At 60.6% G+C, this 55,558-nt stretch carries 58 protein-coding genes (2 of these 58 only partly in view); 34 read left to right on the top strand and 24 right to left on the bottom strand.

The window, feature by feature from the left end; genetic code table 11:
• A protein-coding gene (locus tag CAF79_RS15100; RefSeq protein ID WP_085698429.1) for an ABC transporter substrate-binding protein crosses the window boundary here: on the bottom strand, positions 1-683 show its start. Its footprint begins 919 nt before the window's first position; only the first 683 of its 1,602 coding nucleotides appear in the window; it begins with the start codon at positions 681-683; its stop codon lies off the left edge, out of view.
• Positions 684-1,646: 963 nt separating this feature from the next.
• Here CAF79_RS15100 and CAF79_RS15105 point away from each other — a divergent pair.
• Positions 1,647-2,006 (top strand): DUF6124 family protein, encoded by a 360-nt coding sequence (locus tag CAF79_RS15105; RefSeq protein WP_085698430.1) that lies wholly within the window; start codon positions 1,647-1,649, stop codon positions 2,004-2,006.
• Positions 2,007-2,191: 185 nt separating this feature from the next.
• Here CAF79_RS15105 and CAF79_RS15110 read toward each other — a convergent pair whose 3' ends face one another.
• Complete coding sequence (locus CAF79_RS15110; protein WP_085698431.1) at positions 2,192-2,908, bottom strand: SIMPL domain-containing protein; 717 nt, start codon at positions 2,906-2,908, stop codon at positions 2,192-2,194.
• 315 nt (positions 2,909-3,223) lie between these two features.
• On the opposite strand from CAF79_RS15110, the gene CAF79_RS15115 reads away from it, so the two are divergent.
• The 4 genes from CAF79_RS15115 to CAF79_RS15130 all read left to right on the top strand — a co-directional run bounded on the left by CAF79_RS15115 (position 3,224) and on the right by CAF79_RS15130 (position 7,741).
• On the top strand, positions 3,224-4,486 hold the full coding sequence (locus CAF79_RS15115; protein WP_085698432.1) for an ATP-binding protein: 1,263 nt from the start codon (positions 3,224-3,226) through the stop codon (positions 4,484-4,486).
• On the top strand, positions 4,479-5,039 hold the full coding sequence (locus tag CAF79_RS15120; protein ID WP_003221630.1) for a response regulator transcription factor: 561 nt from the start codon (positions 4,479-4,481) through the stop codon (positions 5,037-5,039). Before CAF79_RS15115 ends, CAF79_RS15120 begins: the two co-directional genes overlap by 8 nt.
• 96 nt (positions 5,040-5,135) lie before the next feature.
• The gene (locus tag CAF79_RS15125; RefSeq protein WP_085698433.1) at positions 5,136-6,863 is read left to right on the top strand and encodes an ABC transporter ATP-binding protein/permease; all 1,728 of its coding nucleotides are present in this window, start codon (positions 5,136-5,138) and stop codon (positions 6,861-6,863) included.
• Between the two features lie 131 nt (positions 6,864-6,994).
• Positions 6,995-7,741 (top strand): FadR/GntR family transcriptional regulator, encoded by a 747-nt coding sequence (locus CAF79_RS15130; protein ID WP_178076455.1) that lies wholly within the window; start codon positions 6,995-6,997, stop codon positions 7,739-7,741.
• Between the two features lie 22 nt (positions 7,742-7,763).
• Here the strand turns inward: CAF79_RS15130 and CAF79_RS15135 are convergent, their stop codons facing one another.
• The 4 genes from CAF79_RS15135 to CAF79_RS15150 all read right to left on the bottom strand — a co-directional run bounded on the left by CAF79_RS15135 (position 7,764) and on the right by CAF79_RS15150 (position 10,246).
• Positions 7,764-8,135, bottom strand: a complete 372-nt coding sequence (locus tag CAF79_RS15135) for a hypothetical protein (RefSeq protein WP_085698434.1) — start codon at positions 8,133-8,135, stop codon at positions 7,764-7,766.
• A gap of 132 nt (positions 8,136-8,267) precedes the next feature.
• The gene (locus CAF79_RS15140; protein ID WP_085698435.1) at positions 8,268-8,642 is read right to left on the bottom strand and encodes a hypothetical protein; all 375 of its coding nucleotides are present in this window, start codon (positions 8,640-8,642) and stop codon (positions 8,268-8,270) included.
• 102 nt (positions 8,643-8,744) lie between these two features.
• Positions 8,745-8,936: a hypothetical protein gene (locus tag CAF79_RS15145; protein WP_085698436.1), complete on the bottom strand. Its 192-nt coding sequence runs from the start codon at positions 8,934-8,936 to the stop codon at positions 8,745-8,747.
• 11 nt (positions 8,937-8,947) lie between these two features.
• A complete protein-coding gene (locus CAF79_RS15150; protein ID WP_085698437.1) occupies positions 8,948-10,246 on the bottom strand; it encodes a phospholipase in 1,299 nt (432 codons plus the stop codon).
• A gap of 234 nt (positions 10,247-10,480) precedes the next feature.
• On the opposite strand from CAF79_RS15150, the gene kdgD reads away from it, so the two are divergent.
• The 5 genes from kdgD (at position 10,481) to CAF79_RS15175 (ending at position 17,108) form a co-directional block, all read left to right on the top strand.
• Complete coding sequence (kdgD, locus tag CAF79_RS15155) at positions 10,481-11,392, top strand: 5-dehydro-4-deoxyglucarate dehydratase (RefSeq protein ID WP_085698438.1); 912 nt, start codon at positions 10,481-10,483, stop codon at positions 11,390-11,392.
• Between the two features lie 61 nt (positions 11,393-11,453).
• Positions 11,454-12,893, top strand: a complete 1,440-nt coding sequence (locus tag CAF79_RS15160; RefSeq protein WP_085698439.1) for an aldehyde dehydrogenase family protein — start codon at positions 11,454-11,456, stop codon at positions 12,891-12,893.
• Between the two features lie 159 nt (positions 12,894-13,052).
• A complete protein-coding gene (locus tag CAF79_RS15165) occupies positions 13,053-14,417 on the top strand; it encodes an MFS transporter (RefSeq protein ID WP_085698440.1) in 1,365 nt (454 codons plus the stop codon).
• An 11-nt stretch (positions 14,418-14,428) separates the two neighbouring features.
• Positions 14,429-15,982, top strand: coding sequence for a galactarate dehydratase (gene garD / locus CAF79_RS15170; protein WP_085698441.1), 1,554 nt, complete (start codon positions 14,429-14,431; stop codon positions 15,980-15,982).
• A 184-nt stretch (positions 15,983-16,166) separates the two neighbouring features.
• Complete coding sequence (locus tag CAF79_RS15175) at positions 16,167-17,108, top strand: AEC family transporter (protein ID WP_085698442.1); 942 nt, start codon at positions 16,167-16,169, stop codon at positions 17,106-17,108.
• Between the two features lie 50 nt (positions 17,109-17,158).
• Here the strand turns inward: CAF79_RS15175 and CAF79_RS15180 are convergent, their stop codons facing one another.
• The 6 genes from CAF79_RS15180 to gatC all read right to left on the bottom strand — a co-directional run bounded on the left by CAF79_RS15180 (position 17,159) and on the right by gatC (position 22,391).
• Positions 17,159-17,536: a carboxymuconolactone decarboxylase family protein gene (locus tag CAF79_RS15180; RefSeq protein WP_085698443.1), complete on the bottom strand. Its 378-nt coding sequence runs from the start codon at positions 17,534-17,536 to the stop codon at positions 17,159-17,161.
• Positions 17,533-18,594: a calcium/sodium antiporter gene (locus CAF79_RS15185; protein WP_085698566.1), complete on the bottom strand. Its 1,062-nt coding sequence runs from the start codon at positions 18,592-18,594 to the stop codon at positions 17,533-17,535. The genes CAF79_RS15180 and CAF79_RS15185 overlap by 4 nt, the downstream gene beginning before the upstream one ends.
• A 46-nt stretch (positions 18,595-18,640) precedes the next feature.
• Positions 18,641-19,015, bottom strand: coding sequence for a septal ring lytic transglycosylase RlpA family protein (locus CAF79_RS15190; protein WP_039769262.1), 375 nt, complete (start codon positions 19,013-19,015; stop codon positions 18,641-18,643).
• Positions 19,016-19,179: 164 nt separating this feature from the next.
• Complete coding sequence (gene gatB / locus CAF79_RS15195; protein WP_085698444.1) at positions 19,180-20,625, bottom strand: Asp-tRNA(Asn)/Glu-tRNA(Gln) amidotransferase subunit GatB; 1,446 nt, start codon at positions 20,623-20,625, stop codon at positions 19,180-19,182.
• Positions 20,626-20,635: 10 nt separating this feature from the next.
• Positions 20,636-22,087, bottom strand: coding sequence for an Asp-tRNA(Asn)/Glu-tRNA(Gln) amidotransferase subunit GatA (gatA, locus tag CAF79_RS15200; protein WP_085698445.1), 1,452 nt, complete (start codon positions 22,085-22,087; stop codon positions 20,636-20,638).
• A gap of 16 nt (positions 22,088-22,103) precedes the next feature.
• Complete coding sequence (gene gatC / locus CAF79_RS15205; RefSeq protein WP_085698446.1) at positions 22,104-22,391, bottom strand: Asp-tRNA(Asn)/Glu-tRNA(Gln) amidotransferase subunit GatC; 288 nt, start codon at positions 22,389-22,391, stop codon at positions 22,104-22,106.
• 211 nt (positions 22,392-22,602) lie between these two features.
• Here gatC and mreB point away from each other — a divergent pair, with 211 nt between their 5' ends.
• The 8 genes from mreB (at position 22,603) to tldD (ending at position 33,955) form a co-directional block, all read left to right on the top strand.
• Positions 22,603-23,640, top strand: a complete 1,038-nt coding sequence (mreB, locus tag CAF79_RS15210; RefSeq protein ID WP_002555108.1) for a rod shape-determining protein MreB — start codon at positions 22,603-22,605, stop codon at positions 23,638-23,640.
• A gap of 140 nt (positions 23,641-23,780) precedes the next feature.
• A complete protein-coding gene (mreC, locus tag CAF79_RS15215) occupies positions 23,781-24,908 on the top strand; it encodes a rod shape-determining protein MreC (RefSeq protein WP_085698447.1) in 1,128 nt (375 codons plus the stop codon).
• The gene (gene mreD, locus CAF79_RS15220; RefSeq protein ID WP_064593386.1) at positions 24,908-25,399 is read left to right on the top strand and encodes a rod shape-determining protein MreD; all 492 of its coding nucleotides are present in this window, start codon (positions 24,908-24,910) and stop codon (positions 25,397-25,399) included. The genes mreC and mreD overlap by 1 nt, the downstream gene beginning before the upstream one ends.
• A 198-nt stretch (positions 25,400-25,597) precedes the next feature.
• Positions 25,598-26,194 (top strand): nucleoside triphosphate pyrophosphatase, encoded by a 597-nt coding sequence (locus CAF79_RS15225; RefSeq protein WP_085698448.1) that lies wholly within the window; start codon positions 25,598-25,600, stop codon positions 26,192-26,194.
• Between the two features lie 57 nt (positions 26,195-26,251).
• On the top strand, positions 26,252-27,709 hold the full coding sequence (gene rng / locus CAF79_RS15230; RefSeq protein WP_007953605.1) for a ribonuclease G: 1,458 nt from the start codon (positions 26,252-26,254) through the stop codon (positions 27,707-27,709).
• 75 nt (positions 27,710-27,784) lie between these two features.
• Positions 27,785-31,588, top strand: coding sequence for a YhdP family protein (locus tag CAF79_RS15235; protein WP_085698449.1), 3,804 nt, complete (start codon positions 27,785-27,787; stop codon positions 31,586-31,588).
• Between the two features lie 58 nt (positions 31,589-31,646).
• The gene (locus tag CAF79_RS15240; protein WP_085698450.1) at positions 31,647-32,507 is read left to right on the top strand and encodes a carbon-nitrogen hydrolase family protein; all 861 of its coding nucleotides are present in this window, start codon (positions 31,647-31,649) and stop codon (positions 32,505-32,507) included.
• Positions 32,508-32,512: 5 nt separating this feature from the next.
• The gene (gene tldD, locus CAF79_RS15245; protein WP_085698451.1) at positions 32,513-33,955 is read left to right on the top strand and encodes a metalloprotease TldD; all 1,443 of its coding nucleotides are present in this window, start codon (positions 32,513-32,515) and stop codon (positions 33,953-33,955) included.
• 50 nt (positions 33,956-34,005) lie between these two features.
• Here the strand turns inward: tldD and yjgA are convergent, their stop codons facing one another.
• Positions 34,006-34,530 carry a ribosome biogenesis factor YjgA gene (gene yjgA, locus CAF79_RS15250; RefSeq protein WP_085698452.1) on the bottom strand — a complete coding sequence of 175 codons (525 nt, stop codon included), beginning with the start codon at positions 34,528-34,530 and terminating at the stop codon, positions 34,006-34,008.
• Between the two features lie 108 nt (positions 34,531-34,638).
• Here yjgA and pmbA point away from each other — a divergent pair, with 108 nt between their 5' ends.
• From pmbA to CAF79_RS15280, 6 genes are all read left to right on the top strand, one after another.
• The gene (gene pmbA / locus CAF79_RS15255) at positions 34,639-35,985 is read left to right on the top strand and encodes a metalloprotease PmbA (RefSeq protein WP_085698453.1); all 1,347 of its coding nucleotides are present in this window, start codon (positions 34,639-34,641) and stop codon (positions 35,983-35,985) included.
• Between the two features lie 162 nt (positions 35,986-36,147).
• A complete protein-coding gene (locus CAF79_RS15260) occupies positions 36,148-36,555 on the top strand; it encodes a FagA protein (protein WP_085698454.1) in 408 nt (135 codons plus the stop codon).
• Positions 36,536-37,912, top strand: coding sequence for an aspartate ammonia-lyase (locus CAF79_RS15265; RefSeq protein WP_085698455.1), 1,377 nt, complete (start codon positions 36,536-36,538; stop codon positions 37,910-37,912). Before CAF79_RS15260 ends, CAF79_RS15265 begins: the two co-directional genes overlap by 20 nt.
• Positions 37,913-37,939: 27 nt before the next feature.
• Entirely contained in the window at positions 37,940-38,380 is a 441-nt protein-coding gene (locus CAF79_RS15270) for a hypothetical protein (RefSeq protein WP_085698456.1), read from the top strand.
• A 1-nt stretch (position 38,381) separates the two neighbouring features.
• Entirely contained in the window at positions 38,382-38,993 is a 612-nt protein-coding gene (locus tag CAF79_RS15275) for a superoxide dismutase (RefSeq protein ID WP_085698457.1), read from the top strand.
• 30 nt (positions 38,994-39,023) lie between these two features.
• Positions 39,024-39,917, top strand: coding sequence for a ZIP family metal transporter (locus tag CAF79_RS15280; RefSeq protein WP_085698458.1), 894 nt, complete (start codon positions 39,024-39,026; stop codon positions 39,915-39,917).
• 39 nt (positions 39,918-39,956) lie between these two features.
• Here CAF79_RS15280 and CAF79_RS15285 read toward each other — a convergent pair whose 3' ends face one another.
• From CAF79_RS15285 to CAF79_RS15330, 10 genes are all read right to left on the bottom strand, one after another.
• Complete coding sequence (locus CAF79_RS15285; RefSeq protein ID WP_085698459.1) at positions 39,957-40,232, bottom strand: HPr family phosphocarrier protein; 276 nt, start codon at positions 40,230-40,232, stop codon at positions 39,957-39,959.
• Between the two features lie 15 nt (positions 40,233-40,247).
• On the bottom strand, positions 40,248-41,105 hold the full coding sequence (gene rapZ / locus CAF79_RS15290; RefSeq protein ID WP_085698460.1) for an RNase adapter RapZ: 858 nt from the start codon (positions 41,103-41,105) through the stop codon (positions 40,248-40,250).
• Positions 41,106-41,107: 2 nt separating this feature from the next.
• The gene (gene ptsN / locus CAF79_RS15295; RefSeq protein WP_007953580.1) at positions 41,108-41,572 is read right to left on the bottom strand and encodes a PTS IIA-like nitrogen regulatory protein PtsN; all 465 of its coding nucleotides are present in this window, start codon (positions 41,570-41,572) and stop codon (positions 41,108-41,110) included.
• An 11-nt stretch (positions 41,573-41,583) separates the two neighbouring features.
• Entirely contained in the window at positions 41,584-41,892 is a 309-nt protein-coding gene (gene hpf / locus CAF79_RS15300) for a ribosome hibernation-promoting factor, HPF/YfiA family (RefSeq protein ID WP_085698461.1), read from the bottom strand.
• Positions 41,893-41,965: 73 nt separating this feature from the next.
• Positions 41,966-43,459, bottom strand: a complete 1,494-nt coding sequence (locus CAF79_RS15305; RefSeq protein WP_085698462.1) for an RNA polymerase factor sigma-54 — start codon at positions 43,457-43,459, stop codon at positions 41,966-41,968.
• A 186-nt stretch (positions 43,460-43,645) separates the two neighbouring features.
• Positions 43,646-44,371, bottom strand: coding sequence for an LPS export ABC transporter ATP-binding protein (gene lptB, locus CAF79_RS15310; RefSeq protein ID WP_007953572.1), 726 nt, complete (start codon positions 44,369-44,371; stop codon positions 43,646-43,648).
• Entirely contained in the window at positions 44,371-44,916 is a 546-nt protein-coding gene (gene lptA, locus CAF79_RS15315; protein WP_085698463.1) for a lipopolysaccharide transport periplasmic protein LptA, read from the bottom strand. The genes lptB and lptA overlap by 1 nt, the downstream gene beginning before the upstream one ends.
• The gene (lptC, locus tag CAF79_RS15320; RefSeq protein ID WP_007953568.1) at positions 44,903-45,475 is read right to left on the bottom strand and encodes an LPS export ABC transporter periplasmic protein LptC; all 573 of its coding nucleotides are present in this window, start codon (positions 45,473-45,475) and stop codon (positions 44,903-44,905) included. The genes lptA and lptC overlap by 14 nt, the downstream gene beginning before the upstream one ends.
• An 8-nt stretch (positions 45,476-45,483) precedes the next feature.
• A complete protein-coding gene (locus CAF79_RS15325; protein WP_085698464.1) occupies positions 45,484-46,008 on the bottom strand; it encodes an HAD family hydrolase in 525 nt (174 codons plus the stop codon).
• The gene (locus CAF79_RS15330; RefSeq protein WP_085698465.1) at positions 46,009-46,983 is read right to left on the bottom strand and encodes a KpsF/GutQ family sugar-phosphate isomerase; all 975 of its coding nucleotides are present in this window, start codon (positions 46,981-46,983) and stop codon (positions 46,009-46,011) included.
• A gap of 276 nt (positions 46,984-47,259) precedes the next feature.
• Here CAF79_RS15330 and CAF79_RS15335 point away from each other — a divergent pair, with 276 nt between their 5' ends.
• From CAF79_RS15335 to hisC, 10 genes are all read left to right on the top strand, one after another.
• On the top strand, positions 47,260-48,072 hold the full coding sequence (locus tag CAF79_RS15335; RefSeq protein WP_007953564.1) for an ATP-binding cassette domain-containing protein: 813 nt from the start codon (positions 47,260-47,262) through the stop codon (positions 48,070-48,072).
• Positions 48,072-48,869, top strand: a complete 798-nt coding sequence (gene mlaE / locus CAF79_RS15340) for a lipid asymmetry maintenance ABC transporter permease subunit MlaE (RefSeq protein ID WP_007953561.1) — start codon at positions 48,072-48,074, stop codon at positions 48,867-48,869. The genes CAF79_RS15335 and mlaE overlap by 1 nt, the downstream gene beginning before the upstream one ends.
• Positions 48,869-49,336: an outer membrane lipid asymmetry maintenance protein MlaD gene (gene mlaD / locus CAF79_RS15345; RefSeq protein ID WP_085698466.1), complete on the top strand. Its 468-nt coding sequence runs from the start codon at positions 48,869-48,871 to the stop codon at positions 49,334-49,336. The genes mlaE and mlaD overlap by 1 nt, the downstream gene beginning before the upstream one ends.
• A gap of 11 nt (positions 49,337-49,347) precedes the next feature.
• A complete protein-coding gene (locus CAF79_RS15350; RefSeq protein ID WP_085698467.1) occupies positions 49,348-49,998 on the top strand; it encodes a phospholipid-binding protein MlaC in 651 nt (216 codons plus the stop codon).
• On the top strand, positions 49,995-50,300 hold the full coding sequence (locus tag CAF79_RS15355; protein ID WP_085698468.1) for a lipid asymmetry maintenance protein MlaB: 306 nt from the start codon (positions 49,995-49,997) through the stop codon (positions 50,298-50,300). The genes CAF79_RS15350 and CAF79_RS15355 overlap by 4 nt, the downstream gene beginning before the upstream one ends.
• A gap of 115 nt (positions 50,301-50,415) precedes the next feature.
• Positions 50,416-50,655 carry a BolA family protein gene (locus CAF79_RS15360; RefSeq protein WP_039769303.1) on the top strand — a complete coding sequence of 80 codons (240 nt, stop codon included), beginning with the start codon at positions 50,416-50,418 and terminating at the stop codon, positions 50,653-50,655.
• Positions 50,656-50,677: 22 nt separating this feature from the next.
• A complete protein-coding gene (murA, locus tag CAF79_RS15365) occupies positions 50,678-51,943 on the top strand; it encodes a UDP-N-acetylglucosamine 1-carboxyvinyltransferase (RefSeq protein ID WP_085698469.1) in 1,266 nt (421 codons plus the stop codon).
• Positions 51,944-52,070: 127 nt separating this feature from the next.
• Positions 52,071-52,706: an ATP phosphoribosyltransferase gene (hisG, locus tag CAF79_RS15370; protein WP_065260859.1), complete on the top strand. Its 636-nt coding sequence runs from the start codon at positions 52,071-52,073 to the stop codon at positions 52,704-52,706.
• Positions 52,707-52,831: 125 nt separating this feature from the next.
• Positions 52,832-54,157, top strand: a complete 1,326-nt coding sequence (gene hisD / locus CAF79_RS15375; RefSeq protein ID WP_085698470.1) for a histidinol dehydrogenase — start codon at positions 52,832-52,834, stop codon at positions 54,155-54,157.
• A gap of 2 nt (positions 54,158-54,159) precedes the next feature.
• Complete coding sequence (hisC, locus tag CAF79_RS15380) at positions 54,160-55,212, top strand: histidinol-phosphate transaminase (RefSeq protein ID WP_085698471.1); 1,053 nt, start codon at positions 54,160-54,162, stop codon at positions 55,210-55,212.
• 48 nt (positions 55,213-55,260) lie between these two features.
• On the opposite strand, the gene CAF79_RS15385 is transcribed toward hisC, so the two are convergent.
• On the bottom strand, positions 55,261-55,558 hold the end of the coding sequence (locus CAF79_RS15385; RefSeq protein WP_085698472.1) for a DUF4198 domain-containing protein. 422 nt of this gene lie beyond the right edge of the window; 298 of the gene's 720 nt are visible here — the last part of the coding sequence; its start codon lies beyond the right edge, outside the window; it ends in the stop codon at positions 55,261-55,263.

A 55,558-nucleotide genomic window follows, 5' to 3' on the forward strand; every position in this document is an offset into this window, starting at 1 on the left:
TCCTTGTTCGCCGCGTAGCGGATCTGCGCGTCCTTCTGGTAACGCTTGAACACGAACGGGCCGGTGCCGACCGGTTTCTGGTTGAGGTCGGCGGCGTGGCCTTCCTTCAGCAGCTGCGCGGCGTATTCGGCCGATTGCACCGAGGCAAAGCTCATGGCGAGGTTTTGCACGAACGCGGCGTCGACGTTGTTCAGGTTGAAGCGCACGGTGTTTTCGTCGAGCTTTTCCACGGATTTGATTGTGCTGTTCAGGCCCATGTCGGTGAAATACGGGGATTCGGCAGGGTAGGCCTTGCGGAAGGCGTTTTCCGGGTCGAGCAGGCGCTGGAAGGTGAACAGCACGTCATCGGCGTTGAAGGTGCGGGTCGGGGTGAAGTAGTCGGTGGTGTGGAATTTTACGTTTTGGCGCAGGTGGAAGGTGTATTGGAGGCCGTCCGGGCTTACGTCCCAGCTTGTGGCCAGGCCCGGTTCGATGTCGGTGCTGCCGCGTTTGAATTGGGTGAGGCGGTTGAAGACGGTTTCGGCGGAGGCGTCGAAGTCGGTGCCGCTGGTGTATTGGCTGGGGTCGAAGCCTGCGGGGCTGGCTTCGGAACAGTAGACGAGGGTTGTTGCTGCGTTGGCGATGGGGGTTATGGCGGTCAGGGCCAGGGTGATCAGGAGTGGTTTTAGGGTGGTTCTTTGCATGTCTGGCCCGTGGGTCTGGAGGTGGTTGTTCCTTGAGGTTAGCGGGGATTTGAGGGGGATCGGAAATATCGTTTTTTGAGGGGATGCGTCTATCTCGGTATATCTGGGCTTGTGTACATATCCGTTGCTGCGGTAACGGCTTCTTAGGGTTCCGCCCTTACGGCGGGTCACTTTTTACAAACGCCTAAAAAGTAACCAAAAACGCTTGCTCCTGCGTTCGGCCCCTCGCTAAGGCTCGGGGTTCCTTCGCTCCGGGATTAATCCGGGGGCATCGCCTACGGTTTGCTTCGCTGCACCTCCTCTCGATGCATGCGGCTTCGCCAAACGGTCGCTGCGCTCCCACCCCCGGATAAATCCCTCCACTCAGCCTTCCGACGTCGCCCGTAGATCAAGATCAAAAGCTGCAGCCGAGCTAACGCTCATCCTGTTGAGTGGTGGTGGGGCAACAGCTAGAGCGGTTTGTGTGCTTTTCGGATTTTGAATTCACCTTCGATATCTCACGTCGGCGTATTTCATTTAAACGACGCGGTCAGTCCCCTCTCCCTCCGGGAGAGGGCTAGGGTGAGGGCAGCTTTTGATCGTTCCCACGCTCCGCGTGGGAATGCAGCCCGGGACGCTCCGCGTTCCATTTTCGAATGTTTAAAGATGTGTGGGATTCACCGAACCTTCCCACAATGTTTTCAGGTTGTCCGTCGGAAGCACGCTCTCTAGTCTTCGGTTGTCGCAGAAAACTCTGTGATTGGGTGTGAGAACCCAGGCAAGCGAGTGTTATTCAAACGTCAGTCCGACCATAATTGCCGCCAGCATTCCTGCTGCCTGTAATTGATTTATGGCGGCTGTGTGCGGGCAGACTTCGGTCTGGCCGGAATCTCCTTGCCCGGTTTCTCACCCCGCACATAGCTGCCACCTCTTCGCCGCGTGAGAACGGCATTTGGTGGCTTCAAGTCAGCAAGGAGTTAATCAATGAACAAGGTTGTCCCCGATCCACCCTTCGAAACACCCACCCCCCTCGAAGAAGCCATGCGCGCCGAAGACCTCGCCCGCAACCGCGAAGCCATCAAACGCGCCCTCGACTATTACCTGTGCCCCAACCCTTTTAAACCGCGCCCGAGCACGATGTATATGGTCACGCCCAACGTCGACACCGAAAGCCTGTTGGTCAATGCCTGCGAATCCCTGGCGTCGGCCAGTACGATCGCGAGCAATTTTGCCAATGAACTCAGCGGTTCGCAGCGCAGTACGGCGTTGGGTATTCAGCAGATCATCATGCTGGCCGAGTTGGCGGTGAACCGGGCGCTGGACCGGGTTGATCCGAGAGCTTGAGACCGCGTCGTCGCTCATTGCGGGCAAGCCCGCTCCCACAGGGTCGTGCGCGATTTCAATAAATCCACAGAACGGGTGGGAGCTGGCTTGCCAGCGATGACGGCGGAGCTGACAACCCAAATCCCGGACATAAAAAAACCGGCGATCATTCCTGATCGCCGGTTTTTCGTTCAGCCGTCACTCAATCATTGCATCAACACTTCAATCGAACCATCGGCGGTCAGGCTGACCTGGCTGGTGCCGGCTTCGACCTCAGGCGTCACGGGTGCAGAATCCATGCCCGCCGCTTTCATCATCATCGGGGCGCGCATGTACGGTTGCGGGTAGCCGTTGCTGTTGAGGTTCAGGTTGACGATTTTGTAACCCTTGCCGCCCAGGGCGTCGGTGGCCAGTTGGGCGCGGGCCTTGAAGGCGGTGACGGCTTCTTTCAGCAGTTTGTCTTCGCTGGCCTTGCGGGTCGGGTCGGCGATGGCGAAGTCCATGCCGCCCATTTTCAGGTCGGTCAGCAGTTCACCGGTGAGTTTGGACAGGGCGGCGAAGTCGGCGCTTTCCAGGCGCAGTTCGGCGCGTTCGCGCCAGCCGGTGATTTTCTGGCCTTTGGTGTCGTAGATCGGGTAGCTGTTGCGGCTGCCCTGGCGCAGGGTGATGTCTTTGACCTGCTTGGCCTGGGCCAGGGCCTTGTTCATGGTGGTGCTGACGTCGGCGGCGAGTTTGGCCGGGTCGGTGTTCTGTTCTTCGGTGTAGAGGGTCACGATCATCAGGTCGCGGGCCACTTCCTGGCTGACTTCGGCACGCAGGGAAATCTGGTTGTAGTGCAGCTCATCGGCGGCCAGGGCCGGAAGGCTGGCGACACTGCCGACGGTCAGGGCGAGAAGGGCGGCGCTGCGGCGAAATGTGTGCATGAAAGCTCCTTGATGAGGGCGCAGGTGATGGTTCGGGGCCTGCGTGAAACCATCAGACTCTAGCTTTTATGATCCGGTTCGCCCAGTTACAACTTCTATACAGATGGCCGGCAGCCGCTGCGCAGCCAATCGCGAGCAAGCTCGCTCCCACATTTGGGACGCGTTCCCCTGTGGGAGCGAGCTTGCTCGCGAAGGGGCCCTTATAGCCGCAGAAAATCTTTGCGCCATGTGGTCGTTTGCCGCACTTTCGCCTCTCAAGCGCGCGCCTTGGTTATACTCCGTGCGATCCGCCTGGAGCGCTCATCAGGAGAGCTCATGCTCGCCCCCGTACAACTGACTTCCGCCACTCGCCAGAACCTCTGGCGGCTGACTTTCATTCGCACCCTGGTGCTCGCCGCGCAGGCCGGTTCCGTGGGCCTGGCCTACTGGCTGGAATTGTTGCCGTTGCCGTGGGTGCAACTGGTGATGACCCTCGGCTGTTCGATTCTGCTGTGTGTGTTCACCGCTGTGCGCCTGCGCACTTCGTGGCCGGTTACCGAGCTCGAATACGCGCTGCAACTGGCCTGCGATCTGGTTATCCACAGTGCCTTGCTGTATTTCTCCGGTGGTTCGACCAACCCGTTCGTTTCGTACTATCTGGTGCCGCTGACCATCGCTGCGGTGACGTTGCCGTGGCGTTATTCGGTGGTGCTGTCGGGCATTGCGCTGGCCTTGTACACGCTGATGCTGACGCATTTCTATCCGCTGGAAACCCTGCCGGTGGCGCGGGAGAACCTGCAGATCTACGGCATGTGGCTGAGCTTCGCGCTGGCGGCAGCGGTCATTACCTTCTTCGCCGCGCGCATGGCCGAAGAGCTTCGCCGGCAGGAAGAGTTGCGTGCGATCCGTCGCGAAGAAGGCCTGCGCGATCAGCAATTGCTGGCCGTTGCGACGCAGGCTGCCGGTGCCGCTCATGAACTGGGCACACCGCTGGCGACCATGAGCGTCTTGCTCAACGAAATGCAGCAGGATCATCACGACCCGATGCTTCAGGAAGACCTGAAAGTGCTGAAGGATCAGGTGAAACTCTGCAAGGAGACCCTGCAACAACTGGTGCGCGCCGCCGAAGCCAATCGCCGGATGGCGGTGGAGATGCAGGACGTTACCGATTGGCTCGACGAGGCGCTCAACCGCTGGCACCTGATGCGTCCGGAAGCCAGTTATCGCTTCCAGCGCCTGGGCCAGGGCCCGTTGCCGCGTGTGGCACCGCCGCCGGATCTGACCCAGGCCTTGTTGAATCTGTTGAACAACGCCGCCGATGCCTGCCCGGAAAACCTTCAGGTGACCCTGGACTGGACCGCCGAAGACCTGACCATCAGCATTCGCGATCATGGCGCTGGTGTGCCGCTGGCCATCGCCGAGCAGATCGGCAAACCGTTTTTTACCACCAAGGGCAAAGGTTTCGGCCTGGGCCTGTTTTTGAGCAAGGCCAGCGTGACACGCGCCGGCGGCTCAGTGAAACTCTATAGTCATGAGGAAGGCGGCACGCTCACCGAGCTGCGCCTGCCCCACGGCGCCCGAGGAGAGCAACATGAGTGACGAAATCCAAGTCGAAGGCGAAGAACTGCCGCATTTGCTGCTGGTCGATGACGATGCGACCTTCACCCGGGTGATGGCCCGTGCCATGGCCCGCCGTGGTTTCCGCGTCAGCACCGCCGGTTCCGCCGAGGAAGGCCTGACCATCGCCCAGGCCGATCTGCCGGACTACGCCGCGCTGGACCTGAAAATGGACGGCGATTCCGGTCTGGTCCTGCTGCCGAAGCTGCTGGAACTGGACCCGGAAATGCGCGTGGTGATCCTCACCGGTTATTCGAGCATTGCCACCGCCGTCGAAGCGATCAAGCGCGGCGCCTGCAATTACCTGTGCAAACCGGCCGACGCCGACGACGTGCTGGCAGCGCTGCTGTCCGAACACGCCGATCTCGACAGCCTGGTGCCGGAAAACCCGATGTCGGTGGATCGCCTGCAGTGGGAACACATCCAGCGCGTGCTGACCGAGCACGAAGGCAACATCTCTGCCACTGCCCGCGCCCTGGGCATGCACCGCCGCACCCTGCAGCGCAAACTGCAGAAGCGCCCGGTTCGTCGCTGAACCTGCGCTGAACGACCATCGCCAGCCCTCGCGATAAAACGCACCGATCATCTATGATCGGTGCGTGTCTGTTCTTTTCTTTATCGAGCCTTTTCCATGAATCAGAACGCTGAATATTCCGCGGTCAACGATGCTGTGCGCGGGCAGTTTTTTCGCAAGGTGTGGGCCATGACCACGCCTTATTGGCGCAGCGAAGAGAAGGGCAAGGCCTGGACGTTGCTGATCGCCGTTATCGCCCTGTCGCTGTTCAGCGTGGGCATCTCGGTGTGGCTCAACAGTTGGTACAAGGATTTCTACAACGCCCTGCAAAAGAAGGATGAGGCGGCGTTCTGGCAGTTGATCCTGTACTTCTGCGGGATTGCGACCGTGGCCATTCTCGGTGCGGTGTACCGCCAGTATCTGACGCAAATGCTCACCATCCGCTGGCGGGCGTGGCTCACCGAAAACCATTTCAAGCGCTGGCTGGGGCACAAGAACTACTACCAACTGGAGCAGGGCGGCTATACCGATAACCCTGACCAACGGATTTCCGAAGACCTCAACACGTTCACCAGCACGACCTTGAGTCTCGCCCTGGGCTTGATCCGCACAATCGTCAGCCTGGTGTCGTTCTCGATCATTCTGTGGGGCGTGTCCGGCAGCATCGAAGTTTTCGGCATCGAAATTCCGGGCTACATGTTTTGGTGTGCGCTGCTGTACGCGGCGGTCGGCAGCTGGCTGACACACTTGATCGGTCGACGTCTGATCGGCCTGAACAACCAGCAACAACGGTTCGAAGCCGACCTGCGTTTCTCCATGGTGCGGGTGCGCGAAAACGCCGAGAGCATCGCGCTGTACAACGGCGAGCCCAACGAAAACCGTCGCCTGAGCAGCCGCTTCGGTCTGGTCTGGCACAACTTCTGGGACATCATGCGAGTGTCCAAGCGCCTGACGTTCTTCACCTCGGGTTATGGCCAGATCGCAATCATCTTTCCCTTCATCGTTGCGGCCCCCCGTTACCTGTCCGGCAAGATCGAACTGGGTGAGCTGATGCAGATCAACTCGGCGTTTGGCAACGTGCAGGAGAACTTCAGCTGGTTCATCGATGCCTATGCGTCGCTGGCGGCCTGGAAAGCCACCTCCGATCGTCTGTTGAGTTTCCGGCAGGCAATGACCGATAACGAAGAGCGTTCGCCGGCCATCGATGTGCAGAATCAGGGCGATGAGCTGAAGGTTCATAACCTGGGCCTGGATCTGGCCGACGGTCGTCACCTGCTGACCAGCGCTGACATGATGGTTGAAGCGGGCGACCGCGTGATGCTCAGCGGCCGTTCCGGCAGCGGCAAGTCGACACTGCTGCGGGCAATGGGGCATCTGTGGCCGGCGGGGCACGGCAGCATTCGCTTGCCGGCGTCGCGTCATCTGTTTCTGCCGCAAAAACCGTATCTGCCGATCGGCACCCTGCGCGACGCCTTGAGTTATCCACAACCGGGCGAAACCTACGCGCCAGAGCGTTACGCACAAGTGCTGGAGACTTGCCGCTTGCCGCATCTGGTGGCGCGACTGGACGAGGCCAACCACTGGCAGCGCATGCTCTCGCCGGGCGAACAGCAACGTCTGGCCTTCGCCCGCGCGCTGCTCTATGCACCGCAATGGCTGTACATGGACGAAGCGACGTCGGCGATGGACGAAGAGGACGAAGCCACGTTGTATCAGGCGCTGATCGATCAGTTGCCGGGTCTGAGCATCGTCAGCGTCGGCCATCGCAGCAGCCTCAAGCGCTTCCATCCACGGCATGTGCGGATCGATGGCGGGCATCTGGTCGAGCAGACCGTGACCGCCTGATTTATCCGCACCTCTCTCGTGGGAGCTGGCCTGTCAGCTCCCACAGGATTTGCGTGGAAACGGAAAGTGATCGTACAACTCGCTTGAGCTATGATGCCCACAAGCCGAAATTTCGAGACAAGATGCAGACCATGGAAAACCTGATCGACACCCCGCGCCTCCCTCGCAAGCGCCGCAGCCTGGCTCAAGAACTGGTGACGGTGCTGACCGAGCAAATCCGCGACGGTCTGCTCAAGCGTGGCGACAAGTTGCCCACCGAGTCGGCGATCATGGAAGCCCATGGTGTCAGCCGCACTGTGGTGCGCGAGGCGATCTCCCGGCTACAGGCCGCAGGTCAGGTGGAAACCCGTCATGGCATCGGTACTTTCGTGCTCGACACCCCGAGCCCCAGCGGTTTCCGGATCGACCCCGCTACCGTGGTCACTCTGCGTGATGTGCTGGCGATTCTCGAATTGCGCATCAGCCTGGAAGTCGAATCCGCCGGCCTCGCCGCGCAGCGTCGCAGCGCCGAACAACTGGCCGCAATGCGCGCCGCCCTCGATGCGCTGAACGAAAGCGTGGCCCATGCCAGCGATGCGGTGGCCTCGGACTTTCAATTCCACCTGCAAATCGCGCTGTCCACCGGCAATCGCTACTTCACCGACATCATGACCCACCTGGGCACCAGCATCATTCCGCGCACTCGGTTGAACTCGGCGCGCCTGGCCCATGACGATCAGCAGCACTACATGAATCGCCTGAGCCGCGAGCACGAGGAAATCTACGACGCCATCGCCCGTCAGGATTCCGATGCGGCACGCGCGGCCATGCGCCTGCACCTGACCAACAGCCGCGAACGGCTGCGTCAGGCGCACGAAGAAGCGCAGGCGCAGGGCTGAACTCTGGAAGTGCGGGAAAACGTCATACGGTGTCGACTATAGATAGCGGTAATACCTTTGATGGTTGCGTGGTTCCGTCTATCGTTGCGATGTAGCTGATTTCTGCGGACCCATTTTTGAATTGATAGTTGAAAAGGCTTCTTGAATCCAGAGAGACCTGTTCCTTTCCGGCTGCCGAGGTCGTAAATCTAGTGCCCCATGGTATAGGGGGGCTAAAGCGGTCGGGCTTGACTGCAATTGTTATGTCGATCTGTTGGTTTGCTGCTTTCCCCTCATAAAAGAAATCGAGTAGAAAAACGCCATCCAGTTTTTTGGTGTCCAGCACTCCATTTGGCGCCTGAGGTGCTTCCGCTGGGGCAAGTAGATTTAATGGGGATAATTGTAGTGTCTGCATGAGAAACTCTCCTTGGGTCGGGGTGAGTGCAATCTTTTTGTACCCCGCCAGTTGAGCTTCTTTGTGTGCCGGTGTGCCACTGTCAGAAATAACAGTGGCGACAAGCGGTCGCAATTGATCCCCCGCGCGTGATCAGGCCTCGATATATAGTCTCAACGGCTCCGAACACGGCTCCAGACTGGCCTCATCAGCAAACTTGTAGCGCAGCTCAACGGTACTGTTCAGGTACTTTTCCAGCTCGAACTTCGGGATGCTCAGTTCGATCCCGGTCAGGCCGACCATGTCATCGAGTGCTTCATCCCAGACGCCGGTCGGTTCCGACAGGCCCAGCCATTCAGGCTCTTCAGGATCAGCGCCGAGAATCGGGTACACATCCCAGTTCGGCGGTGTGTTCTGCCCGTCGGGCACACGGACGATCAAATCGTCATCCAGAGTCGACAGCCGCAGGATGATCGAATCGCTGGCGTGGTCGGGGAATTGCGGAAGGTGTGCAGCGGCAAACGTCATGCTTCGTTCTCCTTGAAAGATCTGCCGCGATCCTTCGCGGCAGTCGTCGCACTTTACCCGGCGAATCGGTGAGGCGCGCCGGGGCAATCTTGTCCGGGCATTTCAGCTCTGGGGCAGAATCGAGCGATCGACCCTGACCGCCAGCTTGCCCGGGCCGGGCCTGACGTCGAACGTCGCCCGGCCCTGAGCATCCACCGACGTGCGGGCGATGGCCATGCCGTCACGCAGCAATTGCAGCGGCGCACCTTTCAACGATTGGCCCGAGGCCAGTTCCACTTTCAATTTGATCGTCATCGAATCACTCCTTAATTCGTGTTGCCGGTTGGTTGGTAGTCCTTGAGCAGCAGGTAAGTGCTCCAGCCCCACCAGTCGTCGACGGTGGCGGTGTCGTTGAGGTTGTTGACGTCCTTGCGCCGCAGGACTTTGTTGCCCTGAAGGCGGAACAGTGGCGAGAAGTTGTTGGCCGGATCCAGCACGGCTGTCAGATCCGGCACCCGTTGCAGCGCGTTGAAGGTGGTCGGCACGCTGCCGCTTGAATACGCGGCATACACCTCGTCCGCCGAATCCTGCACTGCCTGACTCACCTGCTTTCGGTTGTCGGCATCAGTGGCGTCGAAGTAGCGCTTGTCACCAAACGCACGCCATTGTTCGCCATGTCCGTTGCGTACCTTGAGGCCGAACTTGCTGTCTTCATCGTGCATGAAGCGAGTGATGAGCGAACCCAGGTCGCTGGGCGTCACTGCTGCGGCCATGGCCTTGCGCGGCACCCGCAGATGCCCGGAGGAGAACAGGTCGGTGAGGTAGTGATCGGCGAACGCGTTCATCGCGTAGGCCCGTTCCAGTTGCAGTTCGTCCCGACTGGCGTGGGCGGCAGCGGCGACTTGCAGGGCGGCGGTATGCCCGGCGATGTAGGCCTGACGTGCCCATTCGCCGAAGTGGTCGGCGTTGTTCGCCGCCAGTTTCAGATAGCGCCCGAGCGGGAACAGGGCCGAGATAAAACTGCCGCCGCCGGTGATCTTGTTCCACTCTTCAGACAACGTATCTCCCAAGGCGTCATAGGCCTCATGGGGTTGCTTGCCGTCCTTGATCGCCTGTTTAACCGCGTCGATCTCTTTTTGCATGATCGCGAGAATCTGTACCGCTTCGGCCTTTGAAGCCGGCAGCGCGGCGAGGGTGTCGAAGGCTGCCGTGAAGCGTTGCAAGCGATCCGCCGGTGTCGCGCCTCCATTGATCGGACGGTCGACGACACCGTAGAAATCTCCTCCCAGCGCCAGTACCTGGCCGTAGGTCAGTGCCGATCCATTTGGCAGATGCAAGGGCACGTTTTGCGCAAGAAGCGGCTCGGCATTTTCACCGAAACGCAGCCGTGTGTTATCGCCGATAGCTTTGTGTTCCGCGCCCTCGAAGCGTAACTGCGGTTTGCCTTTCAAGGCTTGAGCGGGCAGGGCGGTCACAGGTTCGACATCGCTGTGCGAGTCGGCGATATGCAGCAACAGATGCGGATTTTCGGTACTGAAAGCGATGCCGTTGGAGGTGAAAAGATCATCGAACCGGGCGATGACCGGCGTGGGTTTTTCCAGGCATTTTGTTTGTAGACCGGACATTTCTTTCTCCTTGATATGTCATCGGTGAGTTTTTATTTAACTGTATGCATATACAGTCAAATCCACTCTAGACGAGAAATTTCCTACGTCAAAAAGAAATCCTGTCCGACAAAAATGCCTGCCAGCGATGAAATGCAGTTGACGGTTATCTTTTAAGTTGTACGATGACCTACAACTTCGGCGAAGGCTGAACGGTCCACTCACAAAAAACGTTGCTACCAGGGTGTTCGAATAATGAATCCACAAGAACTGAAGTCCATCCTCTCCGCCGGCCTGCTGTCGTTCCCGGTGACCGATTTCAATGCTCAGGGCGATTTCAACCGCGCTGGCTACATCAAACGCCTGGAATGGCTGGCCCCGTACGGTGCTTCAGCCCTGTTCGCCGCCGGTGGCACCGGTGAATTTTTCTCCCTCGCTGCCAGCGAATACTCGGAAATCATCAAGACTGCCGTCGACACCTGCGCCAGCAGCGTGCCGATCCTCGCCGGTGTCGGCGGTTCGACCCGCCAGGCCATCGAATACGCTCAGGAAGCCGAGCGCCTGGGCGCCAAAGGTCTGTTGCTGCTGCCGCACTACCTGACCGAAGCCAGCCAGGACGGCGTTGCCGCCCACGTTGAAGCCGTGTGCAAATCGGTCAACATCGGCGTGGTTGTTTACAACCGCAACGTCTGCCGCCTGACCGCGCCGCTGCTGGAACGTCTGGCCGAACGCTGCCCGAATCTGATCGGTTACAAGGATGGTCTGGGCGATATCGAACTGATGGTGTCGATCCGTCGCCGTCTCGGCGATCGCTTCAGTTACCTGGGTGGTCTGCCGACCGCCGAAGTCTACGCTGCGGCCTACAAGGCCCTGGGCGTGCCGGTTTACTCCTCGGCGGTGTTCAACTTCATTCCGAAAACCGCGATGGAGTTCTACCACGCCATCGCCCGCGAAGATCACGCCACCGTCGGCAAGATCATCGACGACTTCTTCCTGCCATACCTTGACATCCGCAACCGCAAGGCCGGCTACGCCGTGAGCATCGTCAAGGCAGGCGCCAAGATCGCCGGCTATGACGCAGGCCCGGTGCGGGCGCCGCTGACCGACCTGACCCGCGAAGAGTACGAAATGCTCGCCGCGCTGATCGACAAGCAAGGTGCGCAGTAACCCAACCCTATAAACAAGGCCGCTGAGCGATCAGCGGCCTTTTGCGTCAGGAGAATGATTCGTGACCAAGCGCTATGACAACTACATCAACGGTGAATGGGTCGCCGGCAACGATTACTCGGTCAACATCAACCCGTCCGAGCTGAGCGACACCATCGGCGATTACGCCAAGGCTGACCTTGCTCAGGTCAACGCCGCCATCGACGCCGCGCGCGCCGCGTTCCCGGCGTGGTCGACCTCGGGGATTCAGGCCCGTCATGACTCGCTGGACAAAGTCGGCACCGAAATTCTCGCCCGTCGGGAAGAACTCGGCACCCTGCTGGCCCGGGAAGAGGGCAAGACCCTGCCGGAAGCTATCGGTGAAGTGACCCGCGCCGGCAACATCTTCAAGTTCTTCGCGGGTGAATGCCTGCGTCTTTCCGGCGACTACGTGCCGTCGGTGCGTCCGGGCGTCAACGTTGAAGTGACCCGCGAAGCCCTCGGCGTGGTCGGCCTGATCACCCCGTGGAACTTCCCGATTGCCATCCCGTCGTGGAAAATCGCCCCGGCCCTGGCCTACGGCAACTGCGTAGTGTTGAAACCGGCGGATCTGGTGCCGGGTTGCGCCTGGGCACTGGCCGAAATCATCTCCCGCGCAGGCTTCCCGGCCGGTGTGTTCAACCTGGTGATGGGCAGCGGTCGCGTGGTGGGGGAAGCGCTGGTCAACAGCCCGAAGGTCGACGGCATCAGCTTCACCGGCTCTGTCGGTGTGGGCCGTCAGATCGCGGTCAACTGCGTGTCGCGCCAGGCCAAGGTTCAGCTGGAGATGGGCGGCAAGAACCCGCAGATCATTCTCGACGACGCCGACCTCAAGCAAGCGGTCGAGCTGTCGGTGCAGAGCGCTTTCTACTCCACCGGCCAGCGTTGCACGGCATCGAGCCGACTGATCGTCACCGCCGGGATTCACGACAAGTTCGTAGATGCCATGGCCGAGCGCATGAAGTCGATCAAGGTCGGTCACGCGCTGAAGGCCGGCACCGACATCGGCCCGGTGGTCTCGCAGGCACAGCTTGAGCAGGACCTGAAATACATCGACATCGGCCAGTCCGAAGGTGCGCGCGTGGTCAGCGGCGGTGGTCTTGTGACTTGCGACACCGAGGGCTACTTCCTCGCGCCGACCCTGTTTGCCGACAGCGAAGCGTCGATGCGCATCAGCCGCGAAGAGATCTTTGGCCCGGTGGCCAACATCGTCCGCGTGGCCGATTACGAGGCGGCACTGGCCATGGCCAACGACACTGAATTCGGTCTGTCGGCGGGTATCGCCACCACGTCGCTGAAGTACGCCAACCACTTCAAGCGTCATTCGCAGGCCGGGATGGTGATGGTCAACCTGCCGACCGCCGGTGTCGATTACCACGTTCCGTTCGGTGGCCGTAAGGGTTCATCCTATGGCTCACGTGAGCAAGGCCGCTATGCGCAGGAGTTCTACACGGTCGTGAAGACCAGCTACATCGGTTCCTGACAGACGCACTATCTGTGGGAGCTGGCTTGCCAGCGAAAGCATCACCTCGGTGTGACAGACATTCCGGGGCGCCTGCATCGCGGGCAAGCCCGGCTCCCACAACGCAAGACCAAAGAAGATTCACCCGCGCATAAAAATAATCAGTGGGAGTACATCTACATGCAATCGTCCAAGCCGACTCACGTCCGCTATTTGATCCTGCTCATGCTGTTTCTGGTGACCACGATCAACTACGCCGACCGCGCCACCATCGCGATCGCCGGCTCCAGTCTGCAAAAAGACCTCGGCATCGACGCGGTCACCCTCGGCTACATCTTCTCTGCATTCGGTTGGGCCTACGTGGCCGGGCAAATTCCCGGCGGCTGGCTGCTCGATCGCTTCGGCTCGAAAAAAGTCTATGCCCTGAGCATCTTCACCTGGTCGCTGTTCACCGTGCTGCAAGGCTTCGTCGGTGAGTTCGGCATGTCCACGGCCGTTGTGGCGCTGTTCATGTTGCGCTTCCTCGTGGGGCTGGCCGAGGCGCCTTCGTTCCCCGGCAACGCACGCATTGTGGCAGCCTGGTTCCCGACCGCGGAACGCGGCACCGCTTCGGCAATCTTCAACTCGGCGCAGTACTTTGCGACGGTGTTGTTCGCGCCGCTGATGGGATGGATCGTGTTCACCTTCGGCTGGGAGCATGTGTTCATCGTCATGGGCCTGCTCGGCATCGTGTTCTCGCTGGTCTGGCTCAAGATTATCCACAGCCCGCGCCAGCACCCGATGGCCAACGAAGCGGAAGTGAAGTTCATCGCCGACAACGGCGGCATGGTCGACATGGATCAGAAGCAAGGCAAAAAGGCTGACGGCCCGAAATGGGATTACATCCGCCAGTTGCTGACCAATCGCATGATGCTTGGCGTTTACCTGGGCCAGTACTGCATCAACGGCATTACCTATTTCTTCCTGACCTGGTTCCCGGTGTACCTGGTGCAAGAGCGCGGCATGACCATCCTCAAGGCCGGTTTCATTGCCTCGTTGCCGGCGATCTGCGGTTTTATCGGCGGTGTTCTCGGCGGGGTGATTTCCGATTACCTGCTGCGCAAGGGCCACTCGCTGACCTTCGCCCGCAAGGCGCCGATCATTGCCGGTCTGCTGGTGTCGAGCAGCATCGTGGCCTGCAACTATGTCGACGTTGAATGGATGGTAGTCGGCTTCATGGCCCTCGCGTTCTTCGGCAAAGGCGTGGGCGCGCTGGGCTGGGCGGTGGTGTCCGACACCTCGCCGAAACAGATCGCCGGTCTGAGCGGTGGCCTGTTCAACACCTTTGGCAACATCGCGTCGATCACCACCCCGATCGTCATCGGCTACATCATCAGCTCCACCGGTTCGTTCAAGTGGGCGCTGGTGTTTGTCGGCGCCAACGCGCTGGTGGCGGTGTTCAGCTATCTGGTGATCGTCGGCCCGATCAAGCGTGTGGTACTCAAAGAGCCGCCAACCAGTGGCGGTTCCGAAATCACCGGTAAATTGTCTCAAGCGCATTCCTGAGGAGCGGCGTCATGCAGCTGATTGAACATTCCGACTCGCCGCGCTACATCCGCCTGCACGAGCGGGACAACGTAGTGGTCGTGGTCAATGACCAGGGCGTTCCGGCCGGCACCGCTTTCGCCGATGGCCTGGTGACGGTGGATTTCGTGCCGCAGAGTCACAAGGTCAGCCTGGTGGACATCCCCGAGGGTGGCACGGTGATTCGTTACGGCCAGATCATTGGCTACGCGTTGCAGCCGATTCCCCGTGGCAGTTGGGTCAAGGAAGATCAATTGCGCATGCCGACCGCGCCGCCGCTGGACAGCCTTCCGCTGTCCACCGATGTGCCGGCCGCCCAGGCGCCGCTGGAAGGCTTCACATTCGAGGGGTATCGCAATGCCGACGGCACCGTCGGCACGCGCAACATCCTCGGGATCACCACCACCGTGCAATGCGTCACCGGGGTACTGGATCACGCGGTCAAACGCATCAAGGATGAACTGTTGCCGAAGTATCCACATGTCGATGACGTGGTGGCGCTGACCCACAGTTACGGTTGCGGCGTGGCGATCACGGCCACCGACGCCTACATCCCGATCCGTACCGTGCGCAATCTGGCGCGCAACCCGAACCTCGGTGGCGAGGCGCTGGTGATCAGCCTGGGCTGCGAGAAACTGCAGGCCGGTCAGGTAATGCACGAAGACGATGCGTCGGTGGATCTGAGCGAGCCTTGGCTGTATCGCTTGCAGGATTCCAGTCACGGTTTCACCGAGATGATCGAACAGATCATGCAACTGGCCGAAACCCGCTTGAAGAAACTCGACCAGCGCCGCCGGGAAACCGTGCCGGCGTCCGAGCTGATCCTCGGCATGCAATGCGGCGGCAGCGATGCGTTTTCCGGGATCACCGCCAACCCGGCTCTGGGTTACGCCTCCGACTTGCTGCTGCGGGCGGGGGCGACGGTGATGTTTTCCGAAGTCACCGAAGTGCGCGACGCGATTTACCTGCTGACCTCACGGGCGCAGAGCAAAACCGTTGCCGAGGAACTGGTGCGCGAGATGGACTGGTACGACCGATACCTGGCCAAGGGCGAGGCGGATCGCAGCGCCAACACCACGCCAGGCAACAAGAAGGGCGGGTTGTCGAACATTGTCGAGAAGTCGTTGGGCTCGATCGTGAAGTCCGGCAGCAGTGCGATCAGCGGCGTGCTCGGCCCGGGGGAACGCTTCAAGCAGAAGGGTTTGATTTTCTGTGCGACGCCGGCGAGTGATTTTGTCTGCGGCACGTTGCAACTGGCGGCGGGGATGAACCTGCATGTGTTCACCACCGGACGTGGTACGCCTTATGGTCTGGCCATGGCGCCGGTGGTGAAGGTTTCGACCCGTACCGAACTGGCGCAGCGCTGGCCGGATCTGATCGACATCGATGCCGGGCGGATTGCTACCGGACGCGCGTCCATCGAAGAGTTGGGCTGGGAGCTGTTCCACTACTACCTGGATGTGGCGAGCGGCAAGCAGCAGACGTGGGCGGAGAAGCACAAGCTGCATAACGACATTACGTTGTTCAATCCGGCGCCGATCACTTGATCTACTTGAGGGGTGTTGATCGTTCCCACGCTCCGCGTGGGAATGCAGCCCGGGACGCTCCGCGTCCCAACAGCGTGACGCGGAGCGTCACAGGAGACGTTACCACGCAGAGCGTGGGAACGATCAGGGTGAAAGTGGCTTATCATTGGCCCCCTGACGACGCTCACCTCCAAGGCCCTCCGGCATGCTGGCTATCTTCCTCGAAACCTTGAACATCACCGCGCCGGTGTTTGCCATGCTGTTTCTCGGTGTGCTGCTCAAGCGCATCGACTGGATCAACGACAACTTCATCCACACGGCTTCGTCATTGGTGTTCAACGTCACCATGCCGGCGCTGCTGTTTCTCGGCATCCTGCATGCCGACCTGCACGCCGCGCTGCAACCGGCGCTGCTGATCTATTTCGCACTGGCCACGCTGGTCAGTTTTGCCCTGGCCTGGGGCTGGGCGATTTTTCGCTGTCCGCGCGAAGATCGTGGCATCTACACCCAAGGCGCGTTTCGCGGCAACAACGGGGTGATCGGCCTGGCGCTGGCGGCGAGCATGTACGGCGACTACGGAATTTCCCTCGGGGCGATTCTCGCGGCGCTGGTGATCCTGTTCTACAACACCCTGTCGACCATCGTGCTGGCGGTGTACAGCCCGGTGATCAAGTCCGATCCGTGGAGCATCTGCAAAAGCGTGGTCAGCAATCCGCTGATCATCAGCGTGATCGCAGCGGCACCGTTCGCTTATTTCAAGATCGGTCTGCCGGGCTGGCTGGAAACCTCCGGTCAGTACCTGGCGCAGACCACGCTGCCGCTGGCCCTGATCTGCATCGGCGGTACGCTGTCGCTGGCGGCGCTGCGCAAGAGCGGCAACATGGCGCTCAGTTCGAGTCTGGTGAAGATGATCGGCCTGCCGGTGATCGCCACGCTGGGTGCATGGCTGTGGGGCTTTCGCGGGGCGGAGCTGGGGATTCTGTTTCTGTACTTCGGCAGCCCGACCGCCGCGGCCAGTTTCGTCATGGCCCGTGCCGCGCAGGGCAACCATGAACTGGCGGCGGCGATCATCGTGCTGACCACGTTGATGGCGGCGATCACCACCAACATCGGGATCTTCTTCTTGCAGTGGGGCGGGTGGATCTAGCCCGAGACCGGGCTTGATCTTTCGGGCCTCTTCGCGAACAGGCCCGTCAATCAGGGTTTCTGGTAGGTATCGATCACTTCCTGCGCCGCGCGGAACGCATCGATTGCCGCCGGCACGCCGGCGTACACCGCGCAATGCAGCAGCGCTTCGCGGATCTCATCGACCGTGCAGCCGTTGTTCAGCGCACCACGCACATGCCCCTTCAACTCCTGCGGGCACTTCAGCGCGGTCAGTGCGGCAAGAGTGATCAGGCTGCGGGTTTTCAGCGGCAGGCCTTCGCGATTCCACACGCCGCCCCAAGCGTGTTCGTTGACGAAATCCTGCAACGGTTGAGTGAATTCGGTGGCGTTGCCCAGCGCGCGGTCGACAAACGCGTCGCCCATTACCTGACGGCGGACTTCAACCCCGGATTTCTTCGATTCGGTCATGGCACATCCCTCTTGTGGTGTTGGCGGCGCCAGGCGCGTACGGACGTAAAAAACAGAAACGTCAGCAGCGTCGGCAGCACATAAAACAGCATCAACCGTTCAAGCTTGCCGGCCAGTGGCATGCCGGTGGTGAACGACACCACGTGCAGCCCGTAAGCCAGATACAAACCAAGCAGCAACAGGCCTTCAGCCCGAGTCACGCGATAACCGGAATAGAACACCGGAAGGCACAGCGCCGCGACGCCGAGCATCACCGGCAGGTCGAAATCCAGTGCGTTCGGCGAGACCGACAGCGGCGTCGGCGCGATCAGTGCGGTGAGGCCCAGCACCCCAAGCAGATTAAACAGGTTGGCACCGATCACGTTGCCCACGGCAATGTCCCGCTGGCCGCGCAGCGCGGCGATCAGTGAGGTGGCGAGCTCCGGCAGCGAGGTGCCGACCGCGACCACGGTCAGACCGATCACCCGTTCGGAGAATCCCAGGTCGGTGGCCACGACCACGGCCGCACCCAGCAGCAGGTGCCCGGCGAACACCAGCATGCCCAGACCGCCGACAATCATCAGCAGGCTGGTAAACCACGGCGCCTGCGGATCGTGCGGTTGATCGGAATGCGGTCGGGTCGAGTGCCGCGACTGGCGCAGCAACAACCCGAGGTAAAGCCCCAGGGCGCCAAGCAGCAGTACGCCGTCGAGGCGCCCGAGCTCTTCATTCCATGCCAGCACGAACACCAGCAGGCTGGCGCCGATCATCAACGGGATGTCGAGGCGCACCAGTTGCCGCGACACCCGCAGCGGAATGATCAGCGCCGACAGGCCGAGGGTGACAAGAATGTTGAAAATACTGCTGCCGATCACGCTGCTGACGGCGATGTCCGGCGTGTGCGCCTGCACGGCCTGCAGGCTGACGGCCATTTGTGGAGCGCTGCTGCCGAGGGCAACGATGGTCAGGCCGATGATCAGCGGTCGTACATGCAGGCGCGCGGCCAGACGCACGGCGGCGCGCACCATCAGTTCGGCGCCGGCGATCAGCAGGAACAGCCCGCTGAGCAATTCGATCACGCTGATCAGGGGTAAGTCGGTCAATCCGAAAATGGTGGGCGCTCCATCAGTCGTCGAGAGCCTGGACCCGAACACGGGCGGTTCCACTGCGCAGCATACCGAGCTGTTCGGCCGCCGCACGTGAAACATCGATCAGGCGGCCACGGGTGTGCGGGCCGCGGTCGTTGATGCGGACCACGACGGATTCATCGTTTTTCAGGTTGGTGACCTTCACTCGCGTGCCAAACGGCAACTGGCGGTGGGCAGCGGTCAGGGAATTCTGGTTGAACGCTTCGCCGCTGGCGGTACGTTTACCGTGGTGCTTGGCACCGTAATAGGAGGCGACGCCGGTCTGGTCGTAACCGTGCGGGTCGATGGTGTCGGTGCTGGCGCAACCGGCTAGCAAAGAGAGCAGGGCGCAGGCGCCGAGCAGACGTTTCATTCAAAAGCTCCCAAATAACAATGTGGGAGCGAGCTTGCTCGCGAAGAAGCCGTCACATTCAGCATCAATGTTGAATGTCACGACGCCTTCGCGGGCAAGTCGGAGCGCCGAACCGCCACTCCCACAGGGAATGGAGCCAGGCTTTGGATCTGGCTCCATTGTGGTCAGCCTTCGAGCTTGCTTTTCAGCAGTTCGTTCACTTGCTGCGGGTTGGCCTTGCCTTTGGAGGCTTTCATGGCCTGACCGACGAAGAAGCCGAACATCTTGCCGCGCTTGGCTTCGTCTGCCGCACGGTATTGCTCGACCTGCTCGGCGTTGGCCGCGAGCATTTCATCCAGTACCGCCGAGATTGCACCGGTGTCGGTGACTTGCTTCAGACCGCGCTTCTCGATGATCTCGTCCGCGCTGCCTTCACCGTTGGCCATCGCTTCGAACACCACCTTGGCGATCTTGCCGGAGATGGTGTTGTCCTTGATGCGCTGCAGCATGCCGCCCAGTTGCTCGGCCGAAACCGGCGAATCCTCGATGTCCAGGTTCTGCTTGTTGAGCAGGCTGCCCAACTCGACCATCACCCAGTTCGCCGCCAGTTTGGCGTCGCCGCCGATGCTGGCGACCTTCTCGAAGTAGTCCGCCTGCTCACGGCTGGTGGCCAGCACGTTGGCGTCGTAGGCCGACAGACCGAACGCAGTCTGGAAGCGCTCGCGTTTCTGCGGTGGCAGTTCCGGCAGGGTGGCGCGCACGTCGTTGAGGAACGAGTCCTCGATGACCACCGGCAGCAGGTCCGGATCGGGGAAGTAACGGTAGTCGTTGGCTTCCTCTTTGCTGCGCATCGGACGGGTCTCGTCCTTGTTCGGATCGTACAGACGGGTCTGCTGGATCACTTTGCCGCCGTCTTCGATCAGGTCGATCTGACGCTGGATTTCGGAGTTGATTGCCTTCTCGATGAAGCGGAACGAGTTGACGTTCTTGATCTCGCAACGGGTGCCGAATTCAACCTGGCCTTTGGGACGCACCGACACGTTGCAGTCGCAACGCAGCGAGCCTTCGGCCATGTTGCCGTCGCAGATGCCCAGGTAACGCACCAGCGCGTGGATCGCCTTGACGTAGGCCACGGCTTCCTTGGCGCTGCGCATGTCAGGTTCGGACACGATTTCCAGCAGCGGCGTGCCGGCACGGTTCAGGTCGATGCCGGTGGCACCGCTGAATTCTTCGTGCAGGCTCTTGCCGGCGTCTTCTTCCAGGTGCGCGCGGGTGATGCCGACGCGTTTGACCGTGCCGTCTTCCAGGGCGATGTCCAGGTGGCCCTTGCCGACGATCGGCAATTCCATCTGGCTGATCTGGTAGCCCTTCGGCAGATCCGGGTAGAAGTAGTTTTTACGGGCGAACACGTTGCGCTGGCCGATCTCGGCGTCAATCGCCAGACCGAACATCACCGCCATGCGCACGGCTTCCTGATTCAGTACCGGCAGGGTGCCGGGCATGCCCAGGTCGATCAGGCTGGCCTGGGTGTTCGGCTCGGAACCGAAAGTGGTGGAACTACCGGAAAAGATTTTCGACCGGGTGGTGAGCTGGGTGTGAATCTCCAGCCCGATCACGACTTCCCATTGCATGTGTGTCTCCTCAGAAGCCGGTTGGGGTGCGGGTGTGCCAGTCAGTGTTCAGCTGATATTGGTGCGCAACGTTGAGCAAGCGGCCTTCCTGGAAATACGGAGCGAGCAGTTGCACGCCGACCGGCAGACCATCGACAAAACCGGCCGGCATCGACAGGCCCGGCAGGCCCGCGAGGTTAGCGGTGATGGTGTAGACGTCTTCCAGGTAGGCAGCGACCGGGTCGCTGTTCTTGGCGCCGAGTTTCCAGGCCGGGTTTGGCGTGGTCGGGCCGAGGATGATGTCGACTTCGTTAAATGCGCTCATGAAGTCGTTCTTCACCAGGCGACGGATCTTCTGCGCTTTCAGGTAGTAGGCGTCGTAGTAACCGGCGGACAGCGCGTAGGCACCGACCATGATCCGGCGCTGGACTTCAGCCCCGAAGCCTTCGCCACGCGAGCGCTTGTACAGGTCTTCCAGGTTCTTCGGGTCTTCGCAGCGGTGGCCGAAGCGCACGCCGTCGAAACGCGACAGGTTGGAGGACGCTTCTGCCGGGGCGATCACGTAGTACGCAGGAATCGCGTGCTGCATGTTCGGCAGGCTGATTTCCTTGATCACGGCACCGAGCTTCTGCAGCTCTTTGATGCTGTTCTGGATCAGGTCGGCGATGCGCGGGTCGAGACCGGCGCCGAAGTATTCCTTCGGCACACCGATGCGCAGCCCTTGCAGCGAACCGTTCAGGCCGGCGGTGTAGTCCGGCACTGGCTCATCGATGCTGGTGGAGTCGTTCGGATCGAAGCCGGCCATACCCTGCAACAAAATCGCGCAGTCTTCGGCGGTGCGAGCCAGAGGGCCACCCTGATCGAGGCTGGAGGCGTAAGCGATCATGCCCCAGCGCGACACCCGACCGTAGGTCGGCTTCAGGCCGGTGAGGTTGGTGAACGCGGCCGGTTGGCGGATCGAACCGCCGGTGTCGGTGGCCGTGGCAGCCGGTAGCAGACGAGCGGCAACTGCTGCCGCCGAACCACCGGACGAACCGCCCGGCACGTGTTCCAGGTTCCACGGGTTTTTCACCGCGCCGTACCAGCTCGACTCGTTGGCCGAACCCATGGCGAATTCGTCCATGTTGGTCTTGCCCAGAGTCACGGTGCCGGCGGCGGCCAGCTTCGACACCACGGTGGCGTCGTACGGGGCCTTGAAGTTGTCGAGCATCCTCGAGCCGCAACTGGTGCGGATGCCCTGGGTGCAGAACAGGTCTTTGTGGGCGATCGGCGCACCGAGCAGCGCGCCGCTCTCACCATTGGCCCGGCGCACGTCGGCGGCTTTGGCCTGCTCGAGGGCCAGCTCTTCGGTGAGGCTGATGAAACTGTTGAGCTGCGGATCGAGCTGGGTAATGCGCGCCAGCAGGACTTTGGTCAGTTCTTCGGAAGAAAACTTTTTATCGGCGAGACCGCGGGCGATCTCGGCCAGAGTCAATTGATGCATTGCAGGCTCTTTCCCTTTAGTCGATGACTTTCGGAACCAGGTACAGGCCGTTTTCGACCGCTGGTGCGATGGACTGATAAGCCTCGCGGTTATTGCTTTCGGTCACGACGTCGGCGCGCAGGCGCTGACTGGCTTCCAGCGGGTGGGCCAGCGGCTCGATACCGTCGGTATCGACCGCCTGCATTTCGTCGACCAGCCCGAGAATGCTGTTGAGGGCCGAAGTGATATGTGGAAGATCGGCGTCATTAAGGCCAAGGCTGGCCAGATGAGCGATTTTTTCCACGTCGGAGCGTTCTAGCGCCATCGGGTTTCTCCAGTGGAAAACAGGACGGACGGCGTCCGTGTGTTAGATTGTCGGAACACTACCGCACTTCTACGGTCATAAGGCCGCGATTGTGGGGCTTGGTGCACAGAAAAGCGGCCAATTTAACATATTGGCGCCTTGCCCAAAATCCCTGTCGTTGTTAGAGTTTGCCGCACTTTTTTACCCACGCGTTGCCTAGGGTCCCTTTCCCATGTTCAAGAAACTGCGTGGCATGTTTTCCAGCGATCTTTCCATTGACCTGGGCACTGCCAACACCCTTATTTACGTGCGCGAGCGCGGCATCGTCCTGAATGAGCCATCGGTTGTGGCCATTCGGACACACGGTAACCAGAAAAGTGTCGTCGCTGTCGGCACCGAGGCCAAGCGCATGCTCGGTCGTACGCCGGGCAACATTGCTGCCATTCGTCCGATGAAGGACGGCGTGATCGCCGACTTCAGCGTCTGCGAAAAGATGCTGCAATACTTTATCAACAAGGTTCACGAAAACAGCTTTCTGCAGCCCAGCCCTCGTGTGCTGATCTGCGTTCCATGCAAGTCCACCCAGGTTGAGCGTCGTGCCATCCGTGAATCGGCCCTTGGCGCCGGTGCCCGTGAAGTGTTCCTGATCGAAGAACCAATGGCCGCTGCAATCGGTGCCGGCCTGCCGGTTGAAGAAGCTCGCGGTTCGATGGTCGTGGATATCGGTGGTGGTACTACCGAAATCGCGCTGATCTCCCTGAACGGTGTGGTCTATGCCGAATCCGTACGCGTTGGCGGCGACCGCTTCGACGAAGCGATCATCACCTACGTGCGCCGCAACTACGGCAGCCTGATCGGCGAATCCACCGCCGAGCGCATCAAGCAGGAAATCGGCACAGCCTACCCGGGCGGCGAAGTTCGCGAAGTCGACGTTCGCGGTCGCAACCTGGCCGAAGGCGTTCCACGCGCATTCACCCTGAACTCCAACGAAGTGCTGGAAGCTCTGCAAGAGTCCCTGGCAACTATCGTTCAGGCCGTGAAAAGTGCTCTTGAGCAATCGCCGCCGGAACTGGCTTCCGACATCGCCGAGCGTGGCCTGGTGCTGACCGGTGGTGGCGCGCTGCTGCGTGACCTCGACAAGCTGCTGGCTCAGGAAACCGGTCTGCCGGTGATCGTTGCCGAAGATCCGCTGACCTGCGTCGCTCGCGGCGGTGGCCGTGCATTGGAAATGATGGACAAGCACACCATGGACCTGCTCTCCAGCGAATAATCGCCGGGTGCAATACGTGGGTGAGCGCGCAGGCAGCACTTTGCAGTGCTGCCTGTTGGCGTTTATCTTCTGTCAGTCTTCATCCAGGCCGGTTTGATGCCGTATGAATAAACAGAACATTTGCCTGGGAGGAGCGGCTTATTAAACCGCTTTTCGCCAAGGGCCCCTCACTGGGCGTGCGCTTGTTGGTGCTGGCCGTGCTATCGGTCGCGCTGATGGTCGTTGACGCGCGTTTCAGCCTGCTTAAACCCGTACGCAGCCAGGCCTCGCTGGTGCTGATGGACGCCTACTGGATTACTGACCTGCCCGGACGGTTGTGGGAAGGTATCGCCAGCCAGTTTGGCAGTCGCACCGAGCTCGTCGCCGAAAACGAAAAACTCAAGTCGGAGAACCTGCTGTTGCAGGGGCGCATGCAGAAGCTTGCCGCCCTCACCGAGCAGAACGTCCGTCTGCGCGAGTTGCTCAATTCCTCCGCGCTGGTCAACGAGAAGGTCGAAGTGGCCGAGCTGATCGGCATGGACCCCAACCCTTTCACCCATCGCATCATCATCAATAAAGGTGAGCGTGATGGCGTGGTACTCGGTCAGCCGGTGCTCGATGCTCGCGGTCTGATGGGGCAGGTGGTCGAGCTGATGCCTTACACCTCCCGCGTATTGTTGCTGACCGACTCGACTCACAGCATTCCCGTGCAGGTGAACCGTAATGGTCTGCGGGCGATCGCCAGTGGGACGGGCAACCCGGAGCGCCTTGAGTTGCGCCATGTTGCCGATACTGCCGATATCAAGGAAGGGGATCTGTTGGTCAGCTCCGGCCTGGGTCAGCGTTTTCCGGCCGGTTATCCGGTGGCAACGGTCAAGGAAGTCATCCACGACTCCGGCCAGCCTTTCGCCATTGTTCGCGCTGTGCCGACCGCCGCACTGAACCGCAGCCGTTACCTGCTGCTGGTATTCAGTGACAACCGCACCGCCGAAGAACGTGCCAATGATGCCGCGCAGGCGCAGGAAAACCTTGATGCCTTCGGTGGCGGTCCGGTGATTCCAGCCACAGTGCCGAAAATCGTCACACCGCCTGCCGCAGCCGCAGCAGCAACCCCTGCCACGGCGACACCGGCTGCGCCTGCCGCCAGCACCACGCCGGTCAAACCCGCTGCAAGCAAACCGCCTGCAGCCACACCAGCGGCCAGCAAACCACCGGCAAATCAACCGGCGGCTCGACCAGCGGCCAAACCGCCAGTCACTGCGCCGGCTACCACCGGGAGGCAAGAATAATGGTCGGGGCTACCGCATCGCGGAACGGCTGGATTGTCTGGCTGACGTTTATTGTCGGCATACTGCTCAGTGTGTCGCCACTGCCCATTTTCATGGAAATCCTGCGCCCGCTGTGGCTGGCCTTGCTCCTGACTTTCTGGGCTTTGTATCTGCCGCACACCGTCGGCATGGTCACGGCTTTCTGCCTGGGACTGGCCGAGGACGTGCTGCAGGGCGACCTGCTCGGTCAGAATGCCTTGATCCTGACCCTGATCACATTCCTGGTGCTTTCATTGCAGCAACGTCTGCGAATGTTCCCGATGTGGCAGCAAAGCCTGGTGATTCTGGTGATCTTCGGCCTTGCCCAGCTGGTACAGCTTTGGCTCAGTGCCTTGACCGGCAACCGTCAGCCGACTCTCGCGCTGGTCCTGCCGGCACTGGTCAGTGCCTTGCTCTGGCCATGGGTCAGCTTCGCTCTGCGTGGATTGCGCCGTCGCTACAAAATCAACTGATCGCTCAGGCATTTGCCCGTACCAGTGCTTGCCTCGCAAATGAAGAGCTTTTTTGCGAGTGGCTGTTGTTGCCAGACAAGGCGCCGTGACGAGTCATAGCGTGCTATGGCGAGGAGCGGCAACGCAGTAGGCAACACCAGACGCCGACCAAAGGGAACAGCATTTGTGAGGCCGGGCACCAAACAGGGAGATGTCTTGATGAAGCCGCTTTACCTCGCCTCAGGATCGCCGCGTCGGCGTGAATTGCTCACGCAGATCGGCATCCCGTTTACCGCCATCAGCGCGGATATCGATGAAACCCCTCTAGCCCATGAATCCCCATCGGCCTACGTCGAGCGCCTGGCGCGCGGCAAGGCCGAAGCCGGGCGGCGCACGGTCGTTTCCGATGTGGCGTTTTGCGTACTGGGCGCCGACACCGCCGTGGTGCTGGACGGCAAAATTCTTGGCAAACCGGTGGACGAAGCCGATGCATGCGCCATGCTGATGATGCTGTCCGGAAAGGAGCACGAGGTGCTGACGGCGATTGCCGTGCTCGACGGCGAGCGCTGCGAGTCGCGTGTGGTGCGCAGTCTGGTGCGGTTCCGGTCGATCAGCCGCGAAGAAGCCGCCGCCTACTGGGCCAGCGGCGAGCCTCGGGACAAGGCGGGTGGCTACGGCATTCAGGGGCTCGGCGCGGTGTTCGTTGCCGGCCTCAATGGCAGTTACTCGGCGGTCGTCGGCTTGCCGGTGTGCGAAAGCGCAGAACTGCTCGGCCATTTCGGCATACCCTGTTGGCAAACCCTGAACGCGCAATGAGCGTCGAACGGAAAAGATGCGGCCATAATCGTGAACATGCCTGAACGAGACCCTGCCATGAGTGAAGAGATTCTGATCAACATCACGCCGATGGAATCGCGCGTGGCGGTGGTCGAAAACGGTGTGCTGCAAGAAGTGCACGTCGAGCGTACGCAAAAACGCGGGATCGTTGGCAACATCTATAAAGGCAAGGTGGTGCGCGTCCTGCCGGGCATGCAGGCGGCATTCGTCGACATCGGTCTGGATCGCGCAGCTTTCATTCACGCCTCGGAAATTTCCCTGCGCGAAGGCCCGGCGGTGGAAAGCATCAGCGCCCTTGTGCACGAAGGCCAGAGCCTGGTGGTTCAAGTCACCAAGGATCCGATCGGTTCCAAAGGCGCGCGGCTGACCACGCAACTGTCGATTCCGTCGCGCTATCTGGTGTACATGCCGCGCACCGCCCACGTCGGCATTTCCCTGAAAATTGAAGACGAAGCCGAGCGCGAACGTCTCAAACAGGTGGTCAGCGATTGCGTGGCCAAAGAAGGCATCAAGGAGGCCGGCGGCTTCATTCTGCGCACTGCCGCCGAAGGTGCCGGGGCCGATGAGATCCTGATGGACATCCGCTACCTGCGCCGCCTCTGGGATCAGATCAACGAACAGATCAAGACCATCGGCGCACCGAGCGTCATCTACGAAGACCTCGGCCTGGCGCTGCGCACCCTGCGCGATCTGGTCAGCCCGAAGATCGAGAAGATCCGCATCGACTCCCGGGAAACCTTCCAGAAGACCACGCAGTTCGTTGCCGAACTGATGCCGGAAATCGCCGATCGTCTGGAGCACTACCCGGGTGAACGGCCGATCTTCGATCTTTATGGCGTCGAGGATGAAATCCAGAAAGCCCTGGAACGCAAGGTGCCGCTGAAGTCCGGTGGCTATCTGGTGATCGACCCGGCGGAAGCCATGACCACCATCGATGTGAACACCGGGGCGTTTGTCGGTCATCGCAACCTCGAAGAGACCATCTTCAAGACCAACCTCGAAGCCGCGACCGCGATCGCCCGGCAGATGCGCCTGCGCAACCTGGGCGGGATCATCATCATCGACTTCATCGACATGGAAGATGAAGAGCATCAGCGTCAGGTGCTGCGTACTCTGGAGAAACAGCTGGAGCGCGATCACGCCAAGACCAACATCATCGGGATCACCGAGTTGGGTTTGGTGCAGATGACGCGCAAGCGCACCCGCGAAAGTCTCGAGCAAGTGCTGTGCGAACCGTGCAGCAGCTGTCAGGGCCGGGGCAAGCTGAAAACCCCGGAAACCATTTGCTACGAGATTTTCCGCGAGATCCTGCGTGAAGCCCGGGCCTATCAGGCCGAGGGTTATCGGGTGCTGGCGAACCAGAAAGTGGTGGATCGCCTGCTCGATGAAGAGTCCGGTAACGTGGCCGAGCTTGAAGGTTTCATCGGGCGCACCATACGCTTTCAGGTGGAAACCATGTATTCCCAGGAACAATATGACGTGGTGCTGCTCTGAATCCCTGCGTCACCCTTTTCCTGAAACGGCTGGCCTCAGCTTTTTGCAGTATTTTTGCCATGGGAGCCAACTGACATGGAACGTCTGACACGCATTTTGGCCGCACTGACCCGCTGGGGTCTGGGCCTGTGCGCGTTGGTTCTGGTATTGATGGCGTTGTACGTCAGTCTCGGCCGGGAACTCACGCCGCTGGTGGCCGAATACCGCGCGGATATCGAAGACAAGGCCAGTGCTGCCCTGGGCATGCCACTGCAGATCGGCGAGCTGGAAGGCAACTGGAGCGGATTTGCGCCGATCCTGCTGGCCCATGACGTGATGGTCGGCAGCGGCGCCAACGCCTTGCGCCTGGATCGGGTGCGTGCGGTGCCGGATCTGTGGGCCAGTCTGCTGGCTCGCGAAGTGCGAATCGCCCACCTTGAACTCAATGGCCTGAAGATCAGCCTCAAGGAAGGCGAAGACGGAAAGTGGGCGCTGGAAGGCCTGCCGGTGCAGCAGGATCAGCCCATGGATCCCGAGCAACTGTTCAACCGCATGCAAATGATTCAGCAACTGTCGGTGCTCGACAGCCAGGTGACCTTGCAGCCGCGGGAACAGGCACCGCTGACCTTCACGTATGTCGGCCTCAATCTAAAAACTGGCACTAGCCGCCAGCGCCTCGATGCGCGGTTGACCCTGCCGGACGGCCAGCCTGTGGCGCTGAGCCTGCGCACGCGGATTCGTGCGAACAACTGGCAGAACAGCGAAGTGGAAGGTTATGTCAGCCTGCCGCAGAGCGACTGGTCGAAATGGCTGCCCGAGCGCCTGACCCAACAATGGAATTTCTCCGAGATCAAGGCCGGCGGGGAGCTGTGGGTCAACTGGCGCGAAGGGGCGTTGCAGAGTGCTGCGATCCGTCTCAACGCGCCGCAACTGACCGGCGCCTATGCCCAACGCAAGCCGATCCAGATCAACAATCTGGCGCTCAACGGCTACTTCCAGCGCGGTCCGGAGGGAGCCACTGTCACGCTTGATTCGCTGGCGATGAATTTGGGCGAAACCCGTTGGGAATCGCATGTCCAGATCAAACAGACCGCTGCCACCGACAAGACTGAAGAACTCTGGCATTTGCAGGCCGACCGGCTCGACCTGACACCGATAACGCCCTTGCTCAATGCCCTCGGCCCGTTGCCCGAAGGCTTCGCCACCGTGGTCGAGCGCCTGAAAGTGACCGGCGGTCTGCGCAACGTGCTGCTGGATTTCCGGCCGAACGCCACCGACGACAGCAAATTCAGCTTCGCCGCTAACCTTGATCAGGTCGGTTTCGACGCCTATCACGGCGCCCCGGCGGCCCGGAACGTCAGCGGCAGTCTCAGCGGCAACCTCGGCGGCGGCGAGCTGCGCATGGACAGCAAGGATTTCGTCCTGCACCTCGATCCGATTTTTGCCAAGCCGTGGCAATACATTCAGGCCAACGCCCGATTGACCTGGAAGCTCGATAAAGAAGGTTTCACCCTGATCGCCCCCTACCTGAAGGTGCTCGGCGAGGAGGGCAAGATCGCTGGCGACTTCCTGATCCGCCTGCATTTCGATCACAGTCAGGAAGACTACATGGACCTGCGGGTCGGTCTGGTGGACGGCGACGGTCGTTATACCGCCAAGTACCTGCCGCAAGTCCTGAGCCCGGCACTCGACGAATGGCTGCGTACGGCGATTCTCAAGGGCGCAGTGGATCAAGGGTTCTTCCAGTATCAGGGCTCGCTGAACAAGAACGCCGGGGAAGCGGATCGCAGCATCAGCCTGTTCTTCAAGGTGCATGACGCCGAACTGGCGTTCCAGCCGGGCTGGCCGCATGTGAGCAAGGTCAACGGTGACGTGTTCATCGAAGACAGCGGCGTGCGTATTCTCGCCAGCAAGGGCCAGTTGCTCGACACTCAGGTCAGCGATGTCTTCGTCAATATTCCCCATGTGCCGAGCGGCGAGCACAGCCATATGTTCCTCGACGGCACCTTTGCCGGCGGGCTGGGCGATGGCTTGAAAATTCTTCAGGAAGCGCCGATCGGCACCGCCGACACCTTCGCCGGCTGGGAAGGCGAGGGCGATCTGCAAGGTACGCTCAAGCTCGATGTGCCGTTGGCCAAGGGCGATCAGCCGAAAATCCTCGTCGATTTCAAAACTGCCAATGCGCAATTGAAACTGGCGGAGCCGAAGCTCGAACTGAGCCAGCTCAAGGGTGATTTCCGCTTCGACAGCGCCAAGGGCCTGAGCGGGCAGAACATCAGTGCCCGGGCCTTCGACAAACCGGTCACCGCGCAAATTTTCGCCGACGGCGGCCCCGGCAAACTCAAGACCCGGGTGGCAGCGTCAGGGCAGGTCGAGGTCAAGAAACTCACCGACTGGCTGGGCGTGACTCAGCCGTTGCCGGTGTCCGGGACCCTTCCATATCAGCTGCAGGTGAATCTGGATGGTGCCGACAGCCAATTGATGGTCAGTTCCAGCATGAAGGGTGTGGCGGTGGATTTGCCGGCACCGTTCGGCATGGCCGCCGATGTCGGGCGTGACACGGTGTTCCGCATGACGTTGCAGGGACAGGAGCGGCGTTACTGGGTCAATTACGATCAACTGGCCAACTTCACCTTCGCTGCGCCACCGGACAATTTTGCCGATGGCCGTGGCGAATTGTTCCTCGGCGCCGGCGAAGCGGTGTTGCCGGGTAACAAAGGTTTGCGGATACGCGGCGTGTTGTCCGAGCTGGACGTCAAACCCTGGCAGGATCTGCTGGACAAGTACGCTGGTCAGGATCCAGGCGGCAATGCCAAGCAGTTGCTCAGCAGCGCGGACTTCAAGATCGGCAAACTCACGGCCTTCGGCACCACGCTGGATCAGGCGGCAGTGCAAGTGAATCGCAAGCCTGGCGCCTGGGCTCTGGCCCTCGACAGTCAACAGGCCAAAGGCACGGCCGGCATTCCCGACGCCAAGGGCGCGCCGATTGCGGTGAACCTGCAATACGTGCGGTTGCCGGCGCCGGACCCGACGGTGCAGGCCGACGAAAACGCGCCCGATCCACTGGCTTCGGTCGATCCGAGCAAGATTCCGGCGCTGGATATCACCATCAATCAATTGTTCCTGGGCCAGGACCTGGTCGGTGGCTGGTCGCTCAAGGTTCGGCCGACCGCCAAGGGCATCGCCCTGAACAACCTTGATCTGGGTCTCAAGGGCATTCTCTTGCAGGGCAGCGGTGGCTGGGAAGGTGCGCCCGGTGCCACGACCAGTTGGTACAAGGGGCGGATCGGCGGCAAGAACCTCGCCGATGTGCTCAAGGGCTGGGGTTTTGCGCCGAGCGTGACCAGCGAAGAATTCCACATGGATGTCGATGGCCGATGGCCGGGCTCGCCGGCGTGGCTGGCGACCAAACGTTTCTCCGGCACCCTCGATGCGTCGTTGAACAAAGGTCAGTTTGTCGAAGTGGAGGGCGGCGCTCAGGCATTGCGCGTATTCGGTCTGCTCAACTTCAACTCCATTGGCCGGCGTTTGCGTCTCGACTTCTCCGATCTGTTCGGCAAAGGCTTGAGCTATGACCGGGTGAAGGGATTGTTGGAGGCGACCAACGGGGTCTATGTCACGAAAGAGCCGATCAAGTTGACCGGCCCTTCGAGCAACCTGGAACTGGATGGCACGCTGGATCTGGTGGGCGACAAGGTGGATGCCAAATTGCTGGTGACGTTGCCGGTGACCAACAACCTGCCGATTGCCGCGCTGATTGTCGGCGCGCCGGCAGTCGGCGGTGCCTTGTTCCTGATCGACAAGCTGATCGGCGATCGCGTGGCGCGCTTCGCCAGCGTCAAATACACCGTCAAAGGGCCTTGGAAAGAGCCGAAAATCACCTTCGACAAGCCTTTTTGAACAGCCACCCTCTGAACCGATGGAGTAGCATGGCCGCATATCTCTTGCGGAGTGCGCCATGTCTTTAGCGGTGATTCAAATGGTCAGCCAAAGCGATGTGCTGGCCAATCTGCGCGATGCCCGACGTTTGCTCGAACAAGCAGCCAGTGCCGGCGCGAAGCTGGCCGTGCTGCCGGAAAATTTCGCGGCCATGGGGCGTCGCGACATCGCCGATATCGGCCGGGCCGAAGCGCTTGGCGATGGCCCGATCCTGCCGTGGTTGAAACAGACCGCCCGCGACCTCAGGTTATGGATTGTGGCCGGCACCTTGCCGTTGCCGCCAATGGGGCAGCCTGAGGCCAAGTCCCATGCCTGCTCGTTGCTGGTGAACGATCAGGGTGAAATCGTTGCCCGCTATGACAAGTTGCATCTGTTCGATGTTGACGTAGCGGACAATCGCGGCCGTTACCGCGAATCCGATGACTATGCTTATGGCAGTGGCGTGGTGGTCGCGGATACGCCGGTCGGGCGATTGGGGCTGACGGTGTGTTACGACCTGCGCTTCCCGGAGCTGTACAGCGAATTGCGCGCTGCCGGGGCTGAACTGATTACCGCACCGTCGGCTTTCACCGCTGTGACGGGGGCGGCGCACTGGGATGTGCTGATCCGCGCGCGGGCCATTGAAACCCAGTGCTATGTGCTGGCGGCCGCTCAGGGCGGAACGCATCCGGGGCCGCGTGAAACCTTTGGCCACGGGGCGATTGTCGATCCGTGGGGGCGCGTGCTGGCGCAACAGGAACGAGGCGAAGCCGTGCTGTTGGCCGAGCGCGACAGCAGTGAACAAGCGTCCATCCGGGCGCGAATGCCGGTGACGGGTCATCGGCGGTTTTTTTCGCAGGGCGCACAGCGACCTGCTTCAGAACACGAATTTAAGGCGTAAAACCTATGAGCGAGTTGTTGTCCTCAGTCAGTGATCACCTGTTGGCGCCCGGCGGCGTGACGATCGAGAGTCTGCAAGGCGTACTCGGTGATCTGGCGGGCCCAGGCATCGATGCGGCCGACCTGTATTTCCAGGGGCAGATTTCCGAGTCCTGGTCGCTGGAAGACGGCATCGTCAAGGAAGGCAGTTTCAACCTCGACCAGGGTGTCGGCGTGCGTGCGCAGTCCGGTGAGAAAACCGGTTTCGCCTACAGTAACGCGATCACCCTCGAAGCCCTCGGCGCAGCGGCCCGTGCGGCCCGTTCGATTTCCCGCGCCGGGCAGAACGGCACGGTGCAGGCGTTCAGCGCCCAGGACGTCGCCCAGTTGTATGCGCCGGACAATCCGCTGGAGGTTCTCAGCCGCGCTGAAAAAGTTGAATTGCTCAAGCGCATCGACGTTGCGACCCGCGCCCTCGACCCGCGTATCCAGCAGGTGAGCGTAAGCATGGCCGGGGTCTGGGAACGTATTCTGGTGGCTTCGACCGACGGTGGCCTGGCTGCCGATGTGCGTCCGCTGGTGCGTTTCAACGTCAGCGTGATCGTCGAGCAGAACGGTCGTCGCGAGCGTGGCGGCCACGGCGGCGGTGGGCGTACCGACTACCGTTATTTCCTCGCCGAAGACCGCGCCATGGGCTATGCCCGTGAAGCGTTGCGTCAGGCGCTGGTGAATCTGGAAGCGATTCCGGCACCCGCCGGCACATTGCCGGTTGTTCTGGGCTCGGGCTGGTCCGGCGTGCTGCTGCACGAAGCGGTGGGTCACGGTCTGGAAGGCGACTTCAACCGCAAGGGCAGTTCGGCCTACAGCGGTCGCATGGGTGAAATGGTTGCCTCGAAACTTTGCACCATCGTCGATGACGGCACGTTGGCCGGTCGTCGCGGTTCCCTGAGCGTCGACGACGAAGGCACCCCGACCGAGTGCACCACGCTGATCGAAAACGGCGTACTCAAGGGCTACATGCAGGACAAGCTCAATGCGCGGCTGATGGGCGTGGCCCGCACCGGTAACGGTCGCCGTGAATCCTACGCGCACCTGCCGATGCCGCGGATGACCAACACATACATGCTCGGCGGCCAGAGCGATCCAGCGGAAATCATCGCCTCGGTGAAGAAGGGGATCTACTGCGCCAACCTCGGCGGCGGTCAGGTCGACATCACCAGCGGCAAGTTCGTGTTCTCCACCAGCGAGGCTTACCTGATCGAGGATGGCAAGATCACCGCACCGGTCAAAGGCGCAACGTTGATCGGCAACGGTCCGGAAGCGATGAGCCGGGTGTCGATGGTCGGTAACGATCTGGCGCTGGACAGCGGTGTGGGGACTTGCGGCAAGGACGGCCAGTCGGTGCCGGTAGGTGTCGGTCAGCCGACGCTGAAGATCGATGCGATCACCGTGGGTGGCACGGGCGCATAAGAAGGATGGAGCTTCGGGTGGCGCGCGGTGCGGCCACCCGGTGGCGAATATCAGCGCAGACCGCGTTGAGTCTCGTCCAGCTCACGGATGTACTTGAAGATTTTACGGCTCGAGGCAGGAGGCTTGTTATGCGCTACCTCGTGCTGGGCCTGACGGATCAGGGAGCGCAGTTGCTGGCGGTCGGCGTCCGGGTACTCGACGACGAATTTCTCCAGCACGGCATCGTCACCGGCGATCAGGCGGTCACGCCAGCGTTCGAGGTTGTGGAACCGCTCGTTGTACTGACGGGTAGAGGCATCGAGTTGATCGAGCAGCTCAAGGATCGCGGTGGTGTCCTGATCGCGCATGAGTTTGCCGATGAACTGCAAATGCCGTTTACGTGCAATGTGCGCAACGTGTTTGGGCGCATCGGCCAGAGCCCGGCGCAGGGCGTCGGTCAGTGGCAGTTTGGCCAGCCGGTCCGGCTTGAGTGTCGTAAGGCGCTCGCCAAGGTCAACCAGAGCATGCAGCTCGCGTTTGACCTGGGATTTGCTTTTTTCTCCCGTATCGAGGGAGTCGTCGTAAGAATCAACCATGGTGGCAGTCCGCAAAGAAACGCCGCCATGATAACCAGTCGGGGGCCGCTTGTCCGGCCCGGTCGCTCGAAGGCCCCAGCCGAAAGCAGAATTTGAGTGGAGATGAGCATGAGTGCAGTTGAAAGCGTCGGCCCACAGGCATTGCCGGCACTGCAGGAACAGGTCGAGCAGATCATCGCCGAAGCCAATCGTCAGGGTGCGAGTGCCTGCGAAGTAGCGGTGTCGCTGGAGCAGGGACTGTCCACGTCGGTGCGTCAACGTGAAGTCGAGACGGTCGAGTTCAACCGCGATCAGGGCTTTGGCATCACCTTGTACGTCGGTCAGCGCAAAGGCTCGGCCAGCACCTCCGCCACCGGGCCGGATGCGATTCGCGAGACCGTCGCTGCGGCGCTGGCGATTGCCAAGCACACCTCCGAAGACGAAGCCTCCGGGCTGGCCGATGCCGCGCTGATGGCCAGGGATATTCAGGATTTCGATCTGTTCCACGAATGGGACATCACCCCGGAGCAGGCCATCGAGAAAGCGCTGCTCTGCGAAGCTGCCGCGTTCGATGCCGATGCCCGCATCAAGAATGCCGATGGCACCACGTTGAGCACTCATCAGGGCTGCCGCGTGTACGGCAACAGCCATGGTTTCATCGGTGGTTATGCCTCGACCCGACACAGCCTGAGCTGTGTGATGATCGCCGAGGCCGATGGCCAGATGCAGCGCGATTACTGGTATGACGTGAACCGTCAGGGCAGTTTGCTGGCGGATCCGGTGAGCATTGGCCAGCGTGCGGCACAACGGGCGGCGAGCCGTCTGGGCGCGCGTCCGGTACCGACCTGCGAAGTGCCGGTTTTGTTTTCAGCGGAACTGGCAGGTGGATTGTTCGGCAGCTTCCTGTCGGCGATTTCCGGCGGCAGTCTGTACCGCAAATCGTCATTCCTTGAAGGCACCCTGGGGCAGAAGCTGTTCCCGGAATGGTTGACCATCGACGAGCGCCCGCACCTGATGCGTGCCATGGGCAGTGCGTCGTACGACGGTGACGGTCTGGCGACCTATGCCAAGCCGTTCGTCGAAAAGGGTGAGTTGGTCTCGTACATCCTCGGCACCTATTCGGGTCGCAAACTCGGCATGCCGAGTACCGCCAACGCCGGCGGCGTGCATAACCTGTTCGTCACTCATGGCGATGAAGACCAGGCGGCCTTGCTGCGGCGTATGGGGCGCGGGTTGCTGGTCACCGAGTTGATGGGCCATGGTCTGAACATGGTGACCGGTGATTACTCGCGCGGTGCGGCGGGTTTCTGGGTCGAGAACGGTGAAATCCAGTTCGCGGTGCAGGAAGTGACCATCGCCGGCAACATGCGCGACATGTTCAAGCAGATCGTCGCAGTTGGTAACGATCTGGAACTGCGCAGCAATATTCGCACCGGCTCGGTGTTGATCGAGAAGATGACTGTGGCGGGTAGCTAAACCCCAGACAGGTACACAAAAGGCGCGCCACCCGACCGGGCGGCGCGCCTTTTTTGTGTCCGCAAGTTTTTCCGGGCTCATGAGGGGAACAAAAAAGCTGTCCTTGTTTTGGTTCTTATTATCATCTAATAATAAATCTCATTATCGGATGAGCCCCGGATCATGAGTTCTGCCTTGCACGAGCAGCCGTACCTTGAAAGCTGGCGCTGGATGAGTCGCCAGATCCGTTGCGCGATGGATCCCGATGAACCTCGTCTGATCGAACACTACCTGGCCGAAGGCCGATATCTGGCCTGCTGCACAGCGACCTCACCCTGGATGGTCGCTGAAACCTCTTTCCGTCTGCTGCTCGACACGGCCACCGACATCGCGCTGCCGTGGCATTGGCGCAGCTTCTGTCTCGATCAAGCCTGGCGCCCGCTGCGTGAAATGGAACGCCTCTCAATGTGCAAATGCCGGCTCAAACGCTGGCAAAGCTACACCTGGCAGCTCGCCACCTGCGAGTTGCAACCCTCGATTCCTCTCATTGAATTAGTCCAAGGATTTAGCGATGACCAAGACACGTATTGAGCGCGACAGCATGGGCGAACTACAGGTGCCGGTGGACGCTCTCTACGGCGCGCAGACCCAGCGTGCAGTGGATAACTTCCCGATCAGCGGCAAGCCGATGCCGACCCAGTTCATCCGTTCCCTTATTCTGGCGAAAGCGGCCGCCGCCCGCGCCAACGTCGAACTCAACCAGATCAGCGCCGCGCAAGGCAAAGCCATCAGCGATGCCGCTCAAGCACTGCTGGAAGGCGACTTCATGCAGCATTTTCCGGTGGATATCTTCCAGACCGGCTCCGGCACCAGCTCCAACATGAACGCCAACGAAGTGATCGCCACCCTGGCCAGCCGCCTGCTCGAAGAACCGGTGAACCCCAACGATCACGTCAACTGCGGGCAGAGCAGCAACGACATCATCCCGACCACCATCCACGTCAGCGCCGCGTTGGCCCTGCACGAACAATTGCTGCCGGCGCTGCTTCATCTGGTGCAAGTGATCGAGCGCAAGTCCGGGCAAGTCCATCATCACGTCAAGACTGGCCGCACCCACTTGATGGACGCGATGCCGGTGCGCATGAGTCAGGTACTCAACGGTTGGGCACAGCAGCTCAAGGCCAATATCGGTCATCTGCAGGATTTGCTGCCAAGCCTGCAATCTCTGGCCCAGGGCGGCACGGCGGTCGGCACCGGGATCAATGCGCATCCGGAGTTCGCAGCGCGTTTCAGCCGCCAATTGAGCCAGTTGACCAATGTCCAGTTCACGCCGGGCAAGGATCTGTTCGCCCTGATCGGCTCGCAGGACACCGCCGTAGCGGTGTCGGGTCAGCTCAAGGCTACTGCCGTGTCGCTGATGAAAATCGCCAACGACCTGCGCTGGATGAATTCCGGCCCGCTCGCCGGCCTCGGTGAAATCGAGCTGGAGGGTTTGCAACCGGGGTCGTCGATCATGCCGGGCAAGGTCAATCCAGTAATTCCTGAAGCTACCGCCATGGTCGCCGCGCAAGTGATCGGCAACGATTCGGTGATCACCATCGCCGGTCAGTCGGGCAATTTCGAATTGAACGTGATGCTGCCGATCATCGCCCAGAACCTGTTGAGCAGCATCGGGTTGCTGGCCAACTCCAGCCGTCTGCTGGCCGACAAGGCCATCGCCAGCTTCAAGGTCAACGAGTCGCGGCTCAAGGAAGCGCTGTCGCGCAACCCGATTCTGGTGACCGCGCTCAACCCGATCATCGGTTACCAGAAAGCCGCCGAAATCGCCAAGCAGGCCTACAAGCAAGGCCGTCCGGTGATCGACGTCGCGCTGGAACACACCGACCTGTCGCGCAGCCAGCTGGAAGAGTTGCTCAATCCCGAGAAACTCACCGCCGGCGGCGTGTAAGCACCGCAACCGCTTTGGAGGTTCACCATGGAGCACTGGAAACGCACGATCGAACGGGCCAATCGCTGTTTCATGCTGGGCGATCTGATCGATGCCCGCGAGGCTTATCTGCAAGCCTTGGCCCTGGCTCAAGTATTGTTCGAGCGCTGGGCCGATGCCGACGAAGCAGTGGCGGCCTGCGTCATTTCCCATCACAACCTGGCGGATCTGCATCTGCGCCTGAATCAGCCGGAGGAGAGCGCCGAGTACCTCTGCGCTATCCACCAGCGCCTGTTGCAGACCATGCAGGACGAGCGACTGCGCCCGGCGCTGCGTGAAGCGGCATTGCGCCAGAGCAGCAAGACCTACGTCGAGCTGCTCAATTTCATCAGCGAACACGGCGAATACCCGCGCACTCAGCGTTTGCTGCACCCGGATACAGGCAATGCGCGCCGCGCGCCTGCCCCACATCACCATGGAGTCCATTGAAATGGCTTTTACCCTGCCAGCCTTGCCTTACGCCTACGACGCTCTGGAACCGCACATCGATGCGCAAACCATGGAGATCCACTACACCAGACATCACCAGACCTATATCAACAATCTGAACGCTGCAGTCGAGGGCACCGAATTCGCGGAATGGCCGGTGGAAAAATTGGTCGCCAGCGTCCAGCAACTACCGGAAAAACTTCGTGCGGCGGTGATCAACCAGGGGGGCGGTCACGCCAACCACTCGCTGTTCTGGGAAGTAATGGTGCCCAACGGTGGTGGTAAACCGGATGGTGCGCTGGCCAGGGCGATCGATGAACAATTGGGCGGCCTCGACAGCTTCAAGGACGCTTTCACCAAAGCCGCGCTGACCCGTTTCGGCAGTGGCTGGGCCTGGCTCAGTGTGACGCCGGACAAGAAACTGGTGGTGGAAAGCAGCGGTAACCAGGACAGCCCGCTGATGAGCGGCAATACGCCGATTCTCGGGCTCGATGTGTGGGAGCACGCGTACTACCTGCGTTATCAAAACCGTCGGCCGGAATACATCAGCGCGTTCTACAACGTCATCAATTGGCCGGAAGTCGCTGCGCGCTATCAGGCCGCGCTGGTTTAAGTCTTCTATAAAAACAATCCAAGGCTGACTATGGGCACTGAAACACTGGCGATCGGAAGTGGGCGTATGTTTCGTTACGCAATTGGATCGCTGTTGCTGTTGGCGGGTATGACCTTGCTGGTCGCCCACGGACTGGAATGGCTGAATCTGGAGCCCAGGCTATCGCGTGCATTGCAGGGCGGTGCGATTTGCGCCCTCGGCACCGCACTTGGAGCCGTTCCAGTGTTGGTGATCCGCAACATGCCCCAGGCACTGGGCGATACGCTGCTGGGTTTTGGCGCCGGTGTGATGCTGGCGGCGACCGCGTTTTCGCTGATCGTGCCGGGAATCGCCGCCGCCGAAAGTCTGGGACTGAGTTCGTGGGGCGCCAGCGGCCTGATCTGCTTCGGCATCATGCTCGGAGCGTTCGGTCTGTATCTGGTTGATCGCCGGGTGTCGGGCGCTTCGCCGGAAATGCTTATCGGCACTGTCGAGCATCCGGTGATTCCGCCGCGGATCTGGTTGTTTGTGTTCGCCATCATCGCCCACAACATCCCGGAAGGGATGGCCGTCGGCGTCTCGGCTGGCGGTGGAATGCCGGACGCAGACAGTCTGGCGATGGGCATTGCCTTGCAGGATGTGCCGGAAGGGCTGGTGATTGCACTGGTGTTGGCTGGCGCCGGGATGTCGCGGGTGAAGGCGTTTCTGATTGGCGCAGCGTCAGGACTGGTCGAGCCGGTGTTCGCGCTTCTGTGTGCGTGGCTGGTCAGTCTGGCCGAGTTGTTGCTGCCCTTGGGGTTGGCGTTGGCGGCGGGAGCCATGCTGCTGGTGGTGACCCACGAGGTTATCCCGGAGTCGCGACGCAATGGCCATGAGAAGCTGGCAAGTCTGGGATTGCTGATCGGCTTCTGTCTGATGATGGTGATGGACACGGCGTTGGGATGAGTCGGGAGGAGGGAGCGAACTCCCTCGCCTCAAGCGTTCTCAACCACCTTCGTCGAAGTAGTTGTTAATCAGCGTTACCAACTCGTCCATGGCTTCCTGTTCCTGATGACCTTCGGTGCTCAGGTAGATTTTGGTGCCCTTGCCTGCAGCGAGCATCATCATCGCCATGATGCTTTTGCCGTCAACCGTGGTTTCCGGGGTGCGGCCCACTCTGATCGTGCAATCGGGAAACTTACCCGCCACCCCGACGAATTTTGCCGATGCGCGGGCATGCAGGCCCAGCTTGTTGATGATTTCTATTTCCCGAGCAGGCATCGCGGTGTGAATCCTTTAGCTGAGGTCGCGGTGGCGAACCTGGACGTTCTTCAGGGTCTTCTGCAGCGCCTGGCCAAGACGTTCGGTCAGGTAAACGGAGCGGTGATGCCCGCCGGTGCAGCCGATGGCAATGGTGACATAAGCGCGGTTGCTCGCCGCAAAGCGCGGCAACCATTTGTACAGATACGAGTAAATGTCCTGGTACATCTCCTCGACCTCCGGCTGCGCCGCCAGATACTCGGCGACCGGCTGATCGAGACCGGATTGCGCGCGCAGCTCCGGTTTCCAGTACGGATTCGGCAGGCAGCGTACATCGAACACCAGATCCGCATCCACCGGCATGCCGCGTTTGAAACCGAACGACTCCACCAGAAACGCAGTGCCCGGCTCAGGCTGGTTCAGCAGGCGCAGCTTGATGGTGTCGCGCAGTTGATAGAGATTGAGGTTAGTGGTGTTGACCTTTAGATCGGCCAGATCGGCGATCGGGCCCAGCAGGGCGGTTTCGTCGTTGATGGCTTCGGCCAGCGAGCGGTTGGCATTGCTGAGCGGGTGACGACGACGGGTCTCCGAAAAACGTTTGAGCAATGTTTCGTCATCGGCATCCAGGTACAGGACATCGCACTGGATGTGCCGGCTGCGAACTTCCTCGAGCAGCTCTGGAAAACGTGACAGATGGCTCGGCAGGTTGCGGGCGTCGATCGAGACAGCCACCAGCGGCTGGAGCATTTCGGTATGCACCAGCGCGCGCTCGGCGAGATCCGGAAGCAAGCCGGCAGGCAGGTTGTCAATGCAGTAGTAGCCATTGTCCTCAAGGACATCCAGGGCAGTACTCTTACCCGAGCCGGAACGGCCACTGACAATGATCAAGCGCATGATTACGGCCTGTTCTGTTCTTCCAGTACAACCTGGTACAAGGCTTCGTTGCTTGGTGCGCTACGCAGTCTGTCGCGTACATCCTTGCGGTCGAGCATGCTGGCGATCTGGCGTAAAAGCTCCAGGTGAGCATCGGTGGCGGCTTCCGGCACCAGCAGGACGAACAGAAGGTCCACAGGCGCGCCGTCGATAGCGTCAAAATCGATAGGGGCGTCAAGGTGCATCAGCGCACTGATCGGCGCTTCGCAGCCCTTGAGGCGGCAGTGGGGAATGGCGATGCCGTTGCCAAAACCGGTGGAACCCAGTTTTTCACGGGCAATCAATGCCTCGAAGACATCTTGCATCTCCAGATCCGGGACTTCCCGGGCGATCAGGTTGGCAATTTGTTCGAGGGCTTTCTTTTTACTGCCGCCCGGCACGTTCACCAGGGAACGGCCGGGGGTCAGGATACTTTCAAGTCGGATCATGGGGGTGGGGGTTATCGACCGGTAGCGCCCTGAAGCAGGCTCTGGGTCTTTTCCTTATGCTTTTTGAGTTGTTTATCAAGCTTGTCGGTCAGCGCGTCGATCGCAGCGTACATGTCAGTATGTTCCGCGTTAGCGACGACTTCATTGCCGGGAATATGCATCGTGGCTTCGATTTTCTGCTTCAGCTTTTCGACGCACATCGTGACTTGCACGTTGGTGATCTTGTCGAAATGTCCCTCAAGCCTCTTGAGCTTTTGCTCAACGTACTCACGGAGAGGTTGGGTAACTTCCAGTTGGTGTCCACTGATGTTGACTTGCATACAGCTTCTCCTTCGTTGCCAGTGCATAAAGCGGCAGGCCGAAGAGCCTGCCACTGGAACGCTGTAACGTGGCTTACATCAACCGCTTGCGTTCGCTCGAAGGCGCGATCCCGAGGGATTCGCGGTACTTGGCGACGGTGCGGCGAGCCACCTGAATGCCTTGTGCCTCCAGTAAACCAGCGATCTTGCTGTCACTCAACGGCTTTTTCTGATTTTCCGCGGCAACCAGTTTCTTGATGATCGCGCGGATCGCCGTGGACGAGCATTCACCGCCTTCGGAGGTGCTTACATGGCTGGAGAAAAAGTATTTCAGCTCATATATGCCCCGCGGGGTATGCATGAATTTTTGCGTGGTCACTCGGGAAATTGTCGACTCGTGCATGCCCACTGCTTCAGCGATGTCATGCAGGACCAGCGGCTTCATGGCTTCGTCGCCGTACTCCAGGAAGCCGCGCTGATGCTCGACGATCTGGGTGGCAACTTTCATCAGGGTTTCGTTGCGGCTCTGCAGGCTCTTGATGAACCAGCGGGCTTCCTGCAACTGATTGCGCATGAAGGTGTTGTCGGCACTGGTGTCGGCACGACGTACGAAACCGGCGTACTGGGCGTTGACCCGCAGACGCGGCACTGATTCCTGGTTCAGCTCCACCAGCCAGCGTTCGTTGTCCTTGCGTACGATGACGTCAGGCACCACGTATTCGGCTTCGGTCGACTCGATCTGCGAGCCGGGGCGCGGGTTGAGGCTCTGCACCAGTTCGATGACCTGGCGCAGTTCGTCTTCCTTGAGCTTCATGCGGCGCATCAGTTGGCTGTAGTCGCGGCTGCCGAGCAGGTCGATGTAATCGGTAACCAGGCGCTTGGCTTCGGCCAGCCAAGGGGTCTTGGCCGACAGCTGGCGCAATTGCAATAGCAGGCATTCGCCCAGGTTGCGCGCGCCGATGCCGGCCGGTTCGAACTGCTGGATGCGGTGCAGGACGGCTTCGATCTCGTCCAGCTCGATATCGAGTTCCGGATCAAAGGCGTCGAGGATTTCTTCGAGGGTTTCGTCGAGGTAGCCCTGATTGTTGATGCAATCGATCAGGGTGACCGCGATCAGGCGATCGGTGTCGGACATCGGTGCCAGATTCAATTGCCACAGCAGGTGGCTTTGCAGGCTCTCGCCGGCGGAAGTGCGGGTGGTGAAGTCCCACTCGTCATCATCGCTGCTCGGCAGGCTGCTGGCACTGGTCTGATAGACGTCTTCCCAGGCGGTGTCGACGGGTAGATCGTTGGGGATTCGCTCGTTCCATTCGCCGTCTTCGAGGTTATCGACTGTCGGCGCGGTCTCCTGATAGGAGGGTTCCTGGATCTCGGTGTTGGGCTTCTGCTCGGCGTTGTCGGCCATGGGATCGGAGTTGTCGAAGTCGTCGCCGTCTTCCTGGCGTTCGAGCATCGGATTGGATTCCAGAGCCTCCTGGATTTCCTGCTGCAGATCCAGGGTCGACAATTGGAGCAGGCGGATGGCCTGTTGCAGCTGCGGTGTCATCGTCAGCTGCTGGCCCATTCTCAAGACTAGCGATGGTTTCATGGCAGGGGCTTAACACCTTTTTCGCCGGCGCTATGCGCCATCCACTACAGGGCGCCGGGGCGCCAAACTTAAGCAAATTATATGCCTGAAACTGTCGTGTTTGCCTAGAGCGCTGTAACAATAAAAGCGTATAAAAAAGCGCTTCAACGTTACAGCACCCGAACGGCTGATCGAATGCCGTCTTGCTTACAGGCGGAACTCGTGACCCAGGTAGACTTCCTTCACCAGATCGTTGGCGAGGATGGTCGCGGAGTCGCCTTCAGCGATCAACTGGCCGTCGTTGACGATGTAGGCGGTTTCGCAGATATCCAGCGTCTCGCGGACGTTGTGGTCGGTGATCAGTACACCGATGCCCTTGGCCTTGAGGTGGTGGATGATCTGCTTGATGTCGCCGACCGAGATAGGGTCGACACCCGCGAACGGTTCGTCGAGCAGGATGAACTTCGGTGCCGTGGCCAGTGCGCGGGCGATTTCCACCCGGCGGCGCTCACCACCGGACAGGCTCATGCCAAGGTTGTCGCGGATGTGGCTGATGTGGAATTCCTGCAGCAGGCTTTCCAGCTCCTTGCGACGACCGGCCTTGTCGAGTTCCTGGCGGGTCTCGAGGATGGCCATGATGTTGTCGGCGACCGACAGTTTGCGGAAGATCGACGCTTCCTGCGGCAGATAGCCGATACCAGCCTTGGCGCGACCGTGCATCGGCTGGTGGCTGACGTCCAGATCGTCGATCAGTACGCGACCCTGATCGGCCTGGACCAGGCCGACGATCATGTAGAAACAGGTGGTCTTGCCGGCGCCGTTCGGGCCGAGCAGGCCGACGATCTGACCGCTGTCGATCGACAGGCTGACGTCGCGCACGACCTGGCGGCTTTTATAGGCCTTGGCCAGGTGCTGAGCTTTCAGAGTTGCCATTACTGGGTTTTCTCGTCGGTTTTCTTCTTCGGCTGGATCACCATGTCGATGCGCGGACGCGCTTCGGTGACCTTGCTGCCAGTGGCTCGACCGGCGCTGGCCAGTTTTTTCACCGTGTCATAGACGATTTTCTCGCCTTGAGTGGTGTTGTTGTCCTTGTCGACGACTTTGGCCTTGTCGATCAGTACAACGCGGTTCTGCTGTGCGTGGTACTGAATGGTCACGCCCCAGCCCTGAACGGGTTTGGTGTCACCGGCAGTCTGCAACTGTTCGAAGTAGGCGAGGTTGCCCACCGAAGTCACGACGTCGATGTCGCCGTTGGGCGCACGGGTCATGGTCACGGTGTTGCCTTTGACGACCATCGAACCCTGGGTGATGATCACGTCGCCTTTATAGGTGGCAACGCCGTTCTTGTCGTCCAGCTGGGCATCGTCGGCCTGAATGCGGATTGGCTGCTCTTGATCGTTCGGCAGAGCCCAGGCGCTCACGCTTCCCAGTGCTGCGCCCAGACTGAGCAAAATAGGGAGGGTTTTAACGAGCCTCATACTGTCCTCTTACGTTCGATAGCAGGTGTATCCTGCTTTCCTTCAAATACGCTTTCATTCCTACGCCAGTCGATACACCGCCAGCGCCGTCGATTCTAACGGGTTGCTGGGTCTGCGCATATTGCTGCTGCGGGAACACCGTCATGCGAGTGGAGGTGATCAGGGTATCGCGGTTCTTTTCGTCGGTGCGCTTGACACGTACCGAGTCGATCAGTTCGACCTCGGTGCCACCGGAGTTCACTTCGCCGCGTTCACTGGTCACGTGCCATGGAAAATCGGTGCCACGGAACATGTTCAGATCGGGCTTGGTGACCAGTGTAATGTCGGTCGCCTTGACGTGCTCAGCCTTGTCGGACGTCATTTCGTACTGCACTTTGCCGTCTTCGAGGTACTGGATCGTGTGTGTATTGGTCGCATACCAGTCGATCGGGCTTTCCTCTGCCGAAACCGGCGGTTTGTCGAGGAAGCGCTCCGGGCTGATGTTCCAGTAGCCGACCGCACCGAAAATCGCTGCGATGCAACCGAACAGCAGGATGTTGCGAAACTTTTTGCTAAACATGGTTGGACTCACAGGTACGCGTTGTTGGCGGCGTCGAGGCTGCCTTGGGCGCGCAGGATCAGTTCGCAGAATTCGCGGGCGGCACCTTCGCCGCCCCGGGCCTGGGTCACGCCATGGGCGTGCTCGCGCACGAATGCAGCGGCGTTGGCTACGGCCATGCCCAGCCCCACGCGGCGGATCACCGGCAGATCCGGCAGGTCGTCACCGAGATAGGCCACTTGTTCATAGCTTAGGCCCAGTTGCTCCAGAAGACCGTCGAGAACGACCAGTTTGTCTTCGCGGCCCTGAAACAGGTGCGCAATGCCGAGGTTTTTTGCCCGGCGCTCGACCACCGGAGTCTTGCGACCGCTGATGATGGCGGTCTGGACGCCGGCGTTCATCAGCATCTTGATGCCCTGGCCATCGAGCGTATTGAAAGTCTTGAACTCGCTGCCGTCTTCAAGGAAGTACAGGCGACCGTCGGTGAGGACGCCGTCGACGTCGAAAACCGCCAGTTTGATGGCTTTGCCGCGTTGCAGCAGATCGTTGCTCATTTACATCACTCCTGCGCGCAGCAGATCGGAGAGGTTGAAGGCGCCGACCGGGCGATCCTCTTCATCCACGACAACCAGTGCGTTGATTCGGTGGTCTTCCATGATTTTCAGGGCCTCGGCGGCGAGCATCTCGGCGCGGGCGGTCTTGCCGTGCACGGTCATCACCTGGTCGATGGTGGCGCTGTGGATATCGATGCTGCGATCCAGGGTGCGACGCAGGTCGCCGTCAGTGAAGATCCCGGCCAGTTTGCCGTCCGCTTCAAGAATGACGGTCATGCCCAGCCCCTTGCGGGTCATTTCCATCAATGCATCCTTGAGCAGGGTGCCGCGCTGTACCTGCGGCAGTTCCTGACCGGCGTGCATGACATTCTCCACTTTAAGCAGCAGGCGCCGTCCCAGCGCGCCGCCCGGGTGGGAAAAGGCGAAGTCTTCGGCGGTGAAGCCGCGCGCTTCCAGCAGCGCCACGGCCAGGGCGTCGCCCATGACCAGTGCGGCGGTGGTCGAGGAGGTCGGCGCCAGGTTCAGCGGGCAGGCTTCGTGCTCGACGTGCACGTTGAGATTGACCTCGGCAGCCTTGGCCAGCGGCGATTGCGGATTGCCGGTGACGCTGATCAGCTGGATGCCCAGGCGTTTGATCAGTGGCAGCAGGGTAACGATTTCGTTGGTGGAGCCGGAGTTCGACAGGGCCAGAATCACGTCGTCACGGGTGATCATGCCCATGTCGCCGTGACTGGCCTCGGCCGGGTGCACGAAAAACGCCGGGGTGCCGGTGCTGGCCAGGGTCGCGGCAATCTTGTTGCCGATGTGTCCGGACTTGCCCATGCCGACCACGACAACACGGCCCTTGCTGGCCAGAATCATCTCGCAAGCGCGTACGAAATCGGCGTCGATATGGGGCAACAAGCCTTGTACGGCTTCCACTTCGAGGCGGACGGTGCGTTGTGCCGATTGAATCAGGTCGCTGGTTTGGCTCATGTCAGAAATCGTATAGCCCGATGAAAAGGCGGCGATTATAGCGGTTATGTTGAAAAGCCTCACGCAAGTTCGTCGTGCTTTGTCATTCCTTGTTGCCAAAACTCTGTAAATAAGGCTTCAAGCCCTTCAAGTCGCAGAAGGCAGGCCGGTGCAGGCCTTGGGCGCTTGCCCTTTGCAGTGATATAGTTCGCCGCCAGTTCGGCCTGCCCGGGATGTAGGGGCTTTCCTCCAGAAAGCCAGGTGTCCGAGTGAGAGGCTGCATCGCAAGGAGTTTAGATGAGTGCCGATAACGCCTACGCGGTCGAGCTGAAGGGAGTCTCCTTCAAGCGCGGTGCGCGGAGCATTTTCAATAACGTCGATATCCGCATCCCGCGCGGCAAGGTCACCGGCATCATGGGACCTTCCGGGTGTGGCAAGACCACACTGTTGCGCCTGATGGGCGCCCAGTTGCGGCCATCCAAAGGCGAGGTCTGGGTCAACGGCCAGAACCTGCCGAAGCTGTCGCGCAGCGATCTGTTCGATGCGCGCAAACACATGGGCGTGCTGTTTCAGAGCGGTGCGCTGTTCACCGATCTTGATGTGTTCGAGAACGTCGCCTTTCCGCTGCGGGTTCATACCGATCTGCCGGACGAGATGATTCGCGACATCGTGCTGCTCAAGTTGCAGGCCGTGGGCCTGCGCGGTGCGATCGAGCTGATGCCTGATGAGCTGTCTGGCGGCATGAAACGTCGTGTCGCCCTGGCCCGGGCCATTGCCCTCGATCCGCAGATCCTGATGTACGACGAACCGTTCGTCGGCCAGGACCCGATCGCCATGGGTGTTCTGGTTCGCCTGATCCGGCTGCTCAATGATGCCCTGGGAATCACCAGTATCGTGGTGTCGCACGATCTCGCCGAAACCGCGAGCATTGCCGACTACATCTATGTGGTCGGTGATGGCCAGGTATTGGGGCAGGGCACGCCGGATGAACTGATGAGCTCGGACGATCCGCGTATCCGCCAGTTCATGACCGGTGAACCCGACGGCCCGGTGCCGTATCACTTTCCAGCGCCGGATTACCGCGCAGATCTTCTGGGGAAGCGCCGCTGATGCGCAGAATTACTTTAATGGAGCGTGTGCGTCGTTTCGGCCTCGCCGGCATCGACAGCGTCGCAGTGTTCGGGCGTTCGACCCTGTTCCTGTTTCATGCCTTGCTCGGGCGGGGCGGCATCGGCGGCGGTTTTGGTCTGCTGGTCAAGCAGTTGCATTCCGTCGGCGTGATGTCGCTGGTGATCATCGTGGTGTCCGGGATCTTCATCGGCATGGTGCTGGCGCTGCAGGGCTTCAACATCCTGTCGAGCTATGGCTCGGAGCAGGCTGTCGGGCAGATGGTGGCGCTGACCCTGCTGCGTGAGTTGGGGCCGGTGGTGACCGCCCTGTTGTTCGCCGGTCGTGCCGGTTCGGCGCTGACGGCGGAAATCGGCAACATGAAGTCCACCGAGCAGCTGTCCAGCCTGGAAATGATCGGGGTCGACCCGCTCAAGTACATCATCGCCCCGCGTCTGTGGGCCGGCTTCATTTCCCTGCCGGTGCTGGCGATGATTTTCAGCGTGGTCGGTATCTGGGGCGGTTCGTGGGTCGCCGTCGACTGGCTGGGCGTCTACGAAGGTTCCTACTGGTCGAACATGCAGAACAGCGTGAGCTTCGGTGACGATGTGCTCAACGGCATCATCAAAAGTGCAGTATTCGCTTTTGTCGTCACCTGGATCGCCGTATTTCAAGGCTATGACTGCGAACCCACTTCCGAGGGAATCAGCCGTGCCACCACCAAGACCGTGGTTTACGCCTCGCTGGCAGTACTCGGCCTGGACTTTATTCTGACCGCTTTGATGTTTGGAGATTTCTGATGCAAAACCGCACCCTGGAAATCGGTGTCGGCCTGTTCCTGCTGGCAGGGATCCTGGCTTTGTTGCTGCTCGCTTTGCGGGTCAGTGGCCTTTCTCCGACTTCGACCACCGATACTTACAAGCTTTACGCGTATTTCGACAATATCGCCGGTTTGACGGTCAGAGCCAAAGTGACCATGGCGGGTGTGACGATCGGCAAGGTCACCGCGATCGATCTGGACCGCGACAGCTTCACCGGTCGGGTGACCCTGCAAGTGGATAAAAGCGTCGACAACCTGCCGACCGACTCCACAGCATCTATCCTGACTGCGGGTCTGCTGGGCGAGAAATACATCGGTATCAGCGTGGGCGGGGAAGACACCCTGCTCAAGGATGGTGGAACCATCCACGACACGCAGTCGTCTCTGGTACTGGAAGACCTGATCGGTAAATTCCTGCTCAATACCGTTAGCAAAGACGCCAAATGAGGAGCTTTTGAATGATCTCTACCTTGCGACGTGGCCTGTTGGTGTTGCTTGCGGCGCTGCCGCTGGTGGCTAACGCCGTGGCGGTACAGTCGGCGCACGATCTGGTTCAGGACACTACAAACCGGATGCTCGCCGATCTGTCGGCCAATAAAGAGAAGTACAAGCAGGATCCACAGGATTTCTACACGGCGCTGAACACCATCGTCGGCCCTGTGGTAGATGCCGAAGGCATTTCCAAGAGCATCATGACGGTCAAGTATTCGCGCAAGGCAACCCCGGCGCAGATGAAGACCTTCGAGGAAAACTTCAAGCGCGGCCTGTTCCAGTTCTACGGCAATGCGCTGCTTGAGTACAACAATCAGGGCATTACCGTTGATGCGCCCAAGGACGAGTCTGGCGACCGCACCAGCGTCGGCATGACCGTCAAGGGCAACAACGGCGCGATCTATCCGGTGTCGTACACCCTGGAGAAGATCAACGGCGAGTGGAAACTGCGCAACGTCATCATCAACGGCATCAACATCGGCAAGCTGTTCCGTGACCAGTTCGCCGACGCGATGCAGCGCAATGGCAACGACCTGGACAAGACCATCAACGGCTGGGCCGGGGAAGTCGCCAAGGCCAAGCAGTCGGCCGAGCAGAACGAGAAGCCTGCCCAATGACCGAGTCGGCCATTCGTCTGGACGAAGCCAGTGAGCTGCAGCTCAGTGGCGTGCTGGATTACCGCACCGCGCCTGATCTGCGCGAGCAGGGCCGGGCGCTGATCAAGTCGTGCAATGCCCCGGCATTGGTGATCGATTGCTCGGCGGTGGAGAAGTCCAGCAGCGTCGGTCTGTCGCTGCTGCTGTGCTTCATTCGCGATGCGAAGGCCGCCGGCAAGGCGGTCAGTATTCGCGGGATGCCCGAAGACATGCGCGAAATTGCTCAGGTCAGCGAGCTGACCGAGCTTCTGGCGCAACCCTGAACCCGCATCAATAGAGAAGCCCCCCGTCAGAGTCCTGCGCAGCGGGGTTCGCAGGCGCGGGGCTTTTTTGTATGATGTCCGACCCGTGCGCACAGGGCGCCGATTGAGGTTGAGCATGCAGGCCGTAGAAGTGAAGAGCTTCCTTGAAGGAAAGCTGCCAGGAACGCTGGTGGAAGTTGAAGGCGAAGGCTGCAACTTTCAGCTGAACGTGATTAGTGATGAACTGGCGGCGTTGAGCCCGGTCAAGCGTCAGCAAAGCATCTATGCCCATTTGAACCCTTGGATCGCCGATGGCAGCATCCACGCGGTCACTATGAAATTTTTCAGCAGCGCGGCCTGGGCCGAGCGCACCTGAGCCCTAGGGCGTCGAGATTCTTATGGATAAATTGATAATTACCGGTGGCGCTCGTCTTGATGGCGAGATCCGCATCTCCGGGGCGAAGAACTCCGCCCTGCCGATCCTGGCCGCCACCCTGCTGTGCGATGGCCCGGTTACCGTTGGCAACCTGCCGCACCTGCACGACATCACCACCATGATCGAGCTGTTCGGTCGCATGGGCATCGAGCCTGTGATCGACGAAAAGCTCAGCGTCGAAATCGACCCGCGCACCATCAAGACCCTGGTCGCTCCGTACGAGCTGGTGAAAACCATGCGCGCCTCGATCCTGGTACTGGGTCCGATGGTTGCGCGTTTCGGTGAAGCCGAAGTCGCACTGCCTGGCGGCTGCGCCATCGGTTCGCGTCCGGTCGACCTGCACATCCGTGGCCTGGAAGCCATGGGCGCGGTCATCGACGTCGAAGGCGGCTACATCAAGGCCAAGGCGCCTGAAGGCGGCCTGCGTGGCGCGCACTTCTTCTTCGATACCGTCAGCGTGACCGGTACCGAGAACATCATGATGGCCGCTGCTCTGGCCAAGGGCCGCAGCGTGCTGCAGAACGCCGCTCGCGAGCCGGAAGTCGTCGACCTGGCGAACTTCCTCAACGCCATGGGTGCCAAGGTATCCGGCGCCGGTACCGACACCATCACCATCGACGGCGTCGAGCGTCTGGGTTCGGCTTTCTATAAGGTCATGCCTGACCGTATCGAAACCGGCACCTACTTGGTGGCCGCTGCGGTCACCGGTGGCCGCGTGAAGGTCAAGGACACTGATCCGACCATCCTTGAAGCCGTTCTGGAAAAACTCCGTGAGTCCGGCGCAGAAGTCACCACCGGTGAAGACTGGATCGAGCTGAACATGCACGGCAAGCGCCCGAAAGCGGTCAACGTGCGCACTGCGCCGTACCCGGCGTTCCCGACCGACATGCAGGCGCAGTTCATCTCGCTCAATGCCATTGCCGAAGGCACCGGTGCCGTGATCGAGACGATCTTCGAAAACCGCTTCATGCACGTATACGAACTGCACCGCATGGGCGCCAAGATCCAGGTCGAAGGCAATACGGCCATCGTGACCGGTACTGAAATCCTGAAGGGCGCGCCAGTGATGGCAACCGACCTGCGGGCCTCGGCCAGTCTGGTGATCTCGGCCCTGATGGCCGAAGGCGATACCCTGATCGACCGCATCTACCACATCGACCGTGGTTACGAATGCATCGAGGAAAAACTGCAGATGCTGGGCGCGAAGATCCGTCGCGTTCCGGGCTAGTCGCTGCATCTGGACACAGGGAAGTGTCCGTTGAATTCGTTTTGATCGGGGGTGGCAACGCCCTCGATGTATGTCCGGCGCCGATTGCGACCGGACATGAGTACCTTGATAAGGACTGACGTTTCCCATGTTGACCATCGCACTGTCCAAGGGCCGCATCCTTGACGACACCCTGCCGCTTCTCGCCGAAGCGGGCATCGTGCCGACCGAGAATCCGGACAAGAGCCGCAAGCTGATCATCCCCACGACCCAGGAAGACGTTCGCCTGTTGATCGTGCGGGCCACCGACGTGCCGACCTATGTCGAGCATGGCGCGGCCGACCTCGGCGTTGCCGGTAAAGACGTGCTGATGGAATACACCGGCCAGGGTCTGTACGAGCCGCTGGATCTGCAGATTGCCCGGTGCAAGCTGATGACTGCCGGCAAGGTCGGCGCCGTCGAGCCCAAGGGCCGCCTGCGCGTCGCCACCAAATTCGTCAATGTCGCCAAGCGCTACTACGCCGAGCAGGGCCGTCAGGTCGACATCATCAAGCTTTATGGCTCGATGGAGCTGGCACCGCTGATCGGCCTGGCCGACAAGATCATCGACGTGGTCGACACCGGCAACACCCTGCGCGCCAACGGCCTGGAACCCCAGGAACTGATCGCCACGATCAGCTCGCGTCTGGTGGTCAATAAAGCTTCGATGAAAATGCAACACGCCCGAATCCAGGCGTTGATCGACACCCTGCGCAAGGCAGTGGAGTCTCGACACCGCGGCTGATGTACCTGCGCGACGTTAAGTCGCGCCCGTCTATCCGCCTCATAGCCAGAATCTCAGGTGCCCAAGCGGATCGAATGGTAATTTCGGGCGCCTGAGTTTTTTGCCATTCCTATGAGGCTCTCGCTATGACCGCACCGACTGCAATTCGCCGACTCAACGCTGCTGACCCGGATTTCGCGCATCATCTGGATCATCTGCTGAGCTGGGAAAGTGTGTCTGACGACTCGGTCAATCAGCGGGTGCTGGACATCATCAAGGCTGTGCGCGAGCGCGGTGACGCGGCGCTGGTCGAGTTCACCCAGAAATTCGATGGCCTGGAAGTCGCTTCGATTGCGGACCTGATCCTGCCGCGCGAGCGCCTGGAACTGGCCCTGACCCGCATCACTGTCCCGCAACGCGAAGCGCTGGAAAAAGCGGCGGCCCGCGTGCGCAGCTATCACGAAAAACAGAAGCAGGATTCCTGGAGCTACACCGAAGCCGACGGCACGGTGTTGGGCCAGAAAGTCACGCCACTGGATCGCGCCGGTCTGTACGTGCCGGGCGGCAAGGCGTCGTATCCGTCATCGGTATTGATGAACGCGATTCCGGCCAAGGTTGCCGGCGTGGCCGAAGTGGTCATGGTGGTGCCGACCCCGCGCGGTGAAGTCAACGAACTGGTGCTGGCAGCAGCGTGCATTGCCGGTGTTGACCGGGTGTTCACCATCGGTGGCGCGCAAGCCGTTGCCGCGTTGGCCTATGGCACCGAAAGCGTGCCGCAGGTGGACAAGGTTGTCGGCCCGGGCAACATCTACGTCGCCACTGCCAAGCGTCACGTGTTCGGTCAGGTCGGCATCGACATGATCGCCGGCCCGTCGGAAATCCTCGTGGTATGCGACGGCCAGACCGATCCGGACTGGATCGCCATGGACCTGTTTTCCCAGGCCGAGCACGATGAAGACGCCCAGGCAATCCTGGTCAGCCCGGACGCCGAATTCCTCGACAAGGTTGCCGCCAGCATCGACAAACTGCTGCCGACCATGGATCGCGCCACCATCATTGAAACCTCGATCAATGGCCGTGGCGCCCTGATTCACGTGCGCGACATGGCCCAGGCCATCGAAGTCGCCAACCGTATCGCCCCGGAACACCTTGAACTGTCGGTCGCCGACCCGCAGGCCTGGCTGCCGCAGATCCGCCACGCCGGCGCGATCTTCATGGGGCGTCACACCTCCGAAGCGCTGGGCGACTACTGCGCCGGTCCGAACCACGTGCTGCCGACCTCCGGCACTGCGCGTTTCTCCTCGCCGCTGGGCGTGTATGACTTCCAGAAACGTTCGTCGATCATCTTCTGCTCCGAGGCCGGTGCTTCGGAACTGGGCAAGACTGCATCGATCCTGGCCCGTGGCGAATCGCTGAGCGCCCACGCGCGCAGCGCCGAATACCGCATCAAAGACGACGTGAAGGGGAACTGAACATGAGCAAATTCTGGAGCCCGTTCGTCAAGGATCTGGTGCCTTACGTGCCGGGCGAGCAGCCGAAGCTGACCCGTCTGGTCAAGCTCAACACCAACGAAAACCCGTACGGCCCGTCGCCAAAAGCCTTGGCGGCGATGCAGGCCGAACTCAACGACAACCTGCGTCTGTATCCGGATCCGAACAGCGACCGGCTGAAAAACGCTGTCGCCGAATACTACGGCGTGCAGAGCAATCAGGTGTTCCTCGGCAACGGTTCGGATGAAGTGCTGGCGCACATCTTTCACGGCCTGTTGCAACACGATCAGCCGATCCTGTTCCCGGACATCAGCTACAGCTTCTATCCGGTCTACTGCGGTCTCTACGGCATCACGTTCGACGCGGTGCCGCTGGATGCGCAGTTCCGGATCAACCCGGCCGACTACGCCAAACCGAACGGCGGGATCATCTTCCCCAACCCGAACGCGCCGACCGGTTGCCTGCTGGCGCTGGAAGCGGTCGAGCAGATCCTCAAGGCCAGCCCGGATTCAGTGGTGGTGGTCGACGAGGCCTACATCGACTTCGGCGGCGAAACCGCGATCAGTCTGGTCGAGCGTTATCCGAACCTGCTGGTCACCCAGACGCTGTCCAAATCCCGTTCGCTGGCGGGCCTGCGGGTCGGTCTGGCGGTCGGCCATCCGGATCTGATCGAGGCGCTGGAACGGATCAAGAACAGCTTCAACTCCTACCCGATCGATCGCATGGCCAATGTCGGCGCGGCGGCAGCGTTCGAGGATCGCGAGTACTTCGACAAGACCTGCGCACTGGTCATAGAGAGTCGCGAGTGGGTGGTTGCGCAGTTGCAGGCCAAAGGTTTTGAAGTGCTGCCGTCAGCGGCCAACTTCATCTTCGCCCGGCATCCGCAACACGATGCGGCGGGGCTGGCGGCCAAACTGCGTGAGCAGGGCGTGATCGTGCGCCACTTCAAGCAGGAGCGGATTGCCCAGTTCCTGCGGATCTCGATCGGCACGCCGGAACAGAATCAGGCGTTGATCGACGGTCTGGGCGAACTCTGAAACGACGCTGATCCCTGTGGGTTCAGTCCCGCAGGGATCAGCGCTGGTTTATTCGTGATGCGGCTCGCCAAGGAACGTCAACGAACTGAACAACCCTCTGCTGCTCACCTCTGCACTGTCCTTCACCGGCACTTCCACCTGCGCCGCAATCACATTCAATCCCTCATTACGCACCAGCACCTGAGCGCGGCCGTCCTTGTCGGTTTCAGTGCTCAAGGTATTCGGCGCGCTGCGGTAGTCACCGATCAACTTCACGCCCGCGGCCGGTTTGCCATCCAGCAACACCCGCACCGGCAATGATTTCCCCGGGCCGACGGTCAGCGGATCGACCTCCGGCAGAATCAGC

Source organism: Pseudomonas sp. B26(2017), from assembly GCF_002113045.1.
Classification (GTDB): Bacteria; Pseudomonadota; Gammaproteobacteria; order Pseudomonadales; family Pseudomonadaceae; genus Aquipseudomonas.

Excerpts from the sequence above, each read along its gene's own strand:
- kdgD (WP_085698438.1), top strand. The coding sequence starts at position 10,481 with ATGAATCCACAAGAACTGAAGTCCATCCTCTCCGCCGGCCTGCTGTCG.
- CAF79_RS15140 (WP_085698435.1), bottom strand. The coding sequence starts at position 8,642 with ATGACGTTTGCCGCTGCACACCTTCCGCAATTCCCCGACCACGCCAGC.
- rapZ (WP_085698460.1), bottom strand. The coding sequence starts at position 41,105 with ATGCGCTTGATCATTGTCAGTGGCCGTTCCGGCTCGGGTAAGAGTACT.
- CAF79_RS15325 (WP_085698464.1), bottom strand. The coding sequence starts at position 46,008 with ATGAGCAACGATCTGCTGCAACGCGGCAAAGCCATCAAACTGGCGGTT.
- tldD (WP_085698451.1), top strand. The coding sequence starts at position 32,513 with ATGAGCGAGTTGTTGTCCTCAGTCAGTGATCACCTGTTGGCGCCCGGC.
- CAF79_RS15225 (WP_085698448.1), top strand. The coding sequence starts at position 25,598 with ATGAAGCCGCTTTACCTCGCCTCAGGATCGCCGCGTCGGCGTGAATTG.
- hisC (WP_085698471.1), top strand. The coding sequence starts at position 54,160 with ATGAGCAAATTCTGGAGCCCGTTCGTCAAGGATCTGGTGCCTTACGTG.
- CAF79_RS15280 (WP_085698458.1), top strand. The coding sequence starts at position 39,024 with ATGGGCACTGAAACACTGGCGATCGGAAGTGGGCGTATGTTTCGTTAC.
- garD (WP_085698441.1), top strand. The coding sequence starts at position 14,429 with ATGCAGCTGATTGAACATTCCGACTCGCCGCGCTACATCCGCCTGCAC.
- CAF79_RS15180 (WP_085698443.1), bottom strand. The coding sequence starts at position 17,536 with ATGACCGAATCGAAGAAATCCGGGGTTGAAGTCCGCCGTCAGGTAATG.
- mreB (WP_002555108.1), top strand. The coding sequence starts at position 22,603 with ATGTTCAAGAAACTGCGTGGCATGTTTTCCAGCGATCTTTCCATTGAC.
- lptC (WP_007953568.1), bottom strand. The coding sequence starts at position 45,475 with ATGTTTAGCAAAAAGTTTCGCAACATCCTGCTGTTCGGTTGCATCGCA.
- CAF79_RS15135 (WP_085698434.1), bottom strand. The coding sequence starts at position 8,135 with ATGCAGACACTACAATTATCCCCATTAAATCTACTTGCCCCAGCGGAA.
- CAF79_RS15115 (WP_085698432.1), top strand. The coding sequence starts at position 3,224 with ATGCTCGCCCCCGTACAACTGACTTCCGCCACTCGCCAGAACCTCTGG.
- CAF79_RS15350 (WP_085698467.1), top strand. The coding sequence starts at position 49,348 with ATGATCTCTACCTTGCGACGTGGCCTGTTGGTGTTGCTTGCGGCGCTG.
- CAF79_RS15260 (WP_085698454.1), top strand. The coding sequence starts at position 36,148 with ATGAGTTCTGCCTTGCACGAGCAGCCGTACCTTGAAAGCTGGCGCTGG.
- CAF79_RS15285 (WP_085698459.1), bottom strand. The coding sequence starts at position 40,232 with ATGCCTGCTCGGGAAATAGAAATCATCAACAAGCTGGGCCTGCATGCC.
- CAF79_RS15235 (WP_085698449.1), top strand. The coding sequence starts at position 27,785 with ATGGAACGTCTGACACGCATTTTGGCCGCACTGACCCGCTGGGGTCTG.
- pmbA (WP_085698453.1), top strand. The coding sequence starts at position 34,639 with ATGAGTGCAGTTGAAAGCGTCGGCCCACAGGCATTGCCGGCACTGCAG.
- CAF79_RS15165 (WP_085698440.1), top strand. The coding sequence starts at position 13,053 with ATGCAATCGTCCAAGCCGACTCACGTCCGCTATTTGATCCTGCTCATG.
- CAF79_RS15360 (WP_039769303.1), top strand. The coding sequence starts at position 50,416 with ATGCAGGCCGTAGAAGTGAAGAGCTTCCTTGAAGGAAAGCTGCCAGGA.
- lptB (WP_007953572.1), bottom strand. The coding sequence starts at position 44,371 with ATGGCAACTCTGAAAGCTCAGCACCTGGCCAAGGCCTATAAAAGCCGC.
- lptA (WP_085698463.1), bottom strand. The coding sequence starts at position 44,916 with ATGAGGCTCGTTAAAACCCTCCCTATTTTGCTCAGTCTGGGCGCAGCA.
- CAF79_RS15335 (WP_007953564.1), top strand. The coding sequence starts at position 47,260 with ATGAGTGCCGATAACGCCTACGCGGTCGAGCTGAAGGGAGTCTCCTTC.
- CAF79_RS15105 (WP_085698430.1), top strand. The coding sequence starts at position 1,647 with ATGAACAAGGTTGTCCCCGATCCACCCTTCGAAACACCCACCCCCCTC.
- CAF79_RS15240 (WP_085698450.1), top strand. The coding sequence starts at position 31,647 with ATGTCTTTAGCGGTGATTCAAATGGTCAGCCAAAGCGATGTGCTGGCC.
- CAF79_RS15150 (WP_085698437.1), bottom strand. The coding sequence starts at position 10,246 with ATGTCCGGTCTACAAACAAAATGCCTGGAAAAACCCACGCCGGTCATC.
- CAF79_RS15110 (WP_085698431.1), bottom strand. The coding sequence starts at position 2,908 with ATGCACACATTTCGCCGCAGCGCCGCCCTTCTCGCCCTGACCGTCGGC.
- hisG (WP_065260859.1), top strand. The coding sequence starts at position 52,071 with ATGTTGACCATCGCACTGTCCAAGGGCCGCATCCTTGACGACACCCTG.
- gatC (WP_085698446.1), bottom strand. The coding sequence starts at position 22,391 with ATGGCGCTAGAACGCTCCGACGTGGAAAAAATCGCTCATCTGGCCAGC.
- CAF79_RS15355 (WP_085698468.1), top strand. The coding sequence starts at position 49,995 with ATGACCGAGTCGGCCATTCGTCTGGACGAAGCCAGTGAGCTGCAGCTC.
- gatB (WP_085698444.1), bottom strand. The coding sequence starts at position 20,625 with ATGCAATGGGAAGTCGTGATCGGGCTGGAGATTCACACCCAGCTCACC.
- yjgA (WP_085698452.1), bottom strand. The coding sequence starts at position 34,530 with ATGGTTGATTCTTACGACGACTCCCTCGATACGGGAGAAAAAAGCAAA.
- CAF79_RS15265 (WP_085698455.1), top strand. The coding sequence starts at position 36,536 with ATGACCAAGACACGTATTGAGCGCGACAGCATGGGCGAACTACAGGTG.
- hisD (WP_085698470.1), top strand. The coding sequence starts at position 52,832 with ATGACCGCACCGACTGCAATTCGCCGACTCAACGCTGCTGACCCGGAT.
- CAF79_RS15130 (WP_178076455.1), top strand. The coding sequence starts at position 6,995 with ATGGAAAACCTGATCGACACCCCGCGCCTCCCTCGCAAGCGCCGCAGC.
- gatA (WP_085698445.1), bottom strand. The coding sequence starts at position 22,087 with ATGCATCAATTGACTCTGGCCGAGATCGCCCGCGGTCTCGCCGATAAA.
- CAF79_RS15190 (WP_039769262.1), bottom strand. The coding sequence starts at position 19,015 with ATGAAACGTCTGCTCGGCGCCTGCGCCCTGCTCTCTTTGCTAGCCGGT.
- ptsN (WP_007953580.1), bottom strand. The coding sequence starts at position 41,572 with ATGATCCGACTTGAAAGTATCCTGACCCCCGGCCGTTCCCTGGTGAAC.
- hpf (WP_085698461.1), bottom strand. The coding sequence starts at position 41,892 with ATGCAAGTCAACATCAGTGGACACCAACTGGAAGTTACCCAACCTCTC.
- CAF79_RS15120 (WP_003221630.1), top strand. The coding sequence starts at position 4,479 with ATGAGTGACGAAATCCAAGTCGAAGGCGAAGAACTGCCGCATTTGCTG.
- rng (WP_007953605.1), top strand. The coding sequence starts at position 26,252 with ATGAGTGAAGAGATTCTGATCAACATCACGCCGATGGAATCGCGCGTG.
- CAF79_RS15145 (WP_085698436.1), bottom strand. The coding sequence starts at position 8,936 with ATGACGATCAAATTGAAAGTGGAACTGGCCTCGGGCCAATCGTTGAAA.
- mlaD (WP_085698466.1), top strand. The coding sequence starts at position 48,869 with ATGCAAAACCGCACCCTGGAAATCGGTGTCGGCCTGTTCCTGCTGGCA.
- CAF79_RS15175 (WP_085698442.1), top strand. The coding sequence starts at position 16,167 with ATGCTGGCTATCTTCCTCGAAACCTTGAACATCACCGCGCCGGTGTTT.
- CAF79_RS15330 (WP_085698465.1), bottom strand. The coding sequence starts at position 46,983 with ATGAGCCAAACCAGCGACCTGATTCAATCGGCACAACGCACCGTCCGC.
- CAF79_RS15305 (WP_085698462.1), bottom strand. The coding sequence starts at position 43,459 with ATGAAACCATCGCTAGTCTTGAGAATGGGCCAGCAGCTGACGATGACA.
- mlaE (WP_007953561.1), top strand. The coding sequence starts at position 48,072 with ATGCGCAGAATTACTTTAATGGAGCGTGTGCGTCGTTTCGGCCTCGCC.
- mreD (WP_064593386.1), top strand. The coding sequence starts at position 24,908 with ATGGTCGGGGCTACCGCATCGCGGAACGGCTGGATTGTCTGGCTGACG.
- murA (WP_085698469.1), top strand. The coding sequence starts at position 50,678 with ATGGATAAATTGATAATTACCGGTGGCGCTCGTCTTGATGGCGAGATC.
- CAF79_RS15270 (WP_085698456.1), top strand. The coding sequence starts at position 37,940 with ATGGAGCACTGGAAACGCACGATCGAACGGGCCAATCGCTGTTTCATG.
- CAF79_RS15125 (WP_085698433.1), top strand. The coding sequence starts at position 5,136 with ATGAATCAGAACGCTGAATATTCCGCGGTCAACGATGCTGTGCGCGGG.
- CAF79_RS15275 (WP_085698457.1), top strand. The coding sequence starts at position 38,382 with ATGGCTTTTACCCTGCCAGCCTTGCCTTACGCCTACGACGCTCTGGAA.